Annotated in this window: 48 protein-coding genes and 1 tRNA gene (1 of these 49 running past the window's edge); 22 read left to right on the top strand and 27 right to left on the bottom strand. The window is 59.6% G+C overall.

What is annotated here, in order from left to right; all coding sequences use genetic code 11:
* On the bottom strand, positions 1-251 hold the 5' portion of the coding sequence (locus ABJ076_RS06585) for a hypothetical protein (RefSeq protein WP_348192012.1). Its footprint begins 76 nt before the window's first position; only the first 251 of its 327 coding nucleotides appear in the window; the start codon lies at positions 249-251; the stop codon falls past the left edge of the window.
* A gap of 218 nt (positions 252-469) precedes the next feature.
* On the opposite strand from ABJ076_RS06585, the gene ABJ076_RS06580 reads away from it, so the two are divergent.
* Together ABJ076_RS06580 and ABJ076_RS06575 are read left to right on the top strand one after the other, a co-directional pair.
* Positions 470-559 (top strand) — tRNA-Ser (locus tag ABJ076_RS06580).
* A 543-nt stretch (positions 560-1,102) separates the two neighbouring features.
* Positions 1,103-1,315 (top strand): hypothetical protein, encoded by a 213-nt coding sequence (locus ABJ076_RS06575; protein WP_348192009.1) that lies wholly within the window; start codon positions 1,103-1,105, stop codon positions 1,313-1,315.
* On the opposite strand, the gene ABJ076_RS06570 is transcribed toward ABJ076_RS06575, so the two are convergent.
* The 3 genes from ABJ076_RS06570 to ABJ076_RS06560 form a co-directional block, all read right to left on the bottom strand.
* Positions 1,299-2,231: a hypothetical protein gene (locus tag ABJ076_RS06570; RefSeq protein ID WP_348192006.1), complete on the bottom strand. Its 933-nt coding sequence runs from the start codon at positions 2,229-2,231 to the stop codon at positions 1,299-1,301. The two genes, ABJ076_RS06575 and ABJ076_RS06570, sit on opposite strands and share 17 nt — an antisense overlap.
* A gap of 120 nt (positions 2,232-2,351) precedes the next feature.
* Entirely contained in the window at positions 2,352-3,533 is a 1,182-nt protein-coding gene (locus tag ABJ076_RS06565; RefSeq protein ID WP_348192003.1) for a serine hydrolase, read from the bottom strand.
* 35 nt (positions 3,534-3,568) lie between these two features.
* Positions 3,569-5,296: an amidohydrolase family protein gene (locus tag ABJ076_RS06560; protein WP_348192000.1), complete on the bottom strand. Its 1,728-nt coding sequence runs from the start codon at positions 5,294-5,296 to the stop codon at positions 3,569-3,571.
* 348 nt (positions 5,297-5,644) lie between these two features.
* On the opposite strand from ABJ076_RS06560, the gene ABJ076_RS06555 reads away from it, so the two are divergent.
* The 4 genes from ABJ076_RS06555 to ABJ076_RS06540 are packed head-to-tail and all read left to right on the top strand — an operon-like array spanning position 5,645 to position 10,839.
* Positions 5,645-7,807: a TonB-dependent receptor gene (locus tag ABJ076_RS06555; RefSeq protein WP_348191997.1), complete on the top strand. Its 2,163-nt coding sequence runs from the start codon at positions 5,645-5,647 to the stop codon at positions 7,805-7,807.
* A gap of 10 nt (positions 7,808-7,817) precedes the next feature.
* Positions 7,818-8,966, top strand: coding sequence for a hypothetical protein (locus tag ABJ076_RS06550; protein WP_348191994.1), 1,149 nt, complete (start codon positions 7,818-7,820; stop codon positions 8,964-8,966).
* Positions 8,963-10,030, top strand: a complete 1,068-nt coding sequence (locus ABJ076_RS06545; RefSeq protein WP_348191991.1) for an iron ABC transporter permease — start codon at positions 8,963-8,965, stop codon at positions 10,028-10,030. Before ABJ076_RS06550 ends, ABJ076_RS06545 begins: the two co-directional genes overlap by 4 nt.
* Positions 10,027-10,839 (top strand): ABC transporter ATP-binding protein, encoded by an 813-nt coding sequence (locus ABJ076_RS06540; protein WP_348191988.1) that lies wholly within the window; start codon positions 10,027-10,029, stop codon positions 10,837-10,839. The genes ABJ076_RS06545 and ABJ076_RS06540 overlap by 4 nt, the downstream gene beginning before the upstream one ends.
* A gap of 124 nt (positions 10,840-10,963) precedes the next feature.
* On the opposite strand, the gene ABJ076_RS06535 is transcribed toward ABJ076_RS06540, so the two are convergent.
* Positions 10,964-11,689 carry a hypothetical protein gene (locus ABJ076_RS06535; protein WP_348191986.1) on the bottom strand — a complete coding sequence of 242 codons (726 nt, stop codon included), beginning with the start codon at positions 11,687-11,689 and terminating at the stop codon, positions 10,964-10,966.
* Positions 11,690-11,849: 160 nt separating this feature from the next.
* On the opposite strand from ABJ076_RS06535, the gene ABJ076_RS06530 reads away from it, so the two are divergent.
* Positions 11,850-12,716, top strand: a complete 867-nt coding sequence (locus ABJ076_RS06530; RefSeq protein WP_348191983.1) for a LysR family transcriptional regulator — start codon at positions 11,850-11,852, stop codon at positions 12,714-12,716.
* 152 nt (positions 12,717-12,868) lie between these two features.
* Positions 12,869-13,837, top strand: a complete 969-nt coding sequence (locus ABJ076_RS06525; protein ID WP_348191980.1) for a 3-hydroxyacyl-CoA dehydrogenase family protein — start codon at positions 12,869-12,871, stop codon at positions 13,835-13,837.
* A 13-nt stretch (positions 13,838-13,850) separates the two neighbouring features.
* On the opposite strand, the gene ABJ076_RS06520 is transcribed toward ABJ076_RS06525, so the two are convergent.
* From ABJ076_RS06520 to ABJ076_RS06510, 3 genes are all read right to left on the bottom strand, one after another.
* Entirely contained in the window at positions 13,851-14,222 is a 372-nt protein-coding gene (locus ABJ076_RS06520) for a YchJ family metal-binding protein (RefSeq protein WP_348191977.1), read from the bottom strand.
* Between the two features lie 27 nt (positions 14,223-14,249).
* On the bottom strand, positions 14,250-14,606 hold the full coding sequence (locus ABJ076_RS06515; RefSeq protein WP_348191974.1) for a YigZ family protein: 357 nt from the start codon (positions 14,604-14,606) through the stop codon (positions 14,250-14,252).
* 107 nt (positions 14,607-14,713) lie between these two features.
* Positions 14,714-16,048, bottom strand: coding sequence for a DUF2254 domain-containing protein (locus tag ABJ076_RS06510; RefSeq protein WP_348191971.1), 1,335 nt, complete (start codon positions 16,046-16,048; stop codon positions 14,714-14,716).
* Between the two features lie 215 nt (positions 16,049-16,263).
* Here ABJ076_RS06510 and ABJ076_RS06505 point away from each other — a divergent pair, with 215 nt between their 5' ends.
* Complete coding sequence (locus ABJ076_RS06505; protein ID WP_348191969.1) at positions 16,264-16,794, top strand: 3-hydroxyacyl-CoA dehydrogenase family protein; 531 nt, start codon at positions 16,264-16,266, stop codon at positions 16,792-16,794.
* A 53-nt stretch (positions 16,795-16,847) separates the two neighbouring features.
* Here ABJ076_RS06505 and ABJ076_RS06500 read toward each other — a convergent pair whose 3' ends face one another.
* Both ABJ076_RS06500 and ABJ076_RS06495 read right to left on the bottom strand, forming a co-directional pair.
* A complete protein-coding gene (locus ABJ076_RS06500) occupies positions 16,848-19,169 on the bottom strand; it encodes a TRAP transporter fused permease subunit (RefSeq protein ID WP_348191966.1) in 2,322 nt (773 codons plus the stop codon).
* Positions 19,170-19,217: 48 nt separating this feature from the next.
* Positions 19,218-20,273 (bottom strand): TAXI family TRAP transporter solute-binding subunit, encoded by a 1,056-nt coding sequence (locus ABJ076_RS06495; protein ID WP_348191964.1) that lies wholly within the window; start codon positions 20,271-20,273, stop codon positions 19,218-19,220.
* 141 nt (positions 20,274-20,414) lie between these two features.
* Between ABJ076_RS06495 and ABJ076_RS06490 the strand changes: the two genes are divergently transcribed.
* Together ABJ076_RS06490 and ABJ076_RS06485 are read left to right on the top strand one after the other, a co-directional pair.
* Positions 20,415-20,924: a MarR family winged helix-turn-helix transcriptional regulator gene (locus ABJ076_RS06490; protein WP_348191962.1), complete on the top strand. Its 510-nt coding sequence runs from the start codon at positions 20,415-20,417 to the stop codon at positions 20,922-20,924.
* Positions 20,921-22,567 carry a sulfatase-like hydrolase/transferase gene (locus ABJ076_RS06485; RefSeq protein WP_348191959.1) on the top strand — a complete coding sequence of 549 codons (1,647 nt, stop codon included), beginning with the start codon at positions 20,921-20,923 and terminating at the stop codon, positions 22,565-22,567. The genes ABJ076_RS06490 and ABJ076_RS06485 overlap by 4 nt, the downstream gene beginning before the upstream one ends.
* Positions 22,568-22,710: 143 nt before the next feature.
* Here the strand turns inward: ABJ076_RS06485 and ABJ076_RS06480 are convergent, their stop codons facing one another.
* From ABJ076_RS06480 to ABJ076_RS06470, 3 genes are all read right to left on the bottom strand, one after another.
* Positions 22,711-23,256, bottom strand: a complete 546-nt coding sequence (locus ABJ076_RS06480) for a DUF2254 family protein (protein ID WP_348191956.1) — start codon at positions 23,254-23,256, stop codon at positions 22,711-22,713.
* Between the two features lie 338 nt (positions 23,257-23,594).
* Positions 23,595-24,824, bottom strand: a complete 1,230-nt coding sequence (locus tag ABJ076_RS06475) for a Fic family protein (protein WP_348191953.1) — start codon at positions 24,822-24,824, stop codon at positions 23,595-23,597.
* Between the two features lie 402 nt (positions 24,825-25,226).
* Positions 25,227-25,367 (bottom strand): hypothetical protein, encoded by a 141-nt coding sequence (locus ABJ076_RS06470; RefSeq protein WP_348191950.1) that lies wholly within the window; start codon positions 25,365-25,367, stop codon positions 25,227-25,229.
* 242 nt (positions 25,368-25,609) lie between these two features.
* Between ABJ076_RS06470 and ABJ076_RS06465 the strand changes: the two genes are divergently transcribed.
* A complete protein-coding gene (locus ABJ076_RS06465) occupies positions 25,610-26,932 on the top strand; it encodes a ferredoxin reductase family protein (RefSeq protein ID WP_348191948.1) in 1,323 nt (440 codons plus the stop codon).
* Positions 26,933-27,088: 156 nt separating this feature from the next.
* Here ABJ076_RS06465 and ABJ076_RS06460 read toward each other — a convergent pair whose 3' ends face one another.
* The 3 genes from ABJ076_RS06460 to ABJ076_RS06450 all read right to left on the bottom strand — a co-directional run bounded on the left by ABJ076_RS06460 (position 27,089) and on the right by ABJ076_RS06450 (position 29,553).
* Complete coding sequence (locus ABJ076_RS06460) at positions 27,089-27,583, bottom strand: CinA family protein (RefSeq protein WP_348191945.1); 495 nt, start codon at positions 27,581-27,583, stop codon at positions 27,089-27,091.
* A 15-nt stretch (positions 27,584-27,598) separates the two neighbouring features.
* The gene (gene glxR, locus ABJ076_RS06455; protein WP_348191942.1) at positions 27,599-28,480 is read right to left on the bottom strand and encodes a 2-hydroxy-3-oxopropionate reductase; all 882 of its coding nucleotides are present in this window, start codon (positions 28,478-28,480) and stop codon (positions 27,599-27,601) included.
* 62 nt (positions 28,481-28,542) lie between these two features.
* On the bottom strand, positions 28,543-29,553 hold the full coding sequence (locus ABJ076_RS06450) for an LLM class flavin-dependent oxidoreductase (protein WP_348191939.1): 1,011 nt from the start codon (positions 29,551-29,553) through the stop codon (positions 28,543-28,545).
* Between the two features lie 283 nt (positions 29,554-29,836).
* Between ABJ076_RS06450 and ABJ076_RS06445 the strand changes: the two genes are divergently transcribed.
* Positions 29,837-30,961, top strand: a complete 1,125-nt coding sequence (locus tag ABJ076_RS06445) for an HlyD family secretion protein (protein WP_348191936.1) — start codon at positions 29,837-29,839, stop codon at positions 30,959-30,961.
* Here the strand turns inward: ABJ076_RS06445 and ABJ076_RS06440 are convergent.
* Positions 30,958-32,472, bottom strand: a complete 1,515-nt coding sequence (locus ABJ076_RS06440; protein WP_348191933.1) for a DHA2 family efflux MFS transporter permease subunit — start codon at positions 32,470-32,472, stop codon at positions 30,958-30,960. The genes ABJ076_RS06445 and ABJ076_RS06440 overlap by 4 nt on opposite strands.
* A 169-nt stretch (positions 32,473-32,641) precedes the next feature.
* Positions 32,642-33,676: an aldo/keto reductase gene (locus ABJ076_RS06435; protein ID WP_348191931.1), complete on the bottom strand. Its 1,035-nt coding sequence runs from the start codon at positions 33,674-33,676 to the stop codon at positions 32,642-32,644.
* Positions 33,677-33,910: 234 nt separating this feature from the next.
* On the opposite strand from ABJ076_RS06435, the gene ABJ076_RS06430 reads away from it, so the two are divergent.
* Entirely contained in the window at positions 33,911-34,816 is a 906-nt protein-coding gene (locus ABJ076_RS06430; RefSeq protein WP_348191928.1) for a LysR family transcriptional regulator, read from the top strand.
* Positions 34,817-34,995: 179 nt separating this feature from the next.
* On the opposite strand, the gene ABJ076_RS06425 is transcribed toward ABJ076_RS06430, so the two are convergent.
* The gene (locus ABJ076_RS06425; RefSeq protein ID WP_348191925.1) at positions 34,996-35,850 is read right to left on the bottom strand and encodes a D-amino-acid transaminase; all 855 of its coding nucleotides are present in this window, start codon (positions 35,848-35,850) and stop codon (positions 34,996-34,998) included.
* 502 nt (positions 35,851-36,352) lie between these two features.
* Here ABJ076_RS06425 and ABJ076_RS06420 point away from each other — a divergent pair.
* Genes ABJ076_RS06420 through ABJ076_RS06410 form a run of 3 tightly spaced genes read left to right on the top strand, consistent with a single transcriptional unit; the run spans position 36,353 to position 41,031 of the window.
* Positions 36,353-37,813, top strand: a complete 1,461-nt coding sequence (locus tag ABJ076_RS06420) for an efflux transporter outer membrane subunit (RefSeq protein WP_348191922.1) — start codon at positions 36,353-36,355, stop codon at positions 37,811-37,813.
* A 34-nt stretch (positions 37,814-37,847) separates the two neighbouring features.
* Positions 37,848-39,071, top strand: a complete 1,224-nt coding sequence (locus ABJ076_RS06415) for an efflux RND transporter periplasmic adaptor subunit (RefSeq protein WP_348191919.1) — start codon at positions 37,848-37,850, stop codon at positions 39,069-39,071.
* 4 nt (positions 39,072-39,075) lie between these two features.
* Positions 39,076-41,031, top strand: coding sequence for a MacB family efflux pump subunit (locus ABJ076_RS06410; RefSeq protein WP_348191916.1), 1,956 nt, complete (start codon positions 39,076-39,078; stop codon positions 41,029-41,031).
* A gap of 22 nt (positions 41,032-41,053) precedes the next feature.
* On the opposite strand, the gene ABJ076_RS06405 is transcribed toward ABJ076_RS06410, so the two are convergent.
* From ABJ076_RS06405 to ABJ076_RS06375, 7 genes are all read right to left on the bottom strand, one after another.
* Positions 41,054-41,524, bottom strand: coding sequence for a hypothetical protein (locus ABJ076_RS06405; RefSeq protein WP_348191913.1), 471 nt, complete (start codon positions 41,522-41,524; stop codon positions 41,054-41,056).
* 355 nt (positions 41,525-41,879) lie between these two features.
* On the bottom strand, positions 41,880-42,467 hold the full coding sequence (locus tag ABJ076_RS06400) for a histidine phosphatase family protein (protein ID WP_348191910.1): 588 nt from the start codon (positions 42,465-42,467) through the stop codon (positions 41,880-41,882).
* 143 nt (positions 42,468-42,610) lie between these two features.
* Positions 42,611-43,399: an ABC transporter ATP-binding protein gene (locus ABJ076_RS06395; protein ID WP_348191908.1), complete on the bottom strand. Its 789-nt coding sequence runs from the start codon at positions 43,397-43,399 to the stop codon at positions 42,611-42,613.
* On the bottom strand, positions 43,396-44,151 hold the full coding sequence (locus ABJ076_RS06390; protein ID WP_348191905.1) for an ABC transporter ATP-binding protein: 756 nt from the start codon (positions 44,149-44,151) through the stop codon (positions 43,396-43,398). The genes ABJ076_RS06395 and ABJ076_RS06390 overlap by 4 nt, the downstream gene beginning before the upstream one ends.
* Positions 44,152-44,162: 11 nt before the next feature.
* Positions 44,163-45,371: a branched-chain amino acid ABC transporter permease gene (locus ABJ076_RS06385; RefSeq protein WP_348191902.1), complete on the bottom strand. Its 1,209-nt coding sequence runs from the start codon at positions 45,369-45,371 to the stop codon at positions 44,163-44,165.
* Positions 45,372-45,374: 3 nt separating this feature from the next.
* Positions 45,375-46,406 (bottom strand): branched-chain amino acid ABC transporter permease, encoded by a 1,032-nt coding sequence (locus tag ABJ076_RS06380; protein ID WP_348191899.1) that lies wholly within the window; start codon positions 46,404-46,406, stop codon positions 45,375-45,377.
* A 92-nt stretch (positions 46,407-46,498) separates the two neighbouring features.
* Complete coding sequence (locus ABJ076_RS06375) at positions 46,499-47,848, bottom strand: substrate-binding protein (protein WP_348191896.1); 1,350 nt, start codon at positions 47,846-47,848, stop codon at positions 46,499-46,501.
* Positions 47,849-48,066: 218 nt separating this feature from the next.
* Between ABJ076_RS06375 and ABJ076_RS06370 the strand changes: the two genes are divergently transcribed.
* The 5 genes from ABJ076_RS06370 to ABJ076_RS06350 all read left to right on the top strand — a co-directional run bounded on the left by ABJ076_RS06370 (position 48,067) and on the right by ABJ076_RS06350 (position 55,879).
* Positions 48,067-49,578, top strand: a complete 1,512-nt coding sequence (locus ABJ076_RS06370) for a short-chain fatty acyl-CoA regulator family protein (protein ID WP_348191893.1) — start codon at positions 48,067-48,069, stop codon at positions 49,576-49,578.
* A gap of 107 nt (positions 49,579-49,685) precedes the next feature.
* Positions 49,686-50,057 (top strand): response regulator, encoded by a 372-nt coding sequence (locus tag ABJ076_RS06365; RefSeq protein WP_348191890.1) that lies wholly within the window; start codon positions 49,686-49,688, stop codon positions 50,055-50,057.
* Positions 50,058-50,060: 3 nt separating this feature from the next.
* Positions 50,061-50,333: a hypothetical protein gene (locus ABJ076_RS06360; RefSeq protein WP_348191887.1), complete on the top strand. Its 273-nt coding sequence runs from the start codon at positions 50,061-50,063 to the stop codon at positions 50,331-50,333.
* Entirely contained in the window at positions 50,333-53,062 is a 2,730-nt protein-coding gene (locus tag ABJ076_RS06355; RefSeq protein WP_348191884.1) for a sensor histidine kinase, read from the top strand. Before ABJ076_RS06360 ends, ABJ076_RS06355 begins: the two co-directional genes overlap by 1 nt.
* Before the next feature lie 594 nt (positions 53,063-53,656).
* Positions 53,657-55,879: an ATP-binding protein gene (locus ABJ076_RS06350; RefSeq protein ID WP_348191881.1), complete on the top strand. Its 2,223-nt coding sequence runs from the start codon at positions 53,657-53,659 to the stop codon at positions 55,877-55,879.
* 191 nt (positions 55,880-56,070) lie between these two features.
* On the opposite strand, the gene glpK is transcribed toward ABJ076_RS06350, so the two are convergent.
* The gene (gene glpK / locus ABJ076_RS06345) at positions 56,071-57,582 is read right to left on the bottom strand and encodes a glycerol kinase GlpK (protein ID WP_348191879.1); all 1,512 of its coding nucleotides are present in this window, start codon (positions 57,580-57,582) and stop codon (positions 56,071-56,073) included.
* Between the last annotated feature and the right edge of the window lie 89 nt (positions 57,583-57,671).

Below are 57,671 nucleotides of genomic sequence, written 5' to 3'. Positions count from 1 at the left end.
ACGCCGAAGACCAGCCAGGATGGGAACAGCAGGATGGTTACCATCACCGGGTGCCAGAGAAAGGGATGCAGATATCGGGAGATTGCCGGCTCGGCGAGCTGCAGGCTATCCCGGTGCAATCCGGCCCAGAGCGTGCCCGCATCCATGATGCGCAGCGCCTGCGCCTGATAACTCGCATAACCGTCCCGCGCGGCAAGCGCCAGCGCGATCAGGAGCAACAGCAGCGCGATAAACCTGAACAACCGCCTCATTCATCCCCCGGCGCGCCCCAGCCAGAACTCCGGCGGACCTGCGCGCAGCCAATTGACGAGCCCCCTAACAGTTTGGAAAGACTACACCATTTGAGCGCTACAACCAATCGTACCGCGCATATCCGGGGGTCACGCCTGCAACTGTCTTTTTTTCTTCAATTTCAGGCTTCAAATCATTGCAAAGCCCGGACGGCTTTTGTATGGTCCGCGCCTCTTCAGGAGGGATGGCCGAGTGGTTTAAGGCGCACGCCTGGAAAGCGTGTTGGGGTGTAAGCCCCTCCGGGGTTCGAATCCCCGTCCCTCCGCCATCGCTTTCCCATATCGATATGATATTTATTGGTTTTTTTAATGTGGCGGAAAACCGTCCCGCATATCATGCCCGGCTTGATCACCCTAAGAGGCAACCGAACTCCTTAGACGTATGCAGCCTCATCGCGAATCAAGTGACAGGTCGGCAGCTACCTTTCATCAAACCCACCCCGAAACCGTTCCCAGCTGCCCCTCAAAGGTACTTGGCTGACCCTGTGAATGGCGAACATTCAACAGCATGCTCAGAGGCGCCAAGAGTAGGTAAGGCGCCTCTTTGTCAGCATTTATACGTAGATCAGGGCGATGCTCAGGCAGTCACCGGGCTCAAAGCCGTTCTCTAGGGACCAGAGCTCCCCGCTTTAGGGAATAGGGTATTCCGAAGGAGGAGATTTCAAAGAAATCCCTGGTGACCCGGATGCGAAAACAGCGCACTGGAGGAATGTCATTTCGAAAGATCGCCAACGAAGTTCGTGCGGATATCAGAAAAATGCCTCACTCTCAGGCAATAAAACCTGCACTTAAGCTCAAAAGGAATACCCCAGATGAATGCACCTAAAACACTACCGCGGGTCGACAAAGTCACCGGCGCATACTTCAACCCTCAAAAGAACGAAGTTAATCTAGATTTTCAATCTGATGGGGAGATATATGCAATCCCCTTTACAGCGCAAGAAATATTTCAAGTGGAAGAATGGTTTATCAAAATTCGGCAAAGCATAGGAATTCACATGAAAAAAATTAATGTTCAAGAATGAATAAACTAGCTATATCTTCAATATTTCCGATCTCGAGAAATACTGGCTCTAACATTCGAACCTCATCAGTATCTCTACTAACAATAACGAGACGATATTCTCCCTGATACATAAATCTTAAATGTTTAATAAAATACAAAAAAATTGGATCTGCTGGCAATCTCTGTAATATAAAATACGGATCAACGTACTTCGCTGCGTCGAAAATCAATACATGATTCTTGAAATTACTTGCCGCAGCCTTTTTCAATCTACGTTCAAATTCATATTGATCGTGAATCACGACACATGAATCACAATTAAAGTCAAAAAACATGCGAATATCCAAACTGGCACTCACACAATACAAATAATAATCCGACGGCTTGACATGATTAACTTCCCACACACCTCTTTTTGGCCGCAAATTGCGAAAATATGGATCGATCATATCCAGATCGTAATCATACGGACCGATGTAGGTTGTAATAGCCAGTTCTTGATCTTTTTGGGCCACATTATGCCCATCACCCGAAAAAGATGATGCCGGAGCTACACGAACAACTCCTTTCTTTATCATAGACTCCATATATTTTTTTTGCCCGTATTTACAAAACATTTGACGGCATCGAAATTTCTCTAATTTAGAAAAATTTTTCTTTATGATTTCCAAATTTTTTGTATACGGAAGATCTTCAATAGATAATTTTTGTATATCTAAACCACGAACATGGCATTCGTGCTCTAAATCAATGAGCTTCTGCAGCCACGGATTTTGTGTTCTTCCTGGTGGCTTTACTCCAATTTTTCCTTCTGCTGTTAAGTATAGGATATTCATCATGATGTCGTGCAAGCGGTCTTTAAGACTATGCTCTGGAGCGTGCCTAAGATAGGGGCGGATCCGATACTCTAGCCGCCAGCTTTCCTCATTCTCCATACATCCATCCTCAATGTGATAGGAGCCGAAGCGACTATCCTAGAGACTGTTAAATACGACACCAACAGCATCTATGCTCAACAAAACAAGAGGCAAGGCACCTCCCGCCTCGCAGGCAGATCACCCGCCCGCGAGCGCAACGATAATCGCCTTCACCGACCGGATCGTCAGTGCATTGCGTTCCTCGTCAACAGGAAGCGCTTGGGACGAGACCTTGGCGACCACGATTTCGTTCTCACGGTCGACGTAAAGGTTCTGGCCGTGCACGCCATAGCCGAATAGCAGCGGGGCCGCCCCGTCCTCGACATACCATTTGCTGCGATAGCGCATCGGCGCGCCACCGAAGAGGTCCGCGAAGTCGCCAGCCGCCCAGGCGGCGGCATCGCCGCCAGCGATCAGATCGTCGATCCAGCCAGCGGGAACAACACCGCGACCGCCCTCGACAAGAAGCTGGCCGACCCGGGCGAGATCCCGGACCGTCGCGCAGAAACCACCCGCGCAGCGCGGGGCGCCGAACCGGTCGACGGTGATATAGGCGCTGCGCTCCGCCCCCATCGGCCGCCACAATTTCTCAGAAATGAGATCCGCATAGCGCTTTCCGCTGGCCCGCTCGATCACCCAGCCAAGCAGATCGGTATTCGGTGAGACATAGTGAAAGCTGCCCTCATGCGCGCCATCCGCATCGGTCATCGTCGCGAAAAAACTCCGCAGGTCCGAAGGCCGCTCCCCTGGCTCCAGCGGGTTCCAGTTCTGTGCCTTGCGGTATTCGATGATCGGCCCGGATGTCGCGAGATAATCCTCGTCAAAGGCAACGCCCGCCCGCATGTCCAGCAGGTGACGCACCGTCGCGCCTTTATAGGCCGTGCCCGCGACCTCCGGCACATAGCTGGTGACCAGTGCTGACGGATCGAGACTGCCGTCCTCAATCAGAATCCCGGAAATCAGGCCGAGCAACGACTTCGAGACCGACATCAGAATGTGCGGCGTGAAGGCATCCATGCCATTCGCATAGGATTCGAACACCAACTGGCCGCGTCTCAGAACCACGATCCCGTCCGTGTCCGTGTTGGCGAGGAAGTCCGCAAAACTCACCCCATCGTCCAGCGTCAGCCTGTCGAGACCGCCCGGCGCTTCGAGCAGACCGGACACAGCGCCCGGGTCATTCGGAATATCCGCAGACGCCACGATTTCGCGCACATGGTGGAACGCCCAACGGCTGAACGGCGTCGTCCGCCAGTTCGCCAGCGTCACCTGTGTTTCGGGAGAGGCAGGAAAGCCCTGCATGAGGTCTGTTTCGGGCATGGTGGGTCCTTGAAGGTTCGACGCTACCTCTACCCCTATCTCTGCCCGCGCACCACTCCTCCCGGCAGCGCGCCCGTCGCATCGCCGCCCCGATACGTCACCTTGCCGGAGACGATCGTGGCGTCGTAGCCGGTTGATTTCTGCATCAGCCTCTTGCCGTTCGCCGGCAGGTCGTAGGTGACGTAGGGGTCGGAGAAGCCGACCTTGTCCCAGTCGATGATATTGACGTCGGCCTTCTTGCCGGGCGCCAGCACGCCCCGGTCGGACAGTCCTGCGGCGCTGGCCGTGTCGGAGGTCAGGCGGCGGATCACGTCGGTCATCGGAAAGCGGGCCCGGTCGCGGCCCCAGTAGCTCATCAGCCAGGTCGGGTAGCCGGCATCAAGGATGAAGCCGACATGGGCGCCGCCGTCGCCAAGCCCCATGATCGCATTCCTGTCCGCCAGCATCTCTTCCGGCGCGCTCATGTCGTAAGTCGCGTAATTCACCAGCGGCGTGTAGATGAAACCGCGCCCCTCCCGCTCCAGCAGAATGTCGTAGGCAACCTCGGGCGCCGTGCGGCCTTCCCGCTCGGCGATTGCCTCAATCGAGTCACTCTTCGCAGGCTCGTAATTCGCGGGCGAGCCGAGCCGGAACATCTTGGAGAAGGAGATCCGGTGGATCAGCGGGAAAGTGCTGTCCTTCACCGGGTCCTCGGCGAGGATCTTCCGGCGCACCTCCGGATCACGCATCGCCGCGACCCGCTGGTCGAGCGGCAGGTCGCCGATGGAGCGATATGTGGCCGTGCCGGAAAACGGGTTCTGACTGCCTTCAAGGCCGAGCAGGATACCGATCGGGCGCGGCGCCACCACCGGCCGGATCGACAGTCCATCGTTCGCCGCCTCCCCCGCCAGCCGCAGCAGGTCACGCCAGAAATCCGGCCGGTTATGGCGCTGGTTCAGGGTAAAGACAGCGGTCCGGCCGCTATCCTCGACGATGCGGCGGAGCATGGCGAACTCGGTTTCCGGGTCCGGCTCGTCCCAGTCCGAGACGATCTCCAGGAACCCAGCCCCGGCATCCGCCATGCCGCGCGCGATCCCGGTCAGCTCTGCCTCCTGGGCGCGCAGGGTTGGCGTGTAGTCTCCGGCGAGGCTCTTGTGGCTGATGGTGCGCGAGGTCGAGAAGCCGAAGGCCCCGGCGCGCACGGCATCCGCCGAAATCTCTCGCATCCGGGCAATGTCTTCCGGCGTCGCATGTTCCAGCTGGATCGCCCGCTCGCCCATGACATAGACCCGGACAGCCGCATGGGGCAAAAGCACGCCGAGATCCATGTCACGCGGCAGCTTCTCCAGCACGTCGAGATATTCCGCGAAACTCTCCCACTGCCAGTTCAGCCCCTCATGCAGGACCGGGCCGGGAATATCCTCCACCCCTTCCATCAGCTCGACCAGCTTCTCCCGGTCCTCCGGTTTGCAGGGCGCGAAACCGACACCGCAATTGCCCATGATCGCTGTGGTAACGCCATGCCAGGCCGAAGGCGCCATGTGCTTGTCCCAGACTGCCTGACCGTCATAATGGGTGTGAATGTCGACAAAGCCGGGCGTCACCAGCTTGCCCCGAGCGTCGATTTCCTCGGCTGCGCTCTGCGCTCCAAAATCGCCAATCCCAACGATCCTGTCCCCGGCCAGCGCCAGATCCGCCTCGACCGGCTCCGCCCCGGTGCCGTCGACGATGGTTCCGTTCCGGATGATCAGCGTGGGTTCAACAGACATTGGATCAGCAGACATGGCGCATCCTCCCGATTTTCGTTTTTTCATTCTCTTTTTCCGGGAGTGTGAGGCTGCATGCGCCCGCCGTAAAGTTGCGGGTCGGCATCAGTGTGGTGACGCGGATGCGACGTCCGGGATGAAACTGGCTGACCGCTTAACAATCCTGGCGCGGGAGGGTTGTAGTCATGGTGGTTCAACGTCCAAAAAATCTACATTGTAATTGATAATGACTTGCATTACCGGTTGTGCGTCGGGTTGGTGCAGGGACCGTTTTCATACGGAGGCCACTGGCGCTTTGCGAGAACGCTGCGTGCAGCGGCACATCGTCTCGCGGGGGAAGTTACCGCTTTGGTTTTGGGGGCCAGAATGAAAAAGACGTTAGTCACCGGAGCGTTGTGGCTCGGGACAGTCGCATCGCAGGCAATGGCGCAGGACACTGTCCCGCAGCAAGGAAAAGACGGGACACCGGAATCCGTCCCGGCGGCCGTTATCCAATCAACGGAGCCCGGCGCGCTGGATGCAATCAAGGTCTTCGCTGATCTCGATCCGTACTTCGAGCAGAAGAATAGCACTGCCCTCAAAGGCACCGTGGACGAGGATCGTATCCCGTTCACAACGAACGTGCTGAACAGCCAGGTCATTGAGGACCTGAAGGCTGACCGCCTTGAAAAAGCATTCGACTACATCACCGGCTTTACCCGGAGCGGGCCGATCGCGAACAGCTTCACGATCAGAGGCCAATCCGCCGATCTGCAAAACCTTCAGGTCGACGGGCTTCCGGGCCTGACCACGCGCTTCGGCTCTCCGACCACGGCCAATATCGAAAGGGTGGAAGTGCTGAAAGGGCCAGCATCCGTTCTGTATGGCTGGATGGATCCAGGCGGGATGGTCAACATGATCACCAAAAAGCCGAAAGACGAGGAGATCCGGGAAGTTACGGCCTCCGGTCAGGTTTTTCCTGAATATGGTGCCACAGGTTACGCCGCGTCATTCGACATCAACGGACGAGCCGACGATTCCGGCATGTTTCTATATCGCCTCGTCGCTGGATACGAAAATGAGGATTCATTCCGTGATCACGTTGACGACGACCGCTCCGCCTACATGTTCCCGAGCTTCGCCTGGGTTCCCGACGAAAACAGACGCCTCGATATCCAGTTCGAATATACGAAAGACGACCGCAAGGCCGACGACGGATTGTTCGTGCTGAATCAGGACATAAACCAGCGCGCGGATATCACCACCTATTATCAGGAGCCCGGCGACACCGATACGGATGAAGGCTACGCGCTCGGGCTCGCCTACCAGCACCAGTTTACCAAGGGCGTCGACCTGAACCTGAAATGGCGCAGCGTCTGGCATACGGACGAGCGCGACCTCTACGAGAACAACGCGGTTCGGCCCGACAATACGCTGCGCCGCCGGAACCGCCATCAGTACAACGAACGTGAATATCATTTCGCGGACGCCAACGTGAATGTCGGCCTCGACGCGCTCGTGAAACACCAGCTGATTGTCGGCGTGAATGGCGGGTACGAATACCGTCAGTACGACCGTATCGCGTTCGACACCACGGGCGCCAATGTCGATCTTATCGATCCGGTTTATACAGGACAGGTTCTTGAGGACGACCCCGGCTCATTCCGCACCTGGGATCTCTATAATGTCGGCGTTTATGCACAAGACCAGATCGCTATTACGGACAAGCTCAGCTTCATTCTCGGCGGGCGCTATGACACGCAAACCGGCGACTACGACCTTCGATACGAGGACCGAAGCACGACGGCCAGCGAATCAGCGACGATCCACAACACCTCCTTCAACGCAGGCGCCACCTACGAAGTCAGCCCTCTAGCATCGTTCTATGCCAGCGTGTCGCAGTCCTTCAATCCGCAGGCGGTTCCGACCTTCGACGCAAACAACGAACAGCTCGATCCTGAAAAGGGCATGCAATATGAAGTTGGCCTCAAGCTCCGCTTGCTGGACGATAAGCTGAATGCAAATCTCGCCGTCTATGACCTGACGAAAGAGAATATTTCCGAGACGGTCGATGGCGCGCGCGCACTGGTCGGTACGGTCGAAAGCCAAGGTGCCGAGTTTACGCTGCAGTACCAGCCGTCGCTCAACTGGCAGATCCAGGCGGGCTACTCCTACACCGAGGCGGAAGTAACGGAGACAACGAACAACGACGCTCTCGGCAACGTGCCCGGCTTCGTTCCGAGGCACACCGCCTCCCTGCTCGCCCGTTACAACCATCCTGAGGAAGTGCTCGGCGGCATGGTCGGCATGGGCCTGGGATGGCGCTATCAGTCCTCACGCTATACGGATGAAGAGACATCCAAACGTGTAAGCCTGCCGGACTATCACGTCACGGATCTGAACTTTTACTACGAGCTGGAGAACCTGAAGCTATCGCTCATCATCGACAATCTGCTCGACGAGCTTTACTTCACCGGCGCGACCGACGACGCGAGAATATATGTCGGCGATCCACGCACGGTGACCCTGAAAGCCAAATACATTTTCTAGAACGAGATAGATGAGACGCTCCCTTCCGATCATTCTCGCTCTCGTTCTGGGAGTTCTCCTCGGCGGCCCATCGCGGGCCGCCGAGCCTTTTCCGGTTACCGTCACCGACCTTATGGACCGGAAAGTGACCATTCCGAGCGAGCCCAAGAGGGTGATCCTTGGCACCGGCCGGACGATTTATGCCCTCGACATGCTGTTCGAAAACGACCTGTTCGAGAATATCATCGCCTGGCGCCGGGACCTGATCCGGAACGATGATGACACCTATCAAGTTTATCTGAAGCGCTTCCCCTCTATTGCGAACCTGCCCGACGTCGGTCTTGTCAATCGCGGTGAGTTCGATGTTGAATACGCTATCAACATCCGGGGCGACCTGCTGATCCTCGATCTCGATCACTATCCGCTCGCCCACCAGAGCGGCTTGATCGAGACGCTGTCGGCAACCGGCATGGAAACGATTTTCATCGATTTCAAAAACGATCCGCTGAAGAACACACAGCGTTCCATGGCACTTCTGGGCGCGGTCTTCAACCGGCCCGGCCCGGCGGCCGAATATAACGCTTTCTACGATAAGCATCTGGAGACGCTCCGCCGCGCCGACGCCACCGTGAGACAACGCCGGACCGTGTTCATTGAAAGGGCAGCCGGTATCAACGGGCTGGACCAGTGCTGCCGGACCTGGGGCAAGTCGAATCTCGGACTGATCGCGGAAGCCGCCGGACTGGAGAATATCGGCAGCAAGCTGCTTCCCGGCGCCGGGGGCACGATCAGTATGGAGAAAGTCCTGATCGAAAACCCGAACCTTTATGTCTTCAGCGCGGCGAACTGGGGCAGACACCGCCCGGACGCACGCAACATTCCGCTGGGCTACACAATCGAAGAAGAAGAGGCGCAACGCGCTTTCCCCCCGCTGCTGTCACGTCCGGGTTTTTCCGTTCTGGACGCAACACACAACAACCAGATCTATGCGCTGTTTCATCAGTTCTACAACGCGCCGTTCAATATTATTGCCGCTTTATATCTCGCGAAATGGGCCTACCCGGAAATGTACCGCGACCTCGACCCGGCGAAGGAGTTCGCATTTTTACACGACCGGTTCCTGACCGCTGATTTCAGCGGCACCTTCGGCCTGCACTACCATCCCCGGGAGACTGAATGACCGAGTCCGCCGCCCTGGCATCGGACAGCCTCGCCGACGCCTATCACCGAGTCCGGCGGCGGAAGTTCCTGTCGCTTGCCGTGCTTGCCGTTGTTGTTGTGCTTGTCTTCATTGCCGATATCCTCATCGGCTCTCAGGGGCTCGGCATCGATGCCTTCCTGAAGGGTTTGTTCGGCGACAGCGCCTCCCGCGAAGCGGTCATCGTCTGGAAGATCCGCATGCCGGGAGCGGTCATGGCCTTGCTGGTCGGTATGGCGCTCGCCATCTCAGGCGCGCAGATGCAGACCGTTTTGAACAATCCCCTGGCCGACCCCTTCACGCTCGGCCTTTCCTCGGCGGCGGGCTTCGGCGCGGCCATGGCAATCGTACTCAACAAAAGCGTTGCGGGGTTCCTGCCCGTTCCCTCCGAATGGTTCATCGCCGCCAATGCCTTTGTCTTCTCATTACTAACCGTCTTCCTGATCAGCACGGCCAGCCGTATGCGGGATCTCAGCGCCGAGACCGTCACCCTGCTCGGTATCGCCGTCATGTTCGCCTTCAACGCCCTGCTGACGATGCTGCAATATATGGCCTCGGCGGACCAGCTTCAGGAGCTTATCTTCTGGATGATGGGCTCGCTCTCCAAGGCATCCTGGAACACCATTCTGCTTCTGGCTGCGATATTGCTCGTCGTCCTGCCTCTGCTCCTGCGTAATGCCTGGCAGCTGACCGCTATTCAGGCACATGAGCAGATGGCCCAGGTGCGCGGCGTCTCGACGGAAAGACTCCGTCTCACGATCCTGATCCTCGTTTCCTTCCTGACAGCCATTTCCGTCGCCTTCGTCGGCACCATCGGGTTCATCGGACTGGTCGCCCCACACACGGCGCGTCTTCTGATCGGTGAGGAGCAGCGCTGGCTTATGCCTGCCACCCTCCTCATCGGCGCGATCTTCATGAGCGCCACATCGCTTGTCTCCAAGGCGTTGATCCCCGGAGTGGTCCTGCCGATCGGAGTGATCACGGCCTTGATTGGGATTCCGTTCTTCCTCGCACTCGTGCTGGCGCGGCAGCCGCGCAGATCATGACCGCCGCTGTCTCCTCCATTGCGACCGTCTCAGTCGAACAACTCAGCCTCACCATCGGCCGGCGCCGGATCCTGACCGATATTGACGTGCCGCCGGTGCAGCGCGGGGAGATCCTTGCCATCGTTGGGCCGAACGGTGCCGGAAAGAGCAGCCTGATGCGATGCCTCTGCGGTCTGCTGAAATTTCAGGGAGAGCTGCGTTTCAACGGCATGCCGGTGCCGCCGCTGGCCCGGCATCGCCGCCAATGGTCGCCCCATATCGGTTATGTGCCGCAGGATGCCGGTATCAGGGCGAAAATCAGCGTCATGGAGCTGCTGCTCTCGGCGCAGAAAACCCATGGCCATTCACTCGCCGTCAAAAAAGAAGAACTGGCGCGGGCGGAACAAATTCTGACGCAGCTCGACATCGCCCATCTGGCACAGAGCTATTGCCCGACCCTGTCCGGCGGACAGATGCAGATGGTCGCCCTCGCACAGGCTTTGGTGTTAACTCCCTCGCTGCTGCTGCTGGACGAGCCGACATCGGCGCTGGACCTGCGCCACCAGTCTCGGTCGCTGAAACTGATCCGGAACTATGTCCGCACCCAGGATGAGCAAGGCACACCGAACGCGGCGGCCATCGTCATCCTGCATGACCTCAATCTGGCCCTGCGCTATGCGGACAAGGTCCTGTTGATCGATGACGGCCGGGTCACCGCGCATGGTGCTTTGCCCGACACGCTCACGCTCGATGTGGTCGGCAAGACGTTTGGCGTGGAGGGCGAGTACTTGATGAACAGCAAGGGCGACAAGGTGCTCGTCGTCTATTAGCCGACGCCCCGTTTGACACATCCCCGGCCGACACTTTCCAGGATTGCGCATGCTCGCCCCCCGGCGTCAGAAACGCCGGAGGTCTTCTTGTGGGTCTTCTTGTGGGCCTTTTTGGGGGACCGGCTTACTTGATCGCCAGAATATCGAAGTTTCTGACATTGGCAGCCACTCCGTCATCCCAACCGCCGGCAACCAACAAAGGGGCCTTCTCCTTCAACAGTCCCGCGACCGTGCCGGCGAAATGTGCTTCACGGCCGGACTCGTCAGCAAAAACATCGAAGATCGCGAAGTTGGTCTCATCGATCCGAAGCGCCGCCCAAAACAAGGTTTTCGGCTCCGTTCCCGCCACGATGGACCCGGCCGCGCTCAGCAAGGCCTCCAGTTGGTCGCCCTGCCCCGGAGCCGCTTCTATTTTGATATAGGTGGCGGTCGACGCATCGCTGAGGCCGAACGGCGCCTTTGCTGACAGAACAGTCGAGTTGTTGATCCTGGCAACGACGCCAGCATCCCAGCCACCGTCGACCAGAGCACCGGCATTCTCCTTCAGGGCACCTGCAACGGCACCGGAGAAATGCGCATCCCGTGACGCTTCATCGGCAAAGACGTCAAATATAGCCAACCTGTCGTTGGCTTGCAGCGCGAACCACAATTCTGTGCCGGGTTCAGTCTCCCTGACGATCGATGCAGCGCCGGTCAGAAAGTCGGCGAAGGCTTCGGTCTGGCCTGTCGCGGCCTGCATCTCGATATAGCTTGCGGTGTTCTTGGTCATTGCATTCTCCCCTGCGCTTGCGGTCGCCGTTACGGTGATCAGGGCCAGAGCTGAAAGCATCTGAAGGAATTGGACTTTCATAATCGCCTCCTGGTTCGGGCTTCATCGGTTCCGAGTTTCGATGCGCTTTTGTGGCACGCCGCGCGGCCTTGCCTCCAATTCCGAGAATCTATTTTACGATAGATTTTTACTATCTACCTGCGTCCGCATAGACTGACCAAACCTGTCACGGGAGGGTCCGATGGAGATGAATCAGGTCCGTTATTTTCTGGCTGTGTGCGAGCACCGTAACTTCACCCATGCAGCCAATGCGTCCAACGTGTCGCAACCTTCACTGACAGTCGCCATCAAGAAGCTGGAAGAAGAACTGGGTGGCGCCCTGTTCCTGCGCGACCGTGCGGGATGTAGGCTGACACCTCTTGGAAAACTCCTGCGGCCGCGGCTTGAAAAAGTTCACGGGGAGATGCGCGAGGCGAAAGCCGACGCGATCCGGCACACGAATCTCGAGCGCGTGCCGATTGGCATAGCCCTCGGCGAAACGATTGGGCACTCCAGGATTGCAGAGGCGGTAGAGCGGTTCAGGGCACGCGTGCCTCAAGCCGAAATCGAGTTGATCGTGGCGCAGCCGGATGCCTTGCTGGCGGGCCTTCGGGAGGGAGAATTCGATGTTGTCATCACTGCCCAGGATGTCAGCCCGGAGCTCTATCGCATAGACCATATCTATCGAGAATCTTATCGCGTCGTCGTCGCGAAAGGGCACGCGCTGGCAAATAACGATGCGGTCACCCTGGAGGCGCTGGCCGCCACGCGCTTGCTTGACCGGCCAAACTGCGAAATGCGCGATGCATTGCACGGGATCTGCGCCGATCACGGCCACAGACTATACGCCGCCTACCGGTCCAATCGCGTGGACTGGCTGCTTGCGCTCGCGCGGCAAGGCTCCGGGGCTGTGGTCTTGCCGCAGACGGCGATCCCAAAAGACCCGGACCTTGTTTCTCTCCCGATCGAACATATCGAGGTCGCACGCGATGTATCCGCGCTGCGCTATCGTCAACAGGCATCAAGACCGGAAACAAACGCGTTGATACGGGAGCTTTCATCCGGGTAGCGGCCCGCTTACCGACAGCTGCCCGAAGCAGCCCCCACTCTCCGCGCCGCTCGCCTGCCCTCCTGCCAAAATTCCATCAATCGGTATCGCCCGGCTTTGCTAGCCTCCCTGTCAAAAGATGAAGCGACACGCATGCGAGGGGAAACGCGACAATGGATAATTCAAGCAAAGTCGCCCTGATCGGGGCCGGACTGATGGGGCACGGGCTTGCCCTGGTGCACGCGATCGCCGGGCACCCGGTGAAGATGACCGATATCAGCGAGGCCCAGCTTGCGACCGGCATGGAGCTCGCCGCGAACGCGCTGGAGACCATGGTGTCGGCGGGCGCCATCGCCCGCGCCGACGTCGCGCCGATCCTCGCCCGGATCACACCTGTCGCAACTCTCGCCGAAGCAGTCGGCGACGCGGATTTCATCATCGAGGCGGTGGTGGAGAACCGGGAGGTGAAGACCCAGGTCTATGCAGAGATTGAGGCGGCGGCCCCGCAGACAGCGCTGATCGCCAGCAACACCTCCTATCTCGACGTCTTCCCGCTGGTCCCGGCGGGCCTGCAGAGCCGCTTCATCATCACCCACTGGTACACGCCGCCCTACATTATCGATCTGGTCGATATCGCTGGCGGGCCGGAGACCGATCCGGCGCATCTGACGACGATACGGGACCATTACCGCGCCATCGGCAAGAAGCCGGTCCTGTTCGAGCGCTTCACGCCGGGCTATGTCGCCAACCGGCTGCAGGCGGCGATGACACTGGAAATCACAAGGATGCTGGACGAGGGCTGGGCCAGCGCCGAGGCCATCGACGACAGCATCAAATACGGCCTCGCCTTGCGCATGGCGACCATGGGCGCGCTGATGAAAGCGGACTTCACCGGCCTCGACATGACCCGCCGCTCGCTCTCCAACAAGATGTACACACCCCCGGAAGTGAAGGGCTACAGCGAGACACTGGAAAAGCTGGTCGCCGACGGCAAGATGGGCGTGATGAGCGGATCCGGCTATTTCGACTATGGCGACATGAAGCCGGACGAGCTGTTCCGGAACCGGGATATCGGGCTGCTGAAACTGAAGGCCGCGGTCGAGACTGTGGAGGCGGAAACCCCGCTATCGCCGAAGGAATGACAGTCCCCGGACATCACTCGGACGTGCCGTCGATATAGACCCAGCCCTCGCCTTCGCGGCGAAACCGGCTGGTTTCGGTCTGCCGGCCCGTCCGGGCTCCCTCGCGCCATGTCGCGGTGAAGCGAACAATCGCGGTATCGGGGCCGGTCACCTCGTGGCGCTCAATCGTCAGTCCGGTCCAGACCTGGGCCGGGTCGAGCGTCAACATCAAGGGCCGCGTCTCCGCTGCCCAGCTCTTCTGCAGGTAAGCCGTATTTCCCCGGCTGAACGCGCAATAGCGGGAGCGCATCAGCTCCTCCGCATCCCGCGCCGGCGCGCCTGAATGCAACCGGCCACAGCAGCCCAGATAGCTCTTCCCGCTGCCGCACTCACATGGCTCGAACAAGAGACCCTCCCATCAACCCGCGCCCAATCACCCCGCACCGATATCGTCGAGATAGATCCGCACGGCATTCTGAACATGCCGGAAGCGATCGCCTCCCAGAGGCTTGCCGCCGAACCATCGTGTCACCACGATGATATGGTCGCGCACCCCTTCCCGCTCCAGCATCCGCAGGATCACCATTCCCGCGCCCGCCTCGCCATCATCGTTTTTCAACGCCGTATCGGCGGTCAGCAGAGCCCAGGTATTGTGAGTGGCCTTGGCGAATTTCTTTTTGGTGCACAGCGTCTTGATAAAGGCCTTGGCCTCCTCTTCGGACGCGCACGGACCACCCGAGACCGCATATTTCGAGCCTCGGTCGCTGATGATGTTTTCGAGAATACGCATGGCGCAGGCTTAGAGCGATCCGGTGATGGCAGCAAGGGGGCTGCGGTGCACCGGTCGGCATTTTGCCGTCCCTCTGAAAGCACAGCATGGAAAGCAAACGCTTCGCTTCAGAGCTGCGTGCTGCCGGTGTCCTGTAAATCTGAGAGGATTTTGCGGTCAAACCCGGAAAGGGGCTGGCTGCGGCTTGCGCTTAGCACCTGCTCCCGGAAGTCAACAAGCGCGAGACGCGCGGGAAGTGGAAAAGACGTTTCCACCCTGGCAAGGGTTTCCGAAAGCTGGCTGACGACATCCGCGTCGGTGATCCCGTATCGGGCAATCGCTGCGAAGGCCCGGCAGGCCACATCCTCCAGAACAACAGTTTCGGTCAGGAGACGCAACTTGCCGTCCCGGTCCAGTTGCATTTTCGAAGGGATGCCCCGTCCGTCTACGCGGCCAAGGACCTCTCCCAGTCGGTCAATGCAGTAGAGCGCGGTTGTCGGGTCATTTAAGCCGGGCGACAGGGAGCGCTGGGCCAGTTCCGCGATGCGATGGATGGCAAATTCAAAATCCTGATAGGGCGTCCGGTCCCGGCCGATGACGACCGCGCCGCGGAGATGTTCTGTGATCCTGTCCGATACCCGATCCTTCGGATACGCAGTTATCATGCAGTCCCCCTTGATGACAAACTGACCGGGCGGCGCATCGATCCGCAGAACAAGATCATGCTCCTCGGCAATCCCGATCAATGCGTCAACGCCAATATTCTGCACATACCCGCCAAAATCGGCCGCGATCTGCCTGCTGCCCGCGTCGAAGTCACCAGGCATTTGTTCCGCAGCCTTTTCGTCCGCTTCAGCCCCCGGCTCCTGCTCAGGCCGTTCGTGAAACAGGCGATCAACAGCGGCACAGCCTTCGCGCGCGAGTTTCGCCAGCAAGGTTTCGATCCGGATCGAGGTTGCGATGTGATGAATGAAATAGATCAGAACAGCGACACTGGCCGCGGCCAGAACAACCCCAAACCCGACCGCCAGATGCGGGACGAAGCTGCCCCCCTCCATGCCCCGCACCGACCGCAGCACGAACAGGCAGTACAGAAAGGTCGCGATAAACGTGCCCAAGACGATCTGGTTGCTGCGATCGCGCATGAAGTTGTCCAGAACCCGCGGCCCGAACTGCGAGGAGGCAAGTTGCAGCGACAGCATCGTGATTGAAAAGATCAGGCTCGCCACCGTGATCATCGACGTTGCGATCACCGACAGAACCGACCGCGCTCCCTCGGGCCCGAACGTATAAAACGCATTCGCGTCGTCCGTCCGGTCTACGTCGCGCAGGATATCGACCTCGATAAGCAGAAACGAAAGCGCCACAGCCACGACGACCATGAGAGCGGGCACGAACCAGAAGCTGGAGTTCAGCCGGTCCCAGAACGCGAAGACGCGGGTTATCGAAAACGAGGCAACCATGACCAACTCTTTCTTTGTCGCGTGCTGGGTCACGTGCTGGGTCGCAAGCTTGCCTAACTAACGGCGAAGCCGCTTTCCTTCACAGTGAAGGGGTTAATCCAGGGCCACGCGGCTTGAGCATCAATCCTAGTGCGATGTCGATCACCGCACCACCCGCTTGATCACCGCATGTAGGCGTAGTCCCTGAACGATGAGAGTGACTGGAACGATGGCGTATGCCGCGGCCAGGAGCGCGGATTTCTCTGCGACCTCCGGGAGGGAAAACGCCAGCGTCTTACCGGCCCGACGGCAAGAAGCCGGTGCTGGTCGACCGCTTCACGCCTGGCTATGTCGCCAACCGGCTGCAGGCGGCGATGACACTGGAAATCACAAGGATGCTGGACGAGGGCTGGGCCAGCGCCGAGGCCATCGACGACAGCATCAAATACAGCCTCGCCCTGCGCATGGCGACCATGGGCGCGTTGATGAAAGCGGACTTCACCGGCCTCGACATGACCCGCCGCTCGCTCTCCAACAAGATGTACACGCCGCCAGAAGTGAAGGGCTACAGCGAGACACTGGAGGGGCTGATCGCGGACGGAAAAATGGGCGTGATGAACGGGTCCGGCTATTTCGACTATGGCAACATGAAGCCGGACGAGCTGTTCCGGAACCGGGATATCGGGCTGCTGAAGCTGAAGGCGGCGGTGGAGACGGTGGAGACGGAGACGCCGCTCGGGAAAAGGGTGACGAGAAGAGGCGGTTAGAGGTGCGCGAGGGCGGCCTCTGAGTGACATCCCACCTCAAGCCTGTTGGGAAGTCAGGCGGTAGAGCGTTCCAACCGTTTTCCGGCGAAGATGAAGTGAACCAGAATCAGCGCCACGGCGAGGAGAATACCGACCCACATGACGGCGGCTGCCTTCCAAAGAACGAGAACCGCCAGGAAGAGCCGCAGAAACAGCTCCCATTGTGCGATAGGGCCACGGTCGAAACGTGCCAGAGCGGAGGCGATGAGATACAGCGCGAGAGTCAGGCGCAGCCCAAGAAAAGCAAGCGCGCCCCAGTCAGTTTCGCCGGAATATCCTTCAATGAGAGCCTTGCGGCCCTGGTCGTCGGTGATCGTGACCGCCTCTTGAATCAGCAGAAGTTCCGGGTACCACGCGAAGACGAAGGGGATGGTGAACATCACAATGCCGACCCGGACGGCGGCGATGCCGGTCCGCATGGGTTCGGTTTTGGTGATGGAAGCAGCCGCAAAGGCAGCAATTGCCACGGGTGGCGTGATGGCAGATGCAACGGCGAAATAGAAGACGAACATATGCGCAGTAAAGAAGCTGACACCAAGATTGGCCAGAAGCGGGCCGAGGAGCAGTGCGACATTCACATAGGCCGGGACAGTGGGCATCCCCATGCCCAGCAGGATCGCGCAGATCATCGTGCAACTCAGCGCAAGCATCAGATAGACCCCGCCCGAGATATCAATTTCGTAGCCAAAAACGTTCAGAACCTGCGCCGTCTCAAGCCAGGATGTCACAGCGCGGGTCAACTCACCTGTCAGACCGCTCTCGTTCAGGAAGGCCGAGATGATTGAGACCGCAAAAAGTAGCAGGAACAGCCGCGACAGAAGAATGCCGCCGTCGGCTAGTGCGGCGAATATCGTTAACGGGTTGGCCCGTGTTTTTGGATCGAGAAGCAGCAGCGGAAGCAGCACGGCGACCGCCCACCAGCCTGCGGAGACCGCGTCTCCCGTCGCGTTGACGATGGTCTGAAGCACACCTGCGGGCAGTATGACCGACAGCAGGCCTACGCTGATCGTGTCCTTGTTGCCGAGCAGCAGGATCAGGATCGTCAGGATTGGCATGAAGATGATGACGAGGTTGAGCCAGTCCTGCCGATGCATCACGAGGTCTTCCGGGATCTCGCGCATTGCGTGGACGCGTTCGCGGCGGGCCTGAAACATGACGGCGAGGAAGATCGAGAAGAAGAAGGCCATGGCAGGCAGGAAAGCCGCCGTGATCACCTTCGTGTAGGGCACAGATGTGAGTGCGACGAGCACGAAGGCCGCGACACCCATCACCGGCGGCATGATCTGTCCGCCCGAGGAGGCTGCTGCCTCGACTCCGCCTGCAAATTGCGGGGAGAATCCGTTCCGGCGCATCATCGGGATGGTCAGCCGACCCGTCGACAGCACGTTGGTAACCGGGCCGCCGGTAATCGTCCCGAACATTGCCGAAGAGACGATTGCCGCATGGGCCGGGCCACCGCGCAGCCGCCGCGTTGCGCGCACAGCCAGCTTGATCAGCGAGGTGCCTCCGGCGGAGGTGCCGAAAAGGGCGCCGAGAATGACATAAGGAAAGACCTGATTGACAACGATATCCATGAAACGGCCCATGAAACCGTCCGGCGTGATGAAGACATTCGTCACTTTTTGTATGGCCGCTGCGGTGACGTCACCGCCATCAGCGCCAAGCTTGGTCAACAGAAAATTATTGTCTGAAAGGTCGAACATCCAGATAAGCGCGGTTCCGACCGTATACAGCACAACGGCACTGGCAACCACTACCAGCGGCGCCCCCCAGACGCGCATATTGTACAGGAAGAACAATGTGATGATCGTGAAGAGAAGGGGAATAATCCAGACCCCGAACCGGGCTTGACAGGCAGGCACCTCGGCCTCGAACGACATGCCGGGAATCAGCCCCTCGGACCTCGCGGCCGCATCGGCGATCAGGCGTGCCCGTTCTCCTGTGATCTGGTCTATCAGGCAGACGGAATCGATCTCCACCAGGTAGCCGGTGACGCCCAGAAAAGCGGCGATGATAAGTCCGGCATCCAGTAGCAGCCCCAGCCAGGTCAGATGCGGTTTCTCAACCTTCCAGGCTCGGTAGACGCTCGCATCGAGCGCCACGATCAGCATCATCGCCATAAAGACGGGAGGATAGAAAAATTCTGGCGGGAAACCTGAGACGCGAAAGAATGGCTGCCCCGTGACCTCGCGGGCCCAGTCCTGCAAACCCGCAATCTCGGGCATCGTGTTGATCATCCCGACCCCCACCAAGAGCAGCGCCAGCATGAGGGCGATGCGCTTTCCAAGCGGAGCGGGGACGAGAGTGCCGGGTGATGTCATCGGGTCAGTGTCCATGCGCGGTCCGCGCGTTGTGCCCGGACCGCGCATAAGCTCCTGTTACGCTTAGGGACGGAGGCAGTCGGCCACGGTGTGGCCCGCTTCCTCAAAGGCGCGGATCGCACCGGGGTGCATCTTGATCTGGACCGCTCCGCAGGCGCCTTGGCTGACTCCATCAATGTCGTCGAAGGTCATCATCAGGAAAGGGCCGCGTGGCGAACTGGTCTCAAACCGTTCCTGCCCTTCGAGAAACGCCTTGGTGATGTCGTAGGCCAGCGTCTCGTGCATGGAGGCCGGGACGATCTGGCCAAAGGCGGTTGCGAAGCTGTCGAAAGTATCGTCGTCGGTCACCACCGTGATGTCATTGTTCGCGTAGGCCGCGCGCACCTGCTCGATCGGAAGCGAATACGGTGCGTGTCCGGGAGCCGCGACAATCTGCTGGCCCAGCTTGCTCTTCAGCAACGCCGACGGCACGTCAAAGATCGTGGTGCCACCCGCCGCGGCCAGTGCGATTTGACGGCCGGAAGGCAGACCCTCGGGGATGGTCCAGGCATCCGCACGCCCTCCGGTGATCGATCCCACAGTGTCAGGCCAGGGAGTCTGCACGCCCTCGTAACCTTTGCCGTCCTTGATACCGCTCAACAGCTGGACCATCGCCCGGCCAGAGGTCAGTGCAGCGCCCCTTGGCGGGCCGTTCCAGATTCGCAAGCCTTCCAGCTTGGTGATGTCTTTCACCGGATTGGAATTGTAATAGCCAAATATCTGGGCGGAGCCGGCATTGAAAAAGAGTGCCCGGATATTCGCCGCCAGCTCAGCGCCCTTCTCGGGGCCAATTCCGCTATAGGGGCCAATCCCCCGTGAGAGAAGGAAGGGCAGGATCAGCGGAGCCGGCGCAATATCGAGGCGCCCCTCGGCGACGGCCTGCACTGAATTGGTCAGCGTTGCGCCTTCGGTGATCTGCATCGTTGCGACACCGGCGCTGTCAAGCACGGCCGCCAGTGTGGTGTCGATATAGTGCGGTGTTGATCCCGGCGTTGTGGTTTCTGCGGTCAGGGTCACTTGCGCCTGAGCAGCGAGCGGTGCCAATGCGATAGCAACGCCCAAAAGCGTTATCTTGATCATGAGTGTCCTCCCTGATTATCGAGCCTTCCTGTAAAGGCACGCGCTCCTTGACCGGAGCTTACCATTTTTACGCTTACAGAATATATATGACTTGTCACGTATTATCTTTTCGGTTTTTATCGGAATTATGAGAGACAAGCCATGAACGACAGCGCCAAAATCGATGCTGAACGCATTCGCGACAGACAGGCTCGGGAAGGGTTCAACCTCTTCGCGCACCTGCCGACGGTCTATGCGGCGTCGCGGACCCAGGGACAAAAATTCCTGCAACACGGCGGCGGGCTCTCGATTGTCGAGTGGCGGACGCTTTGGGATCTGCATGAGGTAGGGCCGATGTCGATCCGGGATCTCTCTGCCATCCAGCGGACGGACCATTCACTTCTCAGCCGTGCGCTGCCCGAGATGCGCCGCAAAGGATATGTCACCATGCGCCGCGACGACAGCGACGGTCGGCATACCATTGTCGAACTGGCCCCGAACGGCCTTGCCGCCTATGAGAAGGCCGCTCCGGTCATGGCGCGGCGGCGGGCGGCTTTGCGTGATGTTTTTTCCGAGGAGGAAATCGTGACTTTCGTCGATCTACTCGAACGGCTGGAAGATTTCCTCCGGATTCCCGTCGAACAATTTCTTGGAAAGGATCCGGTGGAATGACCGACCGTCCGAACGTCCTCTGGATCATGGCCGATCAGCTTCGTTTCGATTACCTGAGTTGTTACGGCCACCCGCATTTGCATACGCCCCATATCGACGCACTGGCCGAGCGTGGTGTGCGATTCTCCAACGCTTATGTTCAATCTCCTGTCTGCGGGCCGTCCCGCATGTCGGCCTATACAGGCCGCTATGTGCGCAGCCATGGCTCGACGTGGAACGGGATGCCTCTTCGGGTGGGGGAGCCGACGCTGGGCGACCATTTGCGAGAGGCGGGAGCCCGGGCGGTTCTGGTCGGCAAGACACACATGGTTGCGGATGCCGAAGGCATGGCCTGGCTTGGTATCGACCCTGCCAGCGAGATTGGCGTACGGGTCTCCGAATGCGGCTTCGAGCCATTCGAGCGCGACGACGGTCTGCATCCCGACAGCCCGCGCCAGAAATGGTCAGACTACGACGACTATCTTGTCGCGCATGGATATGCATCAGACAATCCATGGGAGGATTTCGCCAATTCCGGCAAGGACGCCTCGGGCGAGTTGCTCTCGGCCTGGCTTCTGAAGAATTCCCGGATGCCCGCCAATGTCCCCGAGGAGCATTCGGAAACCGCCTATATGACCAACCGGGCCATGGCATTCATGGAAGAAGCCACGTCAGACGGGCGTCCCTGGGTCTGCCATCTGTCCTACATCAAGCCGCATTGGCCCTATATCGTTCCTGCGCCCTACCACGACATGTTCGATGAAAGGCACATCGTCGATCCGATCCGGTCCGAGGCCGAGCGCGATACCGATCATCCGCTTGTGCGCGCGTATCATGAGGCGCGCGTCTGCAAGAGTTTTTCCCGCGACCATGTCCGCGAGCATGTGATCCCCGCCTATATGGGACTGATCAAACAGCTCGACGACAATCTCGGGCGGTTGTTCGCATGGATGAATGAAACGGGCCTGAGCGAGAACACGATCATCGCCTTCACCTCGGACCATGGCGACTACATGGGCGACCACTGGATGGGGGACAAGGACTTCTATCATGAGATGGCCGTCAAGGTGCCCCTGATCATCGCCGACCCACGCCCTGCCGGCAATGCAAGCCGGGGCACGGTTTCGGACGCCCTGGTCGAGATGATCGACCTGGCGCCGACCTTCATGACGGCAGTGGGCTGCGCGCCTAAACCCCACGTCATCGAGGGCCGCGACCTGACCCCGATCCTGCATGGTCACGCCGGGTTCTCGCGCCACTACGTCATCAGCGAACATGATTATCACTGGTCTGATATGGCGCGAACCCTGGAGCAACCGCAGGAAGATGCCCGCACCACGATGATCTTCGACGGACGGTGGAAATATATCCGCTGCGAGGGGTTCAGACCTGTGCTCTTCGACCTCGAGACCGATCCGCACGAACTGGTCGATCTCGGTGCGTCAGAGCTGCCGGAACATGTCGAGGCAAGGGAGCGCTCCGCTGCCGCGCTGCTGGAGTGGGCCACGCGGCATCATACCCGGATCACAGCGAAGCCTGAATTGCTTGTCAGACAAGGCAAGACGTCGGAATCCGGAATCCTGATCGGGTTTTGGGACGAGGCCGAATACGAGGAAGCAACCGGAATTCCCTTCGACAGCCTCAAACCGCAAGGCCGCCCCTAGGTGTTTTTGAGCCACGGTCGCTGATGATGTTTTCGAGAACACGCATGGCGCAGGCTTAGAACGATCCGGTGACGGCAGCAAGGGGGCTGCGGGTCAACGATGGCATGCGAGGGGCGAAAGGGGTGAGGGAAGCGTCGAAGAAACTAAGTAGTGTGTCCCCACAATTCGGACGCATCGAAGCCATCACGCATTTGGTACCCGGCACCCTGCTCTGGCCGTTCGTCAAACAGGCAATCAACAGCGGCACAGCCTTCCCGGGCGAGTTTCGCCAGCAGGGTTTCGATCCGGATCGACGTTGCGATGTGATGAATGAAATAGATCAGAACAGCGACACTGGCCGCGGCCAGCACAACCCCAAACCCGACCGCCAAATGGGGCACGAAGCTCGCCCCCTCCATGCCCCGCACCGACCGTAGCACGAACAGGCAGTACAAAAAGGTCGCGATGAACGTGCCCAACACGATCTGGTTGCTGCGATCGCGCATGAAATTGTCCAGAACCCGCGGCCCGAACGTATAGAACGCATTCGCGTCGTCCGTCCGGCCCACGTCGCGCAGGGTATCGACCTCGATGAGCAGAAACGAAAGCGCCACAGCCACGACGACCATGAGAGCGGGCACGAACCAGAAGCTGGAGTTCAGCCGGTCCCAGATCGCGATGCCGCGGGTTATCGAAAATGAGGTAACCATGACCAACTGTTTCCTTGTCGCGAACTGGGTCGCGATCCGGATCGCGAGCGCGCCGAACTAACGGCGAAGCCGCTTTCCTTCACAGTGAAGGGGCTAAACCAGAGCCGCGCGGCATGAGCATCAATCCTAGAGCGATGTCGATCACCGCACCACCCGCTTGATCACCGCACGTGGGCGCAGTCCCTGAACGATCAGAGTGACTGGAACGACGGCATATGTCGCGGCCAGGAGTGCGAATTTCTCTACAATCTCCAGGAGGGAAAGCGCCAGCGCCTTACCGGCCCGATGGCAAGAAGCCGGCTGCAGGCGGCAATGGTGGAAGGGACGCGCAGCGCGCTTCAGGATGGAGCCACCGTGCCATATTCCGGCACGGTGAGCGGCGCGTCCGTGAACAGATTGGGAAACAACCTCTCTCGGTAGTCCACCGGGAAGGCGATACGGACAGGCCGCTTCGGCGTCTCTGAGGTCAGGAACCCACGCGCGACGAGCTTTTTCAGCACCTCGCGCGCCGTGCGCTCCGGAACGCCGAGAACAGTGCCCGCGTCACCACGCGCCATACTCCCGTAACGCAGTACGGCCGTGATGAGCTTGACTGCCCGCTCGCCATGGCTGAGATCCAAAATCAACCGACTGTAGCGCGCCTCAAGCCCCTCCAGATCGAACACCTGTGCTGAAAACCGGATCTGGTCGAGCATGATGTGGAGGAACCATTCGGTGAATTCGAACAGGCGAGCCTCCGACAGGTTCCCCCGCCCGTCCGTCGTCCCCTGCCGCGGTGCATCCGCGCGGGCCAGCCGGGCCTTGTACTCGGACTTATCCCGCAAGCCGCGCGCCAACCCCCTTGAAATCGACCAAAGACCATAACCGCCGATCCCGGCATCAAGGCACATGGCATGCGACATCAGCCGCCCGACACGCCCGTTCCCATCGGGAAAGGGGTGGATATAGGCGAAACGGTGGTGTGCCGCCGGTATCGCCCTGATCGCCGCCGGTCTGCCGCGGACCCGGCTATAGCGCGTCTCGAAATGTGCCATGAAGGCCGCGACACGATCCGATGACGGCGGGAAATGATCACCGACCTCGACATCGTCATCTTCCGGATTTTCCCGCAAGCGTCCAGGGACAATTGGCAACCGGCGGCCATCCGGGTGACCCATGAATCGGAATTCCTCCGGCATATTCTCGTAGAAGGCTTTGTGCACCGACTGCAGGAACGCAGGCGAGACCGGGTTCCGCAAGGCGCCTGCAGCGTACTGCGCGTCCATACTCTGCTGAACCTCGATATGGGCGCGCGCCAGCTCTGCCAGAGGACGGCTTTCATCCTCCGGAAGCGCGCCCTTCATGGCATTCTCTATGTCTTTCGGGCGGGTGTGGTTACCCTCGATCAGATTGGAATAGTAGCAGTTCATCAGACGGACAAAGCCCGCCAGCTCCAGCGCGGAATCAGGATGCAGACCGCGCCCGAGCAGCGCAGCCTCCGCCTTGATCTCCGCCACAAGGTCAGAGATCGTCTCGGGGATCGCATCCTCGATCAGGCAGGGCTCTATCCGGTCCGGCGTTTCGAGCATTTATTGCCGATCTATATTTACCGTATTTGACTTTTAAAATATAGTGATAGACCTATTTTGACAAGATATTTGCCGATCCTGATAGCCGATCTGTACGGCCGGTCATACGGAACAGCCGCAGGACGACCATGGGCGCGCTGATGAAAGCGGACGTCACCAGCCTCGACATGACCCGCCGCTCGCTCTCCAACAAGATGCAAGCACCGCAAGGGTGTTAGGTCGGAATTAAGTAGCGTGTCCCCCACAATTCCACAATTCGATTTTGCGATAAAAGGGAGATAGCACTTAGCTAGCGCGCCCCCAACGAACTGTTCGCACAGAATTAGAAACAAGCATCAGCGGTATCAGTCAATTGGGGAACCGCCTTCTTAATTTCTATCCTCTAGTTTTTTACTCTCATTTTCAGTTTTTCAATTTTAATTTGATTTTTTTATCTTGCTCCTTCATCATCCTGAGTTCACCCAACATCCATTTCCAAGACAAAATCGATGGAACAGAAGCCCAATGGCCATCTTTATTTCTAACTGTCTCGTAGTGTTTCATATTCGTCTCCCGATTTTTTCATGAATCATGAATAAGTGACTATTATATAAATTCAATAATAAATTGCAATATCGTCCAAATCATAGGCAAGACACCTCAGTCAACCGCCCAGAAAGTTACCCCCCCACGGATCAACACCACGACGCTCGACATCAAAACAAACAAAAACACCGCCCGCGAATCCGGTAACCTGCCCTCCCAAAGAGCGGTAAAACCCGATGGCACACGCGGAGAGAGCCCCAATGCACCCCATAATCCTCTTCGTCGGCTATCTCCTCATCACGATCACACCGCTTCTCCTCGGCGCGCTCCAAAACCTGCCCCCACGCCCCCTGCTGGATGAAATCGCCACCGGCCTCGGCATGACCGCGTTCGCCATTTTGCTGGTCGAGTTCGTGCTTTCGGGGCGGTTCCGGGCGATTTCGGGGCGGATCGGGATGGATGTGACCATGCGGTTTCACCAGCTCGTGGCCCGCACGGCGCTGATTTTCATCCTTGTTCACCCTTATCTCTACAGCGCGGAGTTTTTCGGCACGCCGCTGCCGTGGGATGCGACGGGAGAGCGCGCGCTCGGGCTCGATACCGGCTCGCTGATCACCGGGCTGATCGCCTGGGTGGCGCTGCCCTGCTTCGTGCTGATGGCGATCTTTCGCGACCAGTTGCCCTATCGCTACGAGGTCTGGCGGGCGATGCATGCCATTGGCGCGTTGGTAATCGCTGCGGCGGTGACGCATCACGCGCTCGAGGCGGGGCGGTACAGTGGCGATCCATGGCTCGCCGGGTTCTGGTTTGTGCTGCTTGGTCTGGCCCTTGCCTCGCTCGGCTGGACCTATGTGATCGCACCGCTCAGCCAGGCGGGCCATCCCTATGAGGTGACGACTGTCAGGAAGATCGCGCTCAGGACGTGGGAGCTGGTTCTGCGGCCTCGGCGCGGCGACGCGCTCCGTTTCGAGGCGGGGCAGTTCGCCTGGCTTAATCTGGGGCACAGCCCGTTCTCCCTGGACGAAAACCCGTTCTCGATCAGCTCGGCCCCGGCCGAACGGCCGGATGTCCGCTTCGTCATCAAGGAAGCCGGGGATTCCACGCGGCGGATCGGAGACGTGACGCCGGGGACCGTCGCCTGGCTCGGCGATGCCCACGGCAATCTTACGCTCACGGGGCGCAAGGCAAAGGGCATCGCGCTGATCGCCGGCGGGGTCGGCATCGCGCCGCTGCTCTCCATCGCCCGGCAAATGCGGGCCGAGGACGATCCGCGCCCGATGATCCTGCTCTATGGCAACCGGGTGGCCGAACAGATCGTCTATGCGGACGAGCTGGAGGGGCTTTCCGGGCGTCCGAACATGGAGGTCGTGCAGATCGTCTCGGAGCCCAGGCCGGACTGGGCCGGACGGGTCGGGCTGATCGACCAGGAGACCATCGGACAGGTCTTCGGCTTCGAGGACGCGGCCGAATGGCTCTATATCCTCTGCGGGCCGCCGGGCATGCTGGAGGCGGTCGAAGACGCGCTGCTGGCGCATGGCGTTCCCGGGGACCAGATCGTCGCCGAGCAGTTCTATTATGATTAGGAGGCTGGATTGATGAAGCTGCGACACAGGATCCAGGCCGGTGTCTGGGGAACCAGCGCCCTGCTTCTCCTTGCCGTTCTGGTCTTCGCCCTGCGGTAGGGTCCGGCCCGCTGCTGGGTACAACGGGCCGGAGATAATGGAATGGTCTTCGGCGCCTCAGGCGGTCATTGGCTGGTCGAGGGCTGCCACCAGGGCATCCAGCGCCGCTTCAGTGAAACGCCACATATTGGCTTCCCGGTCGCCGTCACCGGTCTCCAGCGTGAAAACCGTCGTCACCGGACCCGAGAGTGCGATGCAAGTGTGCCCGGCGGCATCGCCGTAGCGGTTGCCCCTCGGGCCGGAGGCACCGGTTTCCGCCAGTCCCCAGGTGGTGTTCATGCGCCGCCGCATAGTCTCGGCCAGGAGAGCGGCGTAGGGCTCGGAGGAGGAGCGCATGCCCGGGTGCTGTTCAAGCTCGATGTCCGTGAAGATCTCGCGCGCCTTGTGGGTGTAGATCACGCCGCCTGCGACGAAATAGGCCGAAGCACCCGGGACCGCCAGGAGGGACGCGGAAATCAGTCCGCCGGCGGAGGACTCGGCGACGGCGATAGTCTCGCCGCGCGCCTTCAGCAACCGTCCGGCGGCGTCCCCGAGCCTGCCCAATGCAACCATCCGAAAATCCTCCCGTCAGGCGACGTCGTGATCCGCCATCAGTTCCAGCGCCTTTACCATTGCCGAATGATCCCACGCCTTGCCGCCATGGGCAGAGCAGGCGTTGAACAGTTCCTGCGCCGTCGCCGTGTTCGGCAGGCTGATACCCATTTCGCGGGCGTTGGAGAGAGCGAGGTTCAGGTCTTTCTGGTGCAGCTCGATGCGGAAGCCGGGATCGAAGGTGCGCTTCACCATACGGTCACCATGCACTTCCAGAATCTTGGAGGAGGCGAACCCGCCCATCAAAGCCTCGCGCACCTTGGCCGGGTCGGCCCCCGCCTTTGACGCGAACAACAGAGCTTCGCCGACCGCTTCGATGTTCAGCGCGACGATGATCTGGTTGGCGACCTTGCAGGTCTGCCCGTCACCGTTGCCGCCGACCAGCGTGATGTTCTTGCCCATCAGCTCGAACAAAGGTTTCACCCGGGCGAAGGCCTTCTCGGAGCCGCCGCACATGATGGTCAGGGACGCCGCCTTGGCACCGACCTCGCCGCCGGAAACCGGAGCGTCGATATACTCGCAGCCAAGCTCGTTGATCTTTGTCGCGAACTCTTTCGTCGCCAGCGGTGAAATCGAGCTCATGTCGACCACGGTCTTGCCTTCGGAAAGCACCTCGGCAACGCCGTTCTCGCCGAAAAGGACCTGCTCTACATGCGGCGTGTCCGGCACCATCAGAAAGATGATATCGGCCTCTTTGGCGACCGCGGCTGCGTTCTGGCAGTCCTTGCCCCCGGCATCAGTCAGGCTGCGCGGCACACCGCTGCGCGTGTTCAGAAACACCTCGTGACCAGCGGCGATCAGGTGGCCTGCCATTGGCGCACCCATAATCCCAAGTCCGATAAATCCAAGTTTAGCCATCTGTTCGTCTCCTCCCTCGAGCACGTTATCCGCAAAGTTGCGTCACCTTGCCGTGCCTCACCTCACGCTGTCATCCCGAATTCCGCAGAGAGCAACTCGTAGCTCCGCCGCCGCACATTTTCGTCATGCGCCCAGGTAACCACCGCTATTTCCTCGATATCCAGCCGCTTGGCAAGGGCCCGGATGCGTTCTGCCACCGTGTCCGGCGTCCCGACCATCGCGGTCCGTCGCAGGTCTTCCATTCGGGCCGTCTCGTCTTCCGAATAGGCGGCATTGTTCGCCGTCTCCGCGCTTTCCAGTGCTGTGTAGCGGCCCCGGTCACGATAAAGCTGCCAGCGGGCGCGGGAGGCGAAATGATAGTGCGCCTCTTCCTCGGTCTCGGCGGCCAGCGCCCAGACGCAGATGCCGGGACAGGGCTCGGGAAAGCGCTCGCTCGGCTGGTAGCGGTCCCGGTAAATCTGGATAGCCTCCGGGCCGCCCTGACCTTGCGTGAAGAACCAGGCGAAGCTGTAGGGCAGGCCAAAATGCGCCGCCACTTGCGCACCATAGAGCGAACTGCCGAGCATCCAGACTTCGGGCGACGTCTCGCCCTGCGGGTTGGCCTGAACAGCGGCGAAAGGATGCCCTTCGGCCAACGGCTGGCCGCTGACCCAGGCCATCAGGTCCTGCACATCGTTCGGAAACTGGGCCGGGCGTTCCGCCGCCGCGGGGTTAAGCGCAAGCGAGGTCCGGCCGTCGGAGCCAGGCGCGCGTCCAAGGCCGAGATCGATCCGGCCCGGCGCCAGCGCTTCCAGCACGCGGAACTGTTCCGCCACCTTCAGCGGCGCGTAATGCGGCAGCATCACACCCGCGGAGCCAAGCCGGATGCGCTCCGTCCGCATGGCGATCCCGGCCAGCAGGATCTCCGGCGCGGTGCCGATGATGGTCGGGTGGGAATGATGCTCAGACACCCAGAAGCGTTTGTAGCCGAGGCTCTCGCACAGCTCGGCCATGGCGACGGTATCGCGGATGGTCTGCCCGTGCGGCTTGCCGACACCGGCAACGGATTGATCGAGAACGGAAAGATGCAGCAAAGCGGGCTCCTTCTGGCGAGAGCTTCAAAGAATGCGAACGGCCAGCATAGAAGGTTTCAAGCGTGCCTGCCTTGCCGATCCACCACGAGACTCTTCCCGGTGCATGACCTTGCCGCGACACGCACTCAATCTCCCCGTCATTGCCACAGCGCGGAATTCCGCTTCATTCCGCTGGCGTCCCGGCGCCGCCGATCCTAGTCTTGCACTAGCTTTTCTTTCCCGGGCCTCCTGGCGGCAACGGCGACGAGGCTTCAGCGACCATCAAGGTATCCGCCCGCAGAGAATGAACGACACACCAGACACACCTACTCCACCACCAACGCCGCGCAAACACTGGGGCCGCGCTCTGCTCCGGCTCACGCTGCTGGCTGTCATCGCCGTCGTCGCTTTCAAGGTCGGTGCCTGGTGGTATGCGGAGACAGGGCGCTACGTGACCACCGAAAACGCCTATGTGAAGGCGCCGGTGATCGCCGTCAGCCCGAATATCGACGGCCGCGCCATCGAAGTCCGGATCGGTGACAATCAGGCCGTGAGCGAGGGCGCGCTGCTGTTCCGCATCGATCCAGCGCCTTACCAGGTGCAGTTGAAGATGGCCCAGGCGCGGCGCGAAGCCGTGCGCAATGATCTGCTTGCGACCCGCGCTGAACTCGGACAGATCGGCGCCGATATGGCCGAGGTTGCGCACCGGGTTGAGTTCTACGTCATCGAGGTCAAGCGGCGGCAACGGCTGGTGAGCAAGTCTGCAGGCACGCAATCGAAACTCGACGAAACGCTGCTGGAGCTTGAAACCGCACGGCAACGCCTGCTGTCCCTAAAGGAGAAGCGCCAGGTCGTGCTGGCCAAGCTCGGCGGCACGCCGGACCTGCGGGTTGAGACTCACCCCATGATGCTGGAAACGGACGCCGAGATCGAACGGGTGAAGTTGGACCTCGCCTATACGGAGATCAGGGCACCGGTCGGCGGCATCGTCACGAGGATGACGTTGCAAGCCGGGGAATGGGTGGAGGCTGACACGCCCGCCTTCGGGATCATTGGCACTGGAGCGGTCTGGATTGAGGCGAACCTGAAGGAAACCCAGCTCGACGCAATCGCCATCGGCCAGCCCGTGGATGTTCGTGTCGACGCCTATCCCGACGCTGTTTGGGAAGGCATGATAGAAAGCCTCAGCCCGGCAACCGGCTCCGAATTCTCCGCCCTGCCTCCACAGAATGCATCGGGCAATTGGGTCAAGGTCGTGCAACGCCTGCCGGTGCGGATCACGGTCACGAAGAACCCGGATCTGCCGCAGCTCCGCGCCGGGATGAGCGCGGTGGTCTCTGTCGATACCGGACGCGAACGCAATCTGGTCGATAGTCTCGCTGCGCTGACCGGCACATGGCTGGCCAGTGCGGCTGACAGCACCCGCTAGTCGGCTCGTCGGATCTTCACGAAGGCCAGCACCGGCAGCGTGGCGAAACAGGTCAGCGCGTAAAACAGGAAACAGTTGGTGAAGCCGATCAGAGCGGACTGGCGCCAGGCCTCGGCGGCAATCAGGCCAAGACTGTCCATCCACTGCACCCCGCCACTGCCAACCGCCTCCGGAAACTTCAGCCGCTCCTCGAACGGGCCGATGCCTTCGGCCATCTCGGCGTAGCGCACCTTGCTGGTCCTTACCAATATGAAGACGCTGACGGCGACATAGAGGCTGGTTCCCATGTTGCGGATCAGGTGAAACAGCGAGGAAGCCTCCGGCAGCAACGCACGGTCCAGGGTGGCGAAGCTGACCATGGAGAGCGGCACCCACATCAACCCGCAGCCGATGCCCTGCAGAATGCTGGGCCAGACCAGAGCCCAGAAGCCGACATTGAGATCGTACAGACTCATCATCCAGCCGCTTGTGCCGATGGCCACGGTGCCGAGTACCAGACCGACGCGGGGATCGAACCGGCCCATTCTGGCCGCCATGAAGAACCCGGCAATCATGCCGACACCGCGCATCGCCAGCACCATGCCGATCAGCGTGTCGGGATAACCGCGGTAGGCCTGCAGAAGCTGCGGCAGCAGCACCAGCGGGGTGAAATTCACCGATCCATAGACGAAGACAAGAAACAGCCCGATCAGGTAATTCCTGTTGCGGAGCAGGGAGGGCCGGATAAAGGGCCGGTCGACGCAGGCGCTGTTGGCAACGAACATGGCGAAGGCGGCAAACATGATGATGACAAGCGTCACGATGGTGCCGGATTGCAGCCAATCCTCCCGCTCGCCCCGGTCCAGCACGAGTTGCAACGCAACAATACTGATAGAGAACAGCAGGAAGCCGAGATAATCGAAGCGCGGCTGCGCCGCCTTTCCTTCCTCCCGGATCCAGCGCAAGACCCCCATCAGCGCGAGGATGCCGAAGGGCACGATCATCAGGAAGACGAAACGCCAGTCATATTCCTCGGCCAGCCAGCCGCCGATGGAAGGTCCGATAGCCGGTCCGACAACCACCGACATGCCGAGATAGCCATTGGCCCGGGCATGCTCCTCTTTCGGCCAGACCTGCAGCACGATAGCTTGGCTGAGCGGCACCAGCGGCGCCCCGAGCGCACCCTGCAGGATGCGGAAGAACAGAATCGCCTCAAGCGAGGTGGCCATGGCGCAGGCCAGCGTCGCCAATGTGAAACCGGAGAGGCAGATAATGATCAGCCGCCGCTGCCCGAACCAGGCGACCAGCGAGCCGGTCAGCGGCGTCACCACCGCTGTCGCCACCACATTCAGCGTCACCACCCAGGAAATCTCCTCGGTGGTCGCCGAGAAGGTGCCCTGCATCTGCGGCAAAGCCACATTGACGATGGTCATGGTCAGCGCATAGAGCGTATTCGCGCAGGCCATGGTGACGAGGACGAGTACCTTGTAACTGGCATCCTCCGCCGCCGCCGTCGCTGTCACAGCCGCCATGAAATTCTTCCTCCCCTGGTCCCCCGTTGATCCGGGGGCTCTCATTGGTGCTGCCAGTCTAGGAGAGGAAATTGCGGCAGGGCGAGGAGTTTACGCGGCAAGAGTGTCATGCTGCGCCGAATTAGGCGCAGCGCGATTGCGCCCTCCTGCCATCTGACATCGCTCCCCGTTATGTCATCGGCGGGTTGAGCCGGGCGAAGCCTTCCTGGCGATGATAGGGAAAATGCGGATAGGGAGGCGTCACTGCGCTGGCCTCGTTCAGGCGTCGCATCTGTTCTTCCGTCAGGGACCAGCCGACGGCCCCTAGATTATCCCGTAACTGCTTTTCGTCTCTGGCACCGATGATAACGGATGACACGGTCGGCCGTTGCAGAAGCCAGTTGAGAGCGACCTGCGGGATGGTTTTTCCAGCTTCTTCCGCCACGTCTTCCAAGACATCGACCACGCGATAGAGCCGCTCTTCGTCGACGGGCGGGCCGAAGCGCGCCGTCTCATGCAACCGGCTGCCTTCCGGGATCGGGCTATCCCGGCGAATTTTTCCTGTCAGCCGCCCCCAGCCAAGCGGACTCCAGACCAGCGCGCCAAGCCCCTGATCCTGCCCGAGCGGCATAAGGTCCCATTCGTAATCCCGGCCGACAAGCGAGTAATAGACCTGATGGGCGACATAGCGCGGCCAGCCATTCCGGTCGGCGGCGGCCAGCGATTTCATAACCTGCCAGCCGGCAAAGTTCGACACCCCGACATAACGCAGCTTTCCGGCCCGGACCAATTGGTCGAGGGTCGCCAGGACCTCTTCCACCGGCGTGAAAGCATCAAAGGCATGCAGCTGGAGCAGGTCGAGATGGTCAACACCCAGACGGCGTAACGCAGCCTCGACACCATCGATCAATCTGGAGCGGGAAGAGCCCGCATCGTTCGGGCCGTCCCCCATCGGCAAACTCATCTTGGTAGAGAGCAAAATTTCGTTACGGCGGCCCTTGATCGCCTGGCCAAGCACCTCTTCCGAGGCACCTTCCGAATAGACATCGGCCGTGTCGAACAGGTTTACGCCTGCCTCAAGGCAGAGATCCACCAGACGCCGCGCCTCCTCGAAACCGGACGTGCCCCAGTGGCTGAACAAAGGACCGCGGCCGCCGAACGTCCCGGCTCCGAAACTGAGAGCCGGGACTTTGAGCCCTGAAGCGCCAAGCTGACGATATTCCATGATATTTCTCCTGTATGGGATTGGGTCTCATTGATTGGGGTTATTCCGCGGCCTGACACACACCAGCCACCGGCCTGTCCGCCCTCGTTGTGATCGCGGCGGCCACCAGGAAAACCGCGGAGAAAAGCGCCTGCATGATTGATCCTGTCTGCACAATTTCGATTGCCAGAACATGGATCTAATCTGCATTATGATTTAGATGGCCGTCGGGATAATCATTTGTGAAATGAATTCATGCATCGCGTTAACATCAATCGTACCGGAGAGATGGAAGTCTTCGTCCAGGTCATCGAGCTCGGCGGTTTTTCCCATGCCGCACGCAGTCTGGGAATGACGCCATCGGCTGTCAGCAAATTGATCACCAGACTGGAAACCCGCCTCGGCACGCGACTGCTGAACCGGTCCACCCGCCAGCTGGAGCTGACACCGGAAGGCTGTGCTTTCTTCGAACGCTCGGCCGCGATCCTGGCGAATATCGAGGAAGCCGAGCGTCAGGCCGGGCGTGGGGAGCAGCCCGCCGGGCCGATCCGCCTGAATACCAGCGCGTCTTATGCGACCCACATCCTCGCCCCGCTTCTGCCTGACTTTTTCGCCGCATATCCGGAGATCACACTGGATCTGGTGCAGACGGACATCGTCATCGACCTGCTGGCCGAGCGCACGGATGTCGCAGTCCGGGCAGGGCCGCTGAAAAGCTCAAGCCTTATCGCCCGCAAGCTGGGTGATTCACCGGTGATGATCGTGGCAGCGCCCGAGTACCTTGAACGAGCGGGCAAGCCAAAGACGGTCGCCGATCTGGAAAGACACACACGCATCGGCTTCGGTTATGTCCGGCACGTAACCGGTTGGCCACTTCGCGATGGCGCACAAATTGTGGAATGCCCATCAGGCAACACCATTCGAGCGAGCGACGGAGAAGCCGTGCGCCACCTCGCGCTCAACGGTGTCGGACTTGCCCGGCTGGCCGCCTTCACGATCCGGGACGACATCGCCTCCGGCCGTCTGGTCCCGGTTCTCGGCGCGTTTGACCCGGGCGGAAAAGAAAGCTTCCACGCCGTCTATGTCGGGCAAGGCGGGCCCGTTCCCGCCCGCGTCAGGGTCTTGCTGGATTTTCTGGCGCAGCGGGGGAAGGTTTCCTGAAGACAGGCTCCACCGTGAGCAAAACAGGTGCTGCGGAGATAGCCCAAGTATAGGTCACCCAGCCGCACCAGGTGCTTGCTGACGGAATAGACGGGAGTCACGTCAACCGACCTTTACAATTACTTCGGGCGCGATCTCAGACCGCGCCCGAAAAACAGAACCGGAAGTCTGGTCTCAGATCAGATACCGGCGGCCTTGCTGCTCTCGATATAGACTTGGCGCAGGCGGTGGGCGATCGGGCCGGGTTTGCCTTCACCAATGGCGGAACCATCGATCTCTATGACCGGGGTCACGAAGCTGGTGGCCGAGGTGGAGAAAGCTTCTGTCGCCGCCTTGGCTTCCGCCACGGTGAACGGCCGCTCCTCGACCTTCAGCTGCAGCTCGGCCGCGCATTGCAGAACCGACTTGCGGGTGATGCCGTGCAGGATATCCGTCGACAGGTCACGGGTGACGATGGTGCCGTCCTCGGTGACGATATAGGCGTTGTTGGAGGAACCTTCGGTGATCTCCCCGTCCAGCACCATCCAGGCATCATCCGCACCGGCGTCGTGCGCCTGGTTCTTCACGATGGAGGCATAGAGCAGCTGCACGGTTTTGATGTCGCAACGGCGCCAGCGCAGGTCGTCGACCAGGATGATCTTCTGGCCGCGCTCGGCCAGCGCGCTGTTGATCAGGGACTTATGCTGGGGGAACATCAGCAGGGTCGGCTTCACGTCCGCGCCCGGGAACAGGAAATCACGGTCGGCGGCGCCGCGGGAGACCTGCAAATAAATCAGGCCCTCGGTGAGGTCGTTCCGCTTCACCAGCTCGCGATGGATTTCCAGCAGTTCTTCGTCGGTTGCCGGTGACGGCAGCTTCAGCTCATCCAGGGACCGGCGCAGGCGCGTCATGTGGCCTTCATATTCGACCAGCTTGCCATCGAGTACCGATGTCACCTCATAGACGGCATCGCCGAAAAGAGAACCGCGATCGAAGATCGAGATCTGGGCCTCGTTCTCCGGGACATAGCTGCCGTTAACAAAGACAGTACGCATTCTGTAAACCTCAAGAACCGGGTGGCGGATCGGGAGCCGATCCTTGAACAATGATCAGAGCGGGGGATCTGCGCTTAGACGCGGCCATCTAGCCTTGCAGCGAGCCCCCTCGGAGACCCCGAAGAGCCCGCGAGAATTCGACCATACACCGCAGCCGGACTTCAAAACCAGCCCTGTTTGCACCGCAAAAGGAAGTCCGTTCTAGGCCCCCGGCTGATCCTTACACAGCAAAAAATTATGGTCGTTTGACGGTATGCCCTCTAAGCTTGCAGCGCTCGTCTCCGACGGTATCCGCTGCCAGCCCTCCTGCCAGCCGGCGATGCCCGCCTTTGATGTCAGTGACAGCTTTTACCCTTACGTGAAAATTTTCCGTGGCCCGTGCGACGGAAATTCAAAACCAGGACGTTAGAACTCTATGTCCCGATTTTCCGCCGGCAATTCTCGCCGTTCCGACCACCCTCCGGCAGATATTGACCTTAAGCCGGCTAATAGAGTGCCCCTGTTGATCAATCCTGCAAAAACCATCCCGGCGACCCGAGCCGCGCTTGTTGCCCTGACCGGCCTGCTCGCGGCCTGCACGGTTGGTCCGGACTATGCATTGCCGCAACTGCCTGTGCCTGCACAATGGAACGGTCAGGACAGCACAGTTACCCCGGCGAGATTGAGCGTTGCCGTACCCGCTCTCTCCCGCTGGTGGCTGGCGCTCGACGACGAAACGCTGAACCGGCTGATCGATGTGGCGCGCGCCCAGAATCTTGACCTGGCGGCTGCGAAAGCAAAAATCCGCGAGGCCCGCGCGACTTACCGGCAAGTCGGCGGCGCGCTGCTGCCGACGCTGGACGGCACCGGATCGGCAAACCGGAGCCGGAGCAACGGTTCGGTTGGCTCGAACTTCCAGGCTGGTTTCGATGCGAGTTGGGAGCTTGATCTGTTCGGCGGCAAGCAGCGACGTGTCGAAGCTGCGGCCTACAGCCTGGACGCGGCAGAAGAAGATCTGCGCGACACGATGCTGACCCTGATCGGCGATATCGCATCGAACTACGTCTCCGCTCGGGGCTTCCGGGCAAGGATCGCGCTGGCCCGCCGCACCGCTGCGTCACAGCGCGAGACCGAAGCCCTGACCCGCACCATGTTCCGGGCCGGCTCGACCTCAGGTGCGGACATGGCAAACGCTGCCGGTCAGGCCAGCAGCACCGAAGCCAATATCCCGACACTTGAAGTATCCTATGCGCAAGCCGTTCACCGATTGAGCGTGCTGACCGGACAGCCTCCAGCGGCATTGACCAGCCTGATCGAGAACAACGCCCCGATCCCGACGCCCGTGAAGCCTGTTCCGGCCGGTGTTCCTGCGGACATCCTGCTGACCCGGCCGGACGTGCGTTCGGCCGAACGCCAACTTGCCCAGTACACCGCCCTGATCGGCGAGGCCGAAGCGGCTCGCTATCCCAGCATCAGCCTGACCGGCAGCATCTCCACCTCCGGCTCCAGCATCGGCGATCTGGCGAAAGGCTCTTCGATCGGCTGGCTCATCGGCCCGTCCGTCAGCGTGCCGATCTTCAATGGCGGGCAACTCGCCGCGGCCGTCGACATTGCCGTCGCCCAGCGCGACCAGTTCGAGGCCGCTTTCCGCTCAACGGTGCTAACTGCCCTTGAAGATGTCGAAAACGCAATCGTCACGCTGGCACAGGAACGGCTCCGCTATCGCTCCCTGAGTGAGGCTGCGAATGCCTACCGGGACGCGGCACAGCTGGCGCGTACGCTCTACCAAGCCGGCTCCAGCAGCTTCCTCGATGTGCTCGACGCGGAACGCTCTCTTTATTCAGCAGAGGATTCCCTTCTCCAGAGCCAGGTCGCCATCGCCTCCGGCTACGTAACACTTAACAAAGCGCTCGGTGGTGGCTGGGACGGTGTGAAGGAGGTCTCAAATTCGGCCACCTCAGCCTCCACAGCTCTCCGCAACTAATGCGCATCAGAGATATGCAGGCCATACCCCAATCATGACAAAAATCCCTTCATCCCGAAGGCGCGGACGCCTTCTGCTCGCTCTCATCGTCGTCACTCTGTTGGCAGGCGGCAGTTATTATGGCTGGACACAGCTCTCCCCCTCCAAGGAAGTCTCCTATACGACGCAACCGGCAAAGGTTGGCACTATCGAGGAAACCGTTCTCGCCAACGGTATCCTCAAGCCGTCCGCCCTGGTTGCCGTGGGCGCCCAGGCATCCGGCCAGATTACGGCCCTGCATGTAGCCCTCGGCGATGAAGTAATGGAAGGTGACCTGATAGCGGAGATCGATTCCGTCACCCAGGCAAACGCGCTGCGGACAGCCGAAGCCGCTCTGGCCAAGGTGAAGGCACAACTGGCCGAAAAACAGGCGACCCTGACCCGGAACACCCTGACCCTGGAGCGGCAAAAATCAATGGTCGCACAACGGGCCGTCTCCCAGGCCGACTTCGAGGCAGCGGAAGCGGACGTCCGAACCACGCAAGCGCAGATCGAGGCTCTGAAGGCCGAGATTGTGGAGGCCGAGGTCGCAGTCGAGACCGCCGATGCCAATCTCGGCTACACCAAGATTATCGCGCCGACGGATGGCACCGTGCTGGCCGTGGTCAGCCAAGAAGGGCAGACCGTCAACGCCGCGCAATCCACGCCGACCATCATCATCCTCGGCCAGTTGGACACAATGACCGTCCGGGCAGAGATTTCAGAAGCCGATATTGTCCGGGTAGAGCCTGGCCAGCCGGTCTATTTCACCATCCTTGGCGACCCGGAACGGCGCTATGACGCGGTGCTGCAATCAATCGAACCGGCCCCGGAATCGATTACTTCCGACAGCGCCATTACCACCTCCTCCAGCAGCAATACGTCCTCGGCATCGAGTTCCTCCGCGATCTATTACATCGGCACCTTCGATATTCCGAACACGGAGCGGAGACTGCGTACCTACATGACGGCGGAAGTTCATATCGTGCTGAACCAAGCGCGGAATGTGCTGACCATTCCGTCGTCGGCACTCGGCACGCCTGCCAGGGGCGGCGGATACCGTATCCGGGTGCTTGACGAAAAGGGGCAGCCTGAACACCGGAAGATTAGCGTTGGCCTGAACGACAAAGTGACCGTCGAGGTAACTTCAGGCCTCACCGAGGGAGAAAAGGTGGTCGTCGGCCAGTCCGGCGGCGCATCGTCCGGCGGCAGACAACGCGGCTTCCGGATGCGGTTCTGATATCATGGCGCACCCGCTTATTCTGATCGAAAACCTGCACCGCGCCTTTCCGTCCGGCGAAGGTTATGTCGAAGCGTTGAAAGGCATCAACCTCACCATCGAGTCCGGCGAAATGGTTGCCATCATGGGGGCGTCCGGGTCCGGCAAGTCGACGCTGATGAACATTCTCGGCTGTCTCGATAGGCCGACATCCGGAAGTTACCGGGTCTCCGGCAAGCCTACCGATGCACTCGGCCCGGACGATCTTGCAGCGCTCCGGCGCGAGCATTTCGGTTTCATTTTCCAGCGCTACAATCTGCTGGCGGAACTGACGGCGGCGGGGAACGTTGAAATTCCCGCCATCTACGCCGGGCAGCGCAGCTCCGATCGGCTGGATAAAGCGCATCGGTTACTGGACCGCCTTGGCATGGCGGATCGCGCGGATCACCGGCCGGGTCAGCTCTCCGGCGGCCAACAACAGCGGGTCTCGATTGCCCGCGCCCTGATGAACGACGCGGACGTGATCCTGGCGGACGAGCCGACCGGTGCTCTGGACAAGAAGAGCAGCGAGGAAGTGCTGCGCATCCTGCATGAGCTGCACGAGGATGGGCGTACCGTCATCATCGTCACCCACGACCCGGACGTCGCCGCCCAGGCCGAACGCATCATCGAGATCAGCGACGGCGAGATCATCTCGGACACACAGACCCGCCCGGCAAAACAGCCCGAGCCAGCCGGGCATGCTTCCGGAAACCGGACAGCATCCGCCTGGACAGCAGCAGCGGACCGGTTTTCCGAAGCCTTCCAGATGGCGCTGATCGCCATGCGGGCGCATAAACTGCGAACGTCACTGACCATGCTTGGCATCGTCATCGGTATTGCATCGGTTGTCTGCGTTCTCGCCCTCGGCGAAGGCTCCCAGCAACAGGTCCTGGATAATATCCGGCGGCTCGGCACCAACACTCTGGAGATCTTCCCCGGCAAGAATTTTGGCGATCTGCGTTCAGGCAGGATCAAGACACTGGTGGTGAGCGACGCCACGGAGCTGGAAAAGCAATATTTTGCGGCGGCGGTGACGCCGACGGTCTCCTCCTCCGGAACCACGCGTTTCGGAGCGATTGAGGCCAATGCCCAGATCAGCGGTGTGGGAGAGCAATATTTCGCGGCGAAGGCAACGGAGCTTGTCGAGGGGCGATTGCTTGATGCGGACAGTATCCGGTTCCGGACCCAGGAAGCCGTAATCGACGAGAATACCCGGAAAACGCTCTTTCCCGATGAGCCGGAAGCGGCCGTCGGCAGCGTGATCTTCGTCAATGCCGTCCCCTGCCGGGTGATCGGCGTGGTCTCATCCAGCCAGAGCAGCTTTGGCGGCAGGCAAAACCTCTCGGTCTACCTGCCCTACACCACCGTGCAGACCCGCTTTCTCGGCAGCACATCCCTGCGCAGCATCATCCTGCGCGTGGACGAAAGCACGGATATGAGCGTCGCCGAGCAAACCGTCACGGACATGCTGACCCAGCGGCACGGAGCGAAAGACTTCTTCATTATCAACACGGACGAGATCCGCCAGAGCATCACCCGCACGTCGCAAACCATGGCTCTCCTGGTCTCCGCCATCGCGCTGATCTCGCTTGCCGTCGGCGGCATCGGGGTGATGAACATCATGCTGGTGTCGGTCTCCGAACGGATCACCGAAATCGGCGTGCGTATGGCGGTCGGCGCCCGCCAGGGAGACATCCTGCAGCAATTCCTGATCGAAGCCGTGCTGGTCTGCCTGATCAGCGGCGTGCTTGGCATCCTTGTCGCGCTCGGCTTCGGCGCCGCCTTCAGCATGCTCGGGTCGAGTTTTACCCTGATATACTCAACGACCGCGATCATCTCGGCGGTGGTCTGCGCGACTTTGATCGGGGTCGTCTTCGGCTACCTGCCCGCGCGTAATGCTTCCCGGCTTGATCCGTCTATTGTTCTATCTGGCAGTTGACCGGGCCATGCCCCGGTCATTGTCATAGGTTCCTGCGGATGGCATCAACACACCCGTCAAGTTGTTTCGCGAGCCGAACGGCAAGCCCGTGCCCCTCCGGGCCAAGCGCGATAAAGATCTGCTGCTGATGCGGGACGATACTGCTGTGCATGAGCATGATCTTCATCTTGCGCTTCCTTCTTTGAGTTTCGTTGTCTTTATCGGCATCGGCGCCGCCGCGTGTACGAACCAGTTGGCGCGAGAGTGTCACCACAACACCGAGCGCTCTGGCCCAAGTTTTCTCCACGTTCTCCGCCTCTGAAACACTGATTGGAGGAACTTGGACGGGAAGGTCCAGACGGCAGGTTTCGGGGACCTCGTGATCACCGTCCAGCGCAGTGACGTTACTGGAGCGCATAGCTGTTTCGGAAGCACTGGCAAAACGGGTCACGAACGGGATAACCGCCAGCAGGAGCGGAAAAGCAACAAGTCCCGCACGGATTCCAGCTTTCATGTCCACTCTCTTCCGCAGGGATACGGGATGCTAACGATGGTCAAACGCGCAACGACCAGAACGTGACAGACCAACATTTAGGCGCCGCCTTGTGCAGACCAGGCACCAGTCATTTGGCGTATCAGACGCTCGCGTCCTTGCACGCGCCAAGCTATGGGCTGATGCCATCATTTACCAGTAGTCCAGCGTCGGAGTGAGACTTCAGGCCCAGAACGACGTTTGCCAGCTGGCCGCCTGATACAACCCGTCTTGCATTCGCTCGCCACTCCCTACAAGCATGATGCATCATTGTACTTCCGGATGACTGTGTACCGATCCATTGGCATGCAGGTGAATACTCAAGATCGCGAAGCACTCACGATCCGGTGCGTATGCGCTCTAGAACAGTTGGAGTCCCATCAGCCCCCATCCTGAAAAGGACGACTTCGCCGGAAGCCGGAAAAACACCGGTGAGAGCGGTAATGTTCACCTGATGCGTCACGAGGAGAACTGTCTCGTCGTCAGACAACCCATTCAGAAAAACGCGCAGCGCTTCGGTTTGCGCACTCTCGGTTGATCGGTCTTCAAAGAAAGAATTCAGGCTGGCCAGTTGCTCGACCGTCCCGACCTCAAGCAATTTCGCCGTCTCGACACAGCGACACCATTGACTGGAAAGGATCCGGTCTATTTTGGCGCCCGAAGCGCGCACCGCAGCACCAATGCGCCGCGCCTGTTCGCGGCCTCTCTCATCAAGATTGCGTTGTGTCGAACAATCGCCAATCCGGAAATCGCCCGGATCACCGGTTCCCGGTGCTATCGCATGGCGCATGATCGCCACCGTCCCCGGCTCCTTGAGCCGAGCCCAGCCAGTTTCAAGAGTGCTTGCTTCGGTGCTTTGCGTTGGAGCAGCGCACAGAACAAGAATGGCCAAACTCGTAAAGACGATACGCAACACAACACACATTGGCTGGCTCCCTCAAACGCCCAACGATCTGAGTTAGGGCGTGGTGAAGCGCAGGCAACGAGCGGACACCAAAAGAAAAAGCCCCGCATAAAGCGGGGCTCTGAGATGCCGCGAACAGGAGATCCGCTTCGGCACCCGTTAAATCAGATCGCGAGATACTCCTGTCGGAGCGCCTCATCATCCAGCACTTCTTGAGCGGTGCCGTCGAAGACGATCTGACCCATATCGAGGATCAGGGCCCGGTCTGCAAGATGCAGAGCCGCGATCGCATTTTGTTCAACAATAATCGAGGTCATTCCGAGGGTTTTGATTTCCTCAAGGATCTTTTCGATCTCCTGGACGATGACCGGAGCCAGCCCTTCATAAGGCTCATCCAGGAGCAGCAGCTTCACGTCACGGGCAAGGGCACGGGCGACCGCCAGCATCTGCTGCTCGCCGCCAGACATCGTGATCCCTTCCTGCTTGCGGCGTTCCGCCAGGCGCGGGAAATGCTCATACAGCCGCTCGATCGACCAGCCGTGCGGCTTGTTGATTTGAGCCAGTTCAAGATTTTCCTCGACTGTCAGGCCTGGAATAATCCGCCGGTCTTCCTGCACCAGGCCAACGCCGTTCTGTGCCGCCTGATAATTGGACATTTCGTGCAGCGGTTGGTGATCGAGCCAGATTTCCCCATGGTGCAACTGCGGGTCGCCGGCGCGCGCGATGGCGCGCAGTGTGGACGTCTTTCCGGCCCCGTTACGCCCAAGCAGGGCGACAATTTCGCCCTCATGGATATTGAAGCTGACATCCTGGACGATATAGCTCTCGCCGTAATAGGCCTGGAGGCCCCAACAGGAGAAATATGCTGGCGGGGTTCCGACGTTCCTGATCGGATTATCCGGCTTTTTCATAGACCCGCTGTCCGGCTGATTGAGGAGAGTTTCGCTGCTCATAGATGGGCTCCCCCGAGATAGGCTTCCTGGACCCGCGGATCGCCTTTGATGTCCTCCGGCTTGCCCTCGGCAATCACGGTTCCCTGGGCCATCACGGAGATCTTGCTGGCAAGCGAGAAAACGACGTGCATGTCATGCTCGATCACAATCTTCGTAATCCCGCGCTCGCCAATTTTCTTCAGCAGGTCGATGGTGTTGTTTGTATCGGCCCGGGACATGCCGGCAGTCGGCTCGTCCAGCAGGAGAAGTTTGGGGTCCTGCACGAGGCACATGGCGAGTTCCAACCTCCGCTTGTCACCGCGCGACAAACTGCTCGCCATCATATCCCGCTTTTCGAACAGTCCCACATCCTGCAGCTGTTCCTCGGCCCGTTCCCGGACCTCCACGAGATGATCCACCCGGCTCCAGGCATCCAGCTTGATCGGACCGTCCCGGCGCGCCAGCGTCGGAATCATGACATTTTCGAGCAGATCCAGATCGCCGAAAATCTCCGGCGTCTGGAACACCCGACTTACACCTAACTGGTTGATCTCATGCGGCTCAAGATTGAGAAGAGAGCTGCCATCGAAATCCACCGTTCCCGTATCCGGCTCCAGCCGGCCGACCAGACAATTGAGAAAGGTCGACTTGCCCGCACCGTTCGGTCCTATGATCGCATGCACAGTTCCGGCTTCGACATTTAGATTGACCTCGTCAAGAGCCTTCAAACCGCCGAAGCGTTTGTTGACCCCTTTGACTTCAAGAATACCCATCAATCCGCTCCCTATTCCGCCGGATGTACTTTGGCCGACGAAGCGCCGCCCGCACTGTCTGAGCCGTCCCGTCGACGGAACAGCCGCTTGAGCCGCTGTCCGCCTTCGACCACTCCGCCCGGAAGGAAGATCACGACCAGCATGAACATGATTCCGAGAGTGAGGTGCCAGCCCTTGCCGATGAACGGATGGATCATGAAGACAAATGCGTCCTGCATGCCGTCCGGCAGGAAGGAAAACCAGTTGTAGAGGACATTGTCGTTGATCTTCGAGAAGATGTTCTCGAAGTATTTGATCACGCCCGCCCCGAGTACCGGACCGATCAAGGTTCCGGCACCGCCGAGAATGGTCATCAGAACCACCTCGCCACTGGCGGTCCATTGCATGCGTTCGGCTCCGGCAAGCGGGTCCATGGCTACCATCAGCCCACCTGCAAGCCCGGCATACATGCCGGAGATAATGAAAGCCGCCAGCGTATGGGGTTTCGGGTTCTTACCAGTGAAGCGCATCCGCTGCTGGTTCGTCTTCAACGCCCGCAACATCAGGCCAAAGGGCGACCGGAAGATACGGATCGAGATGTAGAATGCGACCAACATCACGACCGCACAGAGATAATAGCCGAAATTGAAGGTGAAGAGCCACGGACCAAGCGCCAGCTCGAACCCATCGCGCATCTCGATCCCGAAGAAGTTCGTCGCAGGAAGCGAACCGTCGGCCGCGCCGAAATCCAGAATACGCGGATCATCAAGAGCCAGTTGTAGCCCCGTCTCACCGTTAGTGATCGGAGTCAGCACGGAATAGGCCAGCGCGAATGACATTTGCGCGAAGGCCAATGTGAGGATCGAAAAGTAGATCCCCGAACGGCGCAGCGAGATGTATCCAACAATGGCTGAAAACAGCCCTGCGAAAATCACCGACACAACGATCGCCGGCACAACGTTCATCGTTAGCAGCTTCAGCATCCAAACGCCGGCATAGGAACCAACTCCGAGGAAAGCTGCATGGCCAAAGCTGAGATATCCGGTCAGCCCGAAGAGGATATTAAAGCCAATCGCGAATATCCCGAAGATCACAAATCTCTGCATGAGATCCGGATAGCCCGCATTGAACTGCGCCAGCTCAGACCCTTCCGGGAAAGGATTCAGCAGAAACGGGGCGAACATCGTCAGCGCGAGGACGATCAGAAACAGCGTCTTGTCTTTGCTGTTGAGTCCCAGCATCGGTCACTCCTCCATCACGCCCTTACGACCCATTAGGCCGCGAGGACGCGTCAATAGAATAATGATGGCGACCAGATAGATAATGATCTGGTTAATACCCGGAAGCAGCGAGACGATCTCGCCCATCGACGCGAAAGACTCCAGCACGCCGAGCAGGAAGCCTGCGGCAACAGCCCCTTCGAGAGACCCCATGCCGCCGACCACGACGACGACAAAGGAGAGAACCAGGAAGTCCATCCCCATATGGTAGTTCGGCGAATTGATCGGGGTGTACATCACACCAGCAAGTCCGGCCACGCAGGCCGCGAGCGCGAACATGATGGTGAAACGTTTGTCGATGTTGATCCCCAGCAGGCCAACAGTCTCGCGATCGGCCATGCCGGCGCGAACGACCATACCGAAGGTGGTATATCGCAGGAATGCGAACACACCGCCGATGATGAAAGCCGCGAAAACGAAATAAACCAGGCGCCAGTAAGGGTAGATGATCGAGCCGGCATCGAAGCCGAGCAGGACACCGAAATCCGCGCTGCCGGTCAGAGCCGGGGGCGCCGGCGTCGGGATCGGGTTCGCGCCATAGAAGTACTTAATGATCTCCTGCAGGACGATTGCCAGTCCGAAGGTGACCAGAATTTGGTCGGCGTGAGGCCGCTTGTAGAAGTACTTGATCAGGCCCCGTTCCATGGAGAGACCAACGAGAATCATGATCGGTATGGAGAACAGGATCGCCAACGGCACCGACCACTCGATCATGGCGGTGCCAACGTCCGGCCCGAACCAGTCGTGAATGTACGGTGTTTCGACCTTGAGGGGGTTTCCTAGAAAGTCTTTACGGACCGGATCGATCGTTTCGTAAGAGAACGTGAGAATCTTGTTCAGTGTGACAGCGCAGAACGCCCCCAACATGAACAATGCCCCATGGGCGAAATTGACAACACCCAGTGTCCCGAAGATTAGCGTAAGACCGAGCGCGATCAGCGCATAGGCGCTGCCCTTGTCCAGTCCATTAAGAATCTGAAGAATAATCGCGTCCAAGACGCCACCTCCTGTGGATCCGATCACATTCCCAAATAACGCAAAGAACCGACCGTGCCCTCAGGCACGGTCGGTGCGTTAAGAGTGCCCGATTACGAGCCCGGGTTACAAGTTCCGAGGCTACCGCCAGCGACCTGCGGATGGTCCGGCGCGTAGGTAACCTGCGCGACCGGCGTAACCTCGACGATCTCCAGCAAATCGAACTCCGAAGTCGGGTTCTCTTTACCCTTCACGACGAGAACGTCTTTGAAGCACTGATGATCGTCTGCCCGGTAGAGGGTCGGGCCGTTGCCCATACCATCGAACTCGAAGCCTTCGAGAGCCTCGACGACGGCACACGGATTGAAGCTACCAGCCCGTTCGACGGCATCGGCATACAGCAGAGCCTGAACGTAGCATGTGTGGGCGGCCTGGCTCGGCGGGAAACCGTACTTGGTGCCGAAGGATTTGACGAACGCTTTGGAGCCTTCGTCTGTCAGCGACCAGTGCCAGTTCGTAGAACCGAAGATGCCCTTAACGTTTGCGCCGGCACCCTTCGCCATAAGTCGCGAGTAAAGCGGCACAACGATCTCGAAATTCTTGCCGTTGGCGACACGCTCGCGCAGCCCGAACTGAACCGCGTTGGTCAGCGAATTCACCATGTTGCCGCCATAGTGGTTCAGCACCAGAACGTCGGCATCAGACTGCAGAACCGGCGTGATATAGGAAGAGAAATCGGTCTGAGCGAGCGGTGTCTTGACCGCCCCAACCGTTTCCCAGCCCATCGCTTCGGTCGAGCTACGGACGGCTTCTTCTGTGGTGTAACCCCAGTTGTAGTCAGCCGTCAGATGGTAAGCTTTCCGATCGGTGCCATAGGCTTTGCCAAGCACCGGCGCGAGCGCTGCACCTGACATGTAGCTGTTGAAAAAGTGGCGGAAACCGTTCGCTTTTTTATCTTTACCGGTGGTGTCGTTCGAGTGGGTCAGACCAGCCATGAAGATCACGCCAGCTTCCTGACACAAGCCCTGTACCGCCACCGCGACGCCGGAGGACGAGCCGCCGGTAATCATGATGGCTCCGTCTTTCTCGATCATCGACTTCGCCGAAGCGCGTGCTGCGTCGGATTTGGTCTGCGTGTCGCCGGTCACGTACTCGACTTTTTTGCCAAGAATACCGGAACCTTTAAGAGCCTTTGACGAGAACGTATTCAACATCCCGCCATCACCGCCACCATTCAGATGCTCGACAGCAAGCTCGTAAGCGCGCAGCTCATCCGCGCCCTCGTCCGCATACGGGCCGGACTGCGGCACGTTGAAGCCAAGGGTTACAGATCCGCCCTTCGGCTCATTCGTGTAGGCATAGGCTTTACTTGTAAAAACCGTCGGCGCCGCAAGGCCGACGCCAGCGACAGCTGAAGCTTTCAGCAGGCCCCGGCGGCTTAATCCATTATTGAACTTTGCCATTTGTTCCTCCCGTTATTTTTCTGGAATGCGTCAGAGACCCAATCCCCGATGAGCATCTTTATGCGCTCGGTCATGATCGTACGCACATTTAGTCAATAAACGAATAAGTAATTGATATTTGCCGATTTTTTTGTAATTATATGAACACTAAAAATTATTGGTTTGTAAATAATTTACGCTGCACCGCACCAAGATGAGCGAAATCAAGGAACTGATACATGGCCCGCGCGCCAATTGGCATGAGAATTCGAGAGCGGCGCCGCAGCCTGGGCCGGACACAAGCGGATCTTGCGAAGGCCGCTGGTATTTCCGCGTCATACCTGAACCTGATCGAGCACAACAAACGCCAAGTTGGCGGCGCACTGCTGCGGCGACTGGGAGAGGTGCTTTCCGTCGGAATCGACTACCTGGACGGTGCCGTCGAACGCCGACTGATCCAGGATCTGGAGGAAATCGCAACCGATCCCGCCAATGCCGATGGCGAGGCAGATCCGGAAAGCGCGACCGACCTTGTCGCCCGGCACCGGCCATGGGCCGGGTTGATCGTGAACATGCACAGAACCAATCTGGACCAGACTGCTACCCTGCATGCGTTGTCCGACCGTTTGCGTCAGGATCCGTTCCTCTCCGACGCGGTGCACGGCATGCTCTCCAATATTGCAGCCATACGGTCGACCTCTGAAATTCTCGCCAGCGTCGATGACGTTCCAGAAGACCAGCGGGCACGGTTTCACCAAAACCTCGCGGAGGAAAGCGCAAAGCTGTCCGATGTCGCCCAGGCCATGGCGGGGTATTTCGACCGCGCGCCGTCACGTCAGGGATCCGTAACACCGGCCGAGGAGGTCGATGATTTCGTTCTGGAGAACCAGAACTATTTTGCGTCGCTGGAAGAAGCCGTGGAAGGGCTCGTTGCGCGGCTCGGATGCGACGTGGTCGCGCCGGAGTTCGAGTCCGCCGCACACACATTACTCCAGCAGATTAGCAAGACACGACCGCCCGCGCCCGATAGCGCCGGCCCCGCCCTGCCGACAGCAACCCGGCGGTTCCGGGCGGCACGAGCGCTCGTGGTCACAGCTCTGGCAGAGGTGATCGAGGAAACTCTGCTGCAATCCCCTCTGCTGACCAGCGATGCGGCCTTGGTCAGAGGTCGCCGTTCGCTGCAATCCTATGCCGCTGCTGCCATGCTGATGCCGTACGACCAGTTCCGTCAGACTGCCATCGCCTGCCGGTATGATATCGACATGCTGCAGTACCGGTTCAGCGCCAGCGTCGAACAGGTTTGCCACCGCTTGGCCTCTCTCCGGAAACCTGGCGCGGAAGGGGTGCCCTTCGCCTTCATGCGGTCCGATCCGGCCGGCTACATCACCAAACGTCTCCCGCTGCGCGACCTGCCTTTGCCACGCTATGGCGGCGCTTGTCCGCTCTGGGCCATCTATCGCGCCTTTCAGACGCCGGACAGGGTATTTCGGCAGCTGGCTGAGTTTCCTGACCGCAACCGCTTCCTTTTTTTCGCCAAAACCGTCGCCAAGCAAGCCACGGGGTTCGACGCTCCCCGGCACCTTGTTTCCATCATGCTCGGCTGCGATGCGCTCTATGCGCGCGACGTAATCTACGGCGACGGATTGGACCTGACCGCCAGGTCCGTATCGGAGCCTGTCGGGTCCGCATGCCGGGTCTGCACGCGCGAAGAATGCCGTCATCGGCAAGAACATCCGATCACCGGCACCTGACGAAAGGACGCAGAGTTGTTGCGCCATCGCCCTCCTCAGCTACACTCGGAAGTAACCGGCATTTGAAAAACAGTCGGACTACGAACACGGCTATTGGGGGGAACGGCGTGACGAAACGCGTCTTTATTGCGGAGGACGAGCCGAACATCCTCGAATCCCTGAGCTTTCTGCTTGGACGCGAAGGGTGGGAAGTGACAAGTGCGCTCGACGGAAATTCCGCTATGGAACAGCTCAGCGACGGCACTTTGCCCGACGTGGTGATTCTCGACATCATGCTGCCGCACCGCAACGGGTTTGACATCCTGCGCCAACTCCGCGCCTCTCCCCGCACCCGCGATCTACCGGTCATCGTGCTGACGGCCAAAGGACAGGAAAAGGACCGCAAGACCGCCGAGGAAATCGGCGCGAATGCGTTCGTGACCAAACCTTTTTCGAATAAGGATGTTGTCGAGCAAGTCCGCAGGCTGGCCGGGCTCTAGCCGATGCGATCCGCCTCGCCAAGCACAGCGGCAAAGTTCCGCGACGCCGCCTTCCTTCTACCGGTGGCAGGGTTCTTCCTGCTGCTGCCGCCCGTCATAGACCTGTTCTTGGCGCAGGAAAGCGTTTTTGGCATTCCGCTGATCGTCGCCTATATCTTCGGGCTCTGGTCCGCCCTGATCGTGATCGCCTTCTGGTTCTCGAACAGGCTCCATGACCCAGAACCGCACGCAATCGTGCCACCCGATACATCCTCCCCCGGTTCCCCAGGGCGCTGATGCTTTCCCCGAACCTGATTTTCCTGACCTCGCTCGCCTACGTGGCGCTGCTCTTCATGGTCGCGTTCCTGGGCGACCGTCAGGCGCGAAGCGGTAAGGCTTCCTGGATCCAGTCACCGGTTGTCTACACTCTGTCGATCTCGGTTTATTGCACGTCCTGGACATTCTACGGCGCCGTCGGCTCGGCGGTCCGGAACGGGCTTGAATTCGCCACCATTTATCTCGGGCCAACACTGGTTTTCATCGGCTGGTGGTTCCTGTTGCGCAAGCTGGTCCGGATCGGCCACATGCACCGGATCACCTCAATCGCCGACCTGATTTCGTCCCGCTACGGCAAGAGCACCAGTCTCGCCGTTCTGGTGACCCTGATCGCGGTGATCGGAACCACACCCTATATCGCCCTGCAGCTGAAGGCCGTTACAACCAGTATTCAGGTCATCGTCGCCACCGATCCGGGCAATCTTGCAGACCCGCCAAGCAGCGACCCGGCCAACGAAATGGCCTTCTGGATCGCCGCCGGAATGGCGCTCTTCACCATCATTTTCGGCACACGGACAATCGACGCAAACGAGCGTCACCACGGCGTCGTCGCCGCCATCGCGCTGGAAGCGCTGGTTAAACTCTTCGCCCTGATCGCGGTGGGGCTTTTCGTGGTCTTCGCGCTGGCGGACGGACCCGCCGACATCTTCAGCCGAGATGCCGCGCGTATTCTGCAAACCGAAGACATGTTCGACGCCCGCTGGATAGCCCTTACCTTCCTGTCCGGCATCGCGATAATATGCCTGCCCCGCCAGTTCCAGGTCACCGTGGTGGAGAATACCGGCGAGGATCAGCTTCGCATGGCATCATGGCTGTTCCCTGCCTACCTGCTGCTGATGAGCCTATTCGTGCTGCCGATTGCCATTGGTGGCCTGACGGTGCTGCCCGAAGGTTCCAATCCGGACATGTTCGTCCTGACCCTGCCAATGTCGGTCGATCAGGATTTTCTGGTGCTACTGGCTTTTCTTGGCGGGTTTTCCTCAGCGACATCGATGGTCATTGTTGCCTCCATCGCGCTGTCGACCATGATCTCGAACCATATCGTCATGCCCATCGCGCTGCGGACGCCATGGACATCCATCGAGCGCAGCGGAGATGTCCGTCGCTTGCTGCTGATCAGCAGGCGTATCAGCATCGGTGTCATTCTGCTGCTCGGCTATCTCTATTTCCGGCTCAGCGGCAAGTCGGACGCGCTGGCCGCCATTGGGCTGATCGCTTTTGCCGGCGTCGCCCAGTTTCTGCCGTCCCTGCTCGGCGGCATCTACTGGAAGCGGGCCACCGCCAGCGGCGCCAAGCTTGGCCTGCTGGCCGGTTTCCTGCTCTGGGGCTACACCCTGTTTCTGCCGAGCTTCGAGGGCGACCTGCTGCTGTCGGCCAGCACCATCGAATTCGGACCCTGGGGCATAGAGCTGTTTCGCCCGCAAGCCCTGCTTGGTCTGACAGGGCAGGATCCACTCGTCCATGCCCTGTTCTGGAGCCTCGCCATCAATACGGTTCTGTTCATCGGTGGCTCCCTGCTGTTCGAGCCGAAACCGCTGGAACGTCTTCAGGGCACCCTGTTCGTCGACGTGTTCCGTACACCCGCTGGCGATGAGCATCGATTCATCCAGCGTTCCGCCTCGGCCGAAGATTTGTTCATTCTGGCGCAGCGCATTCTCGGATCGAACGAAGCCCAGCGCGTATTCCGAGAGTTCGCCGAGGGACAGGGACTGGAGAGCGATTTTCCGCAGCCGACCGATGCCTTCATAGCCCATCTGGAGCGCCGCCTAGCCGGCTCCATCGGGGCAGCCTCCGCGCGGGCAATGATCTCGCGCATCGTCAGCGGCGAGACCATCAGTCTCGACGAGCTGATGCGGATCGCTGACGAGACGGCACAGCTGATGGAATACAGCCAGGAGGTGGAGAAAAAGTCACTTGAGCTTGAGGCCACGGCACGCGAGCTTCGGCGCGCGAACCAGCGGCTCACCCTGCTGGATGCGCAAAAGGACGATTTCCTCAGCCAGGTCAGCCACGAGGTCCGCACGCCAATGACCTCGATCCGCTCCTTCTCGGAGATCCTGCTGGAAAGCCGTGACCTCTCGAGCCCGCAAAACCAACGCTTCCTCTCCATCATCCACGAGGAAAGCCTGCGCCTGACCCGCTTACTCGACGAGATCCTGGATATGAACCTGATGGATCGTGGGGAGGCCTCGTGGAACCTGCACGAACTCGATGCAGCAGTGCCGCTTGTTCGGGCCATAGAATCCTGCCGGGGACTGGCGCAGGCCACCGGCAGTGAAATCCTGCTGAACGCCCCACTTCCCTCAGCGCTGGTTGAAGCCGATCCGGATCGATTGCAGCAAGTTGTGATCAACATCCTGACCAACGCCATCAAACACAACACGTCGCCAAAGCCGGAAGTGCGGGTTTCCGGTCGACTGGCCGGCGATCAGTACGAAATCGAGATTTCCGATAATGGCCCGGGCATCCCCAGTAATCTGCGGCCATTCATCTTCGAGAAATTCCAGCGCGGCGCGGCCCAGTCCTCGACCGGCGGGATCGGTCTTGGCCTTGCCATCAGCAAGGAGATCATGAAACGGCTCGGGGGGACTCTAGCGCTGATCGATGACCGGCAGATCGGAACATGCTTCCGCATCGCGCTTCCGGCAAAAACGCTGCTGGGCCAGCCAGAGCAAGAAGCGATCGTCTGAGCGCGAGCGAACTGCAGTAAAAACGCGCGACGTTAACGCATTCGTGACGTATTTGCCTCTATTTTTTCCGAACACCGAAAAATTCATCGGAGTCTAGGCGATGTTTACGCGCGTCATTGTCTTAATTCTCACGCTTGGAACACTGCCGTCCCCTTGTAAGCCTTCGATGAAGGCGATGCATCCGAGCCAGTCGTCGGAACACATAGCGTCATCGTCGGACATACAACCAGATTGCGCGAAGCCTCTGGCGTCCAGCCGAAACCTGAGGGATCGACAATCATTTCCGCGCCCGATGATACAGGCAGAATGTTTTCACTACAGCGCTGGCATTCACCCCGAAAGCAGGCCACTGACGGCCGCGCAGCCATCAGGTGACGCGTGAGATTTAACATTCAAAGATTCCGGCTGGGGCTCAAGACTTGGATTCTCGTCGCTCCGATTATAACCGTCCTTATCTTCGCCGGATCCCTTTTCGTCCTGTTCCAGAGCAAGCAGGACGAGCTACACGCGCTCAATAATCTGCAGACAAATGCATTTGCCCGACTAGAGCAGATAACTGATCTGGGTGGAACTATAGCAAGAATACATCTCGAGATGCAGGGCATTCTCGGCCAGTCCGGCGAGTTGGATGAGGGCGGACTTTATGACCGCGCGCGTCCTTACATGAACCAATTGCAAGACATCAGGAACTCAATAGAGGGCATGTTCAGCTCGTTGGACAAGAATAGTCCGGAAGCGGAGCTGTTCGAGAAGCTGAGCCGGGATTTTGACACCTTACGCCAGCACTATGTTTCAGCAGTGGTCATGACTACCGTCGATCTCGATCACTATGCGGAGCAGATGCACCGAACGAACGAGCAGTACCAGCAGATATATTCCCGCCTCAGGGCAATCACCAACCTGAGGCTCAGCGCCAAAGCATCCGCCACGAAAGCAAGCACCGCTTTCGACGAACGCCTGCAGCAAATACTTGCCGTCGATTTCGCGTTGTCCCTTTTGATCTCACTAATCGCTTCGTGGCTCGTTTACAAGGTGATGTCGCGTGATCTGTTCGGGGCGATTGAAGCCTTGGAAAGGTTGGCAAAAGGCGAGCCCGCAGCGATTTCTCTGGATCAAACCAGAACCGACGAACTTGGAAAACTGGCGCGCGCGATTTCGTTCTTTGAAGGCATACTAGACAAGCTGCGTCTGGAAATGATCGAGAGAGAGCAAAGCGAAGCCAAGTACCGGGACCTCTTCAACAATGCCGGTGACGCGATCATGCTGCTTGAAGATCGCAAATATGTCGCGCTGAACAAACGCGCGGAGGAGATGTTCCTCGTTGAACCAGCCGATGTCATCGGCAAGCCCCTCGGCAGGCTATCCGGCAACCTCCACGATACAGCGGAAGAAACCACGACAGCGCTCAACAAAGTATTCGACGCTGCGCGAAACGGTGAACGTCAGATCGTCGAGTGGCGTGGCAGGAAATCCGATGGAACCCAGTTTCCGACAGAATTAACCGTGACCAGTCTTACCGGTCCCAACGGACAAGAGATCGCCCAGTTCGTCATACGCGACATCAGCAACCGAGTGGAAAGAGATCAATCCAAGGAGAACATGACCGCCGAACTTGAGCGGATGGTTTCGGCGCGGACGGAAGAGTTACAGCGAGAGGTCGCAGTTCGTAAGGAAACGCAAGATGCTCTTGCAGCAGAACAGAAGACTCTGGAAGCTGTGGTCGATCTTGCGCCCATCGGTATGATCTTGCTTGATATGGAAAATCAGGTCCGTTTGATAAATAACTGGATCCGGTCATCGCATAACCTTCCAGCGGAACTCTGTGAGCCCGGTACCGACTATAAGAAAACCTTGAGATTCCTCATCGACAACAAGCGAAGTACCCGTCTAAGCGATGACGCCGTCGACGCAATCTTCGACAAGCGAATTGCAATCCTGGAAAAGCGCGTCGACGATGTACTTGAGGACGAACTGCCAGATGGGTCCATTCACAAGGTGGAGCGTCGCTTTATCGACGATGTCGGCTGCATCATAACGAGTACTGACATTACCGATCTGAAAAACGCCCAGAGCGAACTCGTTCATCGGGAGAAGATGGCGGCACTTGGCGGTCTCGTTGCGGGGGTTGCGCACGAGGTAAACACACCTCTCGGAATCTGCGTCACGGCATCAAGCCACGTTTCACAGCTGGTTAAAGGCTTTGAGGCCGATCTTACGGGCTCCGGAAAGGCGCTGACCCGTGCGCGCGCTGTTGGATCTCTCACGACGATTGTCGACGGCATGATGATCATCGAGCGCAATCTCGGCCGCGCGGCAGAATTGATAAGAAATTTCAAGCTGGTCGCTGTCGACCAGACCGCCGACGATGCCCGGACAATTGACCTCGGAGACTATATTACAAGCACCGTCCAGAGCCTCTCCGCCGAGACACGGCGGCTTGATCTCACGATTGATTTGAAGCTGCCGGACGTTGCGATCAAACGACGAACCTATCCTGGCGCAATTGCCCAGATCGTAACCAATCTGGTGATCAATGCCGGTATCCATGCGTATCAGGATGCGGGTGGGAGCATTGAGATCGAGCTCGAACCACGAGATGAAGACTCGGCGATTGTTCGGTTTCAGGACTTCGGCGGGGGTATGGACGAGGCCACCGTCGAAAAAATTTTCGACCCCTTCTTCACGACCCGGCGCGATCACGGTGGCACCGGGCTCGGCATGCACATCGTCTACAATCTCGTAACCCAACGCCTTGGCGGCAAAATCCGATGTAACAGTCAGCCCGGCAAGGGAACTTCGTTCGAGATTACATTCTAGAATTCACGATACCGGTCCGGACTGAAGGAAACGGGGTAGGGTGATTGGTTTCTTCAGCAGGTCCGCGTCAAACTCTTTCGCGTCGATGCACCCAAGAAACCGCTTTGCTACGCTGGATGCACCGTCCTCATCCATCCCCGCAACGACACGCGCTTGTATGGCCTGTCGCGTGTCCGTGCCTGCTTCCCAGTTCAGTTCGTGAGGGTGCGCTGGACGGCATCGCGCCATCCGGCATAAAGACCGTCCCGAGCCTTCGCACTCATGGCCGGTTCGAACCGGCGCTCTCGGGCCCACTGTCCCGCCATCTCTGCCGGCGCGGGATAGTAATCATGCCTGAGGCCTGCGAGGTAGGCGGCGCCTAGCGCGGTGGTCTCCGCCACAACAGGCCGGTCCACAGGTGCACCGAGAATGTCGGCGAGAAACTGCATGGTCCAGTCCGAAGCAACCATACCGCCATCGACCCTGAGAACAGTGTCGCCGGCCTCTACGCTCCAGTCGATGCGCATTGCTTCCAGCAGATCGCGGGTCTGGTAGCCGACGCTTTCAAGTGCCGCCCGGGCGAAGTCGGCCGGGCCAGAGGCCCGTGTCAGACCAAACATCGCGCCACGCGCCTCCGCATCCCAGTAGGGCGCGCCGAGCCCGGTAAAGGCAGGCACAAGATAGACACGGTGCGCCGCATCCGCCTGCCCGGCAAGCCCGGCGCTGTCAGCCGCATCGGTGATCATACCGAGCCCGTCCCGCAACCACTGGACTGAGGCGCCCGCCACGAAGATCGACCCTTCCAGAGCATAGGTCGGATTGCCGCCGAGTTGGTATGCGATGGTGGTCAGCAATCGGTTGCTGGAGGCCACCGGCTTGCTGCCGGTGTTCAACAACGCAAAACAGCCGGTCCCGTAGGTTGATTTCATCATACCGGTTTCGAAGCAGGCCTGGCCCACGGTCGCCGCCTGCTGGTCGCCCGCCACGCCGGAAATCGGGACCGAAACGCCGAACAGATCTGCGTCCGTCACCCCGTAATCCGCCGACGAATCTTTCACATCCGGCAGCATGGAAGCCGGCACCCCGAGGATTGCCAGAAGTTCCTGGTCCCAGATGCCCTTGTTGATGTCGTAGATCAGCGTGCGCGAGGCATTGGTTGCGTCCGTCGCATGAACCTTCCCGCCGGTCAGCCTCCAGATCAGCCAACTGTCCACTGTGCCGAATGCAAGATGCCCGGCATCCGCCAAGACCCGTGCGCCCTCCACATTGTCCAGAATCCAGGCAATCTTGGTGCCACTGAAATATGGGTCGAGCAGGAGACCTGTCCGGGCTGTAAAGAGAGCTTCGTGACCGGCCTCTTTCAAGCGCGCACAAAATGGAGCCGTGCGCCGGTCCTGCCAGACGATGGCATTGGCGATGGCCTTTCCGGTTCGCCGGTCCCAGACCACCGTCGTCTCGCGCTGATTGGTGATGCCGATGGCGGCGATCCGCTCGGCTCCACCGACCTTCGAGATCGCCTCCCGCGCGGTTTCAACCGTGGTACGCCAAAGGTCCTCCGGATCGTGCTCAACCCAGCCGGATTGCGGAAAATGCTGCGGGAACTCCTGCTGCGACGTTGCGGCAACGCGTGTATTCGCATCGAAAACAATGGCGCGGCTCGAGGTGGTTCCCTGATCGAGCGCGAGAATGAGCCGGTCGGTGCCAGCCTTTGCGGCTGTGGTCATCTGATCCTCCCTCGGACGAAATCGCCCCGACGCAATCGGCGCCGATGAGATTCAATAACCTGTCGCGGCGGAAGGTTTCCAGCACAAAC

The sequence above is a fragment of the Nisaea sp. genome (assembly GCF_039990255.1).
Lineage (GTDB): Bacteria > Pseudomonadota > Alphaproteobacteria > Thalassobaculales > Thalassobaculaceae > Nisaea.
This window is presented reverse-complemented; position numbering and strand designations above follow the sequence as displayed.

Excerpts from the sequence above, each read along its gene's own strand:
- ABJ076_RS06575 (WP_348192009.1), top strand. The coding sequence starts at position 1,103 with ATGAATGCACCTAAAACACTACCGCGGGTCGACAAAGTCACCGGCGCA.
- ABJ076_RS06570 (WP_348192006.1), bottom strand. The coding sequence starts at position 2,231 with ATGGAGAATGAGGAAAGCTGGCGGCTAGAGTATCGGATCCGCCCCTAT.
- ABJ076_RS06565 (WP_348192003.1), bottom strand. The coding sequence starts at position 3,533 with ATGCCCGAAACAGACCTCATGCAGGGCTTTCCTGCCTCTCCCGAAACA.
- ABJ076_RS06560 (WP_348192000.1), bottom strand. The coding sequence starts at position 5,296 with ATGTCTGCTGATCCAATGTCTGTTGAACCCACGCTGATCATCCGGAAC.
- ABJ076_RS06555 (WP_348191997.1), top strand. The coding sequence starts at position 5,645 with ATGAAAAAGACGTTAGTCACCGGAGCGTTGTGGCTCGGGACAGTCGCA.
- ABJ076_RS06550 (WP_348191994.1), top strand. The coding sequence starts at position 7,818 with ATGAGACGCTCCCTTCCGATCATTCTCGCTCTCGTTCTGGGAGTTCTC.
- ABJ076_RS06545 (WP_348191991.1), top strand. The coding sequence starts at position 8,963 with ATGACCGAGTCCGCCGCCCTGGCATCGGACAGCCTCGCCGACGCCTAT.
- ABJ076_RS06540 (WP_348191988.1), top strand. The coding sequence starts at position 10,027 with ATGACCGCCGCTGTCTCCTCCATTGCGACCGTCTCAGTCGAACAACTC.
- ABJ076_RS06535 (WP_348191986.1), bottom strand. The coding sequence starts at position 11,689 with ATGAAAGTCCAATTCCTTCAGATGCTTTCAGCTCTGGCCCTGATCACC.
- ABJ076_RS06530 (WP_348191983.1), top strand. The coding sequence starts at position 11,850 with ATGGAGATGAATCAGGTCCGTTATTTTCTGGCTGTGTGCGAGCACCGT.
- ABJ076_RS06525 (WP_348191980.1), top strand. The coding sequence starts at position 12,869 with ATGGATAATTCAAGCAAAGTCGCCCTGATCGGGGCCGGACTGATGGGG.
- ABJ076_RS06515 (WP_348191974.1), bottom strand. The coding sequence starts at position 14,606 with ATGCGTATTCTCGAAAACATCATCAGCGACCGAGGCTCGAAATATGCG.
- ABJ076_RS06510 (WP_348191971.1), bottom strand. The coding sequence starts at position 16,048 with ATGGTTGCCTCGTTTTCGATAACCCGCGTCTTCGCGTTCTGGGACCGG.
- ABJ076_RS06505 (WP_348191969.1), top strand. The coding sequence starts at position 16,264 with ATGCCGCGGCCAGGAGCGCGGATTTCTCTGCGACCTCCGGGAGGGAAA.
- ABJ076_RS06500 (WP_348191966.1), bottom strand. The coding sequence starts at position 19,169 with ATGGACACTGACCCGATGACATCACCCGGCACTCTCGTCCCCGCTCCG.
- ABJ076_RS06495 (WP_348191964.1), bottom strand. The coding sequence starts at position 20,273 with ATGATCAAGATAACGCTTTTGGGCGTTGCTATCGCATTGGCACCGCTC.
- ABJ076_RS06490 (WP_348191962.1), top strand. The coding sequence starts at position 20,415 with ATGAACGACAGCGCCAAAATCGATGCTGAACGCATTCGCGACAGACAG.
- ABJ076_RS06485 (WP_348191959.1), top strand. The coding sequence starts at position 20,921 with ATGACCGACCGTCCGAACGTCCTCTGGATCATGGCCGATCAGCTTCGT.
- ABJ076_RS06480 (WP_348191956.1), bottom strand. The coding sequence starts at position 23,256 with ATGGTTACCTCATTTTCGATAACCCGCGGCATCGCGATCTGGGACCGG.
- ABJ076_RS06475 (WP_348191953.1), bottom strand. The coding sequence starts at position 24,824 with ATGCTCGAAACGCCGGACCGGATAGAGCCCTGCCTGATCGAGGATGCG.
- ABJ076_RS06470 (WP_348191950.1), bottom strand. The coding sequence starts at position 25,367 with ATGAAACACTACGAGACAGTTAGAAATAAAGATGGCCATTGGGCTTCT.
- ABJ076_RS06465 (WP_348191948.1), top strand. The coding sequence starts at position 25,610 with ATGCACCCCATAATCCTCTTCGTCGGCTATCTCCTCATCACGATCACA.
- ABJ076_RS06460 (WP_348191945.1), bottom strand. The coding sequence starts at position 27,583 with ATGGTTGCATTGGGCAGGCTCGGGGACGCCGCCGGACGGTTGCTGAAG.
- glxR (WP_348191942.1), bottom strand. The coding sequence starts at position 28,480 with ATGGCTAAACTTGGATTTATCGGACTTGGGATTATGGGTGCGCCAATG.
- ABJ076_RS06445 (WP_348191936.1), top strand. The coding sequence starts at position 29,837 with ATGAACGACACACCAGACACACCTACTCCACCACCAACGCCGCGCAAA.
- ABJ076_RS06440 (WP_348191933.1), bottom strand. The coding sequence starts at position 32,472 with ATGGCGGCTGTGACAGCGACGGCGGCGGCGGAGGATGCCAGTTACAAG.
- ABJ076_RS06435 (WP_348191931.1), bottom strand. The coding sequence starts at position 33,676 with ATGGAATATCGTCAGCTTGGCGCTTCAGGGCTCAAAGTCCCGGCTCTC.
- ABJ076_RS06430 (WP_348191928.1), top strand. The coding sequence starts at position 33,911 with ATGCATCGCGTTAACATCAATCGTACCGGAGAGATGGAAGTCTTCGTC.
- ABJ076_RS06425 (WP_348191925.1), bottom strand. The coding sequence starts at position 35,850 with ATGCGTACTGTCTTTGTTAACGGCAGCTATGTCCCGGAGAACGAGGCC.
- ABJ076_RS06415 (WP_348191919.1), top strand. The coding sequence starts at position 37,848 with ATGACAAAAATCCCTTCATCCCGAAGGCGCGGACGCCTTCTGCTCGCT.
- ABJ076_RS06410 (WP_348191916.1), top strand. The coding sequence starts at position 39,076 with ATGGCGCACCCGCTTATTCTGATCGAAAACCTGCACCGCGCCTTTCCG.
- ABJ076_RS06405 (WP_348191913.1), bottom strand. The coding sequence starts at position 41,524 with ATGAAAGCTGGAATCCGTGCGGGACTTGTTGCTTTTCCGCTCCTGCTG.
- ABJ076_RS06400 (WP_348191910.1), bottom strand. The coding sequence starts at position 42,467 with ATGTGTGTTGTGTTGCGTATCGTCTTTACGAGTTTGGCCATTCTTGTT.
- ABJ076_RS06395 (WP_348191908.1), bottom strand. The coding sequence starts at position 43,399 with ATGAGCAGCGAAACTCTCCTCAATCAGCCGGACAGCGGGTCTATGAAA.
- ABJ076_RS06390 (WP_348191905.1), bottom strand. The coding sequence starts at position 44,151 with ATGGGTATTCTTGAAGTCAAAGGGGTCAACAAACGCTTCGGCGGTTTG.
- ABJ076_RS06385 (WP_348191902.1), bottom strand. The coding sequence starts at position 45,371 with ATGCTGGGACTCAACAGCAAAGACAAGACGCTGTTTCTGATCGTCCTC.
- ABJ076_RS06375 (WP_348191896.1), bottom strand. The coding sequence starts at position 47,848 with ATGGCAAAGTTCAATAATGGATTAAGCCGCCGGGGCCTGCTGAAAGCT.
- ABJ076_RS06370 (WP_348191893.1), top strand. The coding sequence starts at position 48,067 with ATGGCCCGCGCGCCAATTGGCATGAGAATTCGAGAGCGGCGCCGCAGC.
- ABJ076_RS06360 (WP_348191887.1), top strand. The coding sequence starts at position 50,061 with ATGCGATCCGCCTCGCCAAGCACAGCGGCAAAGTTCCGCGACGCCGCC.
- ABJ076_RS06355 (WP_348191884.1), top strand. The coding sequence starts at position 50,333 with ATGCTTTCCCCGAACCTGATTTTCCTGACCTCGCTCGCCTACGTGGCG.
- ABJ076_RS06350 (WP_348191881.1), top strand. The coding sequence starts at position 53,657 with ATGCAGGGCATTCTCGGCCAGTCCGGCGAGTTGGATGAGGGCGGACTT.
- glpK (WP_348191879.1), bottom strand. The coding sequence starts at position 57,582 with ATGACCACAGCCGCAAAGGCTGGCACCGACCGGCTCATTCTCGCGCTC.